At 73.2% G+C, this 57,421-nt stretch carries 43 protein-coding genes, 9 tRNA genes, 1 other RNA gene and 1 pseudogene; 27 read left to right on the plus strand and 27 right to left on the minus strand.

Going from position 1 to position 57,421, the window contains the following annotated elements; translation table 11 throughout:
• Positions 1-207 precede the first annotated feature (207 nt).
• From ACFWMZ_RS17495 to ACFWMZ_RS17505, 3 genes are all read right to left on the minus strand, one after another.
• The gene (locus ACFWMZ_RS17495; protein ID WP_383202538.1) at positions 208-1,791 is read right to left on the minus strand and encodes a M28 family metallopeptidase; all 1,584 of its coding nucleotides are present in this window, start codon (positions 1,789-1,791) and stop codon (positions 208-210) included.
• Between the two features lie 229 nt (positions 1,792-2,020).
• Entirely contained in the window at positions 2,021-2,614 is a 594-nt protein-coding gene (locus ACFWMZ_RS17500; RefSeq protein WP_383172796.1) for an HhH-GPD-type base excision DNA repair protein, read from the minus strand.
• A gap of 65 nt (positions 2,615-2,679) precedes the next feature.
• Positions 2,680-3,492, minus strand: coding sequence for an SDR family oxidoreductase (locus tag ACFWMZ_RS17505; RefSeq protein ID WP_383172794.1), 813 nt, complete (start codon positions 3,490-3,492; stop codon positions 2,680-2,682).
• A 265-nt stretch (positions 3,493-3,757) separates the two neighbouring features.
• On the opposite strand from ACFWMZ_RS17505, the gene ACFWMZ_RS17510 reads away from it, so the two are divergent.
• The 3 genes from ACFWMZ_RS17510 (at position 3,758) to ACFWMZ_RS17520 (ending at position 5,837) form a co-directional block, all read left to right on the plus strand.
• Complete coding sequence (locus tag ACFWMZ_RS17510) at positions 3,758-4,264, plus strand: molybdopterin-dependent oxidoreductase (protein WP_383202458.1); 507 nt, start codon at positions 3,758-3,760, stop codon at positions 4,262-4,264.
• Between the two features lie 146 nt (positions 4,265-4,410).
• Entirely contained in the window at positions 4,411-5,160 is a 750-nt protein-coding gene (locus ACFWMZ_RS17515) for a sulfite exporter TauE/SafE family protein (RefSeq protein ID WP_383202541.1), read from the plus strand.
• A 173-nt stretch (positions 5,161-5,333) separates the two neighbouring features.
• Positions 5,334-5,837, plus strand: coding sequence for a DUF5994 family protein (locus tag ACFWMZ_RS17520; RefSeq protein ID WP_383202461.1), 504 nt, complete (start codon positions 5,334-5,336; stop codon positions 5,835-5,837).
• Here ACFWMZ_RS17520 and ACFWMZ_RS17525 read toward each other — a convergent pair.
• Together ACFWMZ_RS17525 and ACFWMZ_RS17530 are read right to left on the minus strand one after the other, a co-directional pair.
• On the minus strand, positions 5,824-6,645 hold the full coding sequence (locus ACFWMZ_RS17525) for a hypothetical protein (protein WP_383202464.1): 822 nt from the start codon (positions 6,643-6,645) through the stop codon (positions 5,824-5,826). The two genes, ACFWMZ_RS17520 and ACFWMZ_RS17525, sit on opposite strands and share 14 nt — an antisense overlap.
• Positions 6,646-6,838: 193 nt before the next feature.
• Positions 6,839-8,143: a hypothetical protein gene (locus tag ACFWMZ_RS17530; RefSeq protein WP_383202468.1), complete on the minus strand. Its 1,305-nt coding sequence runs from the start codon at positions 8,141-8,143 to the stop codon at positions 6,839-6,841.
• A gap of 559 nt (positions 8,144-8,702) precedes the next feature.
• Between ACFWMZ_RS17530 and ACFWMZ_RS17535 the strand changes: the two genes are divergently transcribed.
• The 4 genes from ACFWMZ_RS17535 (at position 8,703) to ACFWMZ_RS17550 (ending at position 13,188) form a co-directional block, all read left to right on the plus strand.
• Positions 8,703-9,281 carry a restriction endonuclease gene (locus ACFWMZ_RS17535; RefSeq protein ID WP_383202544.1) on the plus strand — a complete coding sequence of 193 codons (579 nt, stop codon included), beginning with the start codon at positions 8,703-8,705 and terminating at the stop codon, positions 9,279-9,281.
• A gap of 422 nt (positions 9,282-9,703) precedes the next feature.
• Positions 9,704-10,225, plus strand: coding sequence for a helix-turn-helix transcriptional regulator (locus tag ACFWMZ_RS17540; protein WP_383202471.1), 522 nt, complete (start codon positions 9,704-9,706; stop codon positions 10,223-10,225).
• Positions 10,226-10,235: 10 nt separating this feature from the next.
• Positions 10,236-10,664 carry a VOC family protein gene (locus ACFWMZ_RS17545; protein WP_383202474.1) on the plus strand — a complete coding sequence of 143 codons (429 nt, stop codon included), beginning with the start codon at positions 10,236-10,238 and terminating at the stop codon, positions 10,662-10,664.
• A 133-nt stretch (positions 10,665-10,797) separates the two neighbouring features.
• Positions 10,798-13,188 (plus strand): ATP-binding cassette domain-containing protein, encoded by a 2,391-nt coding sequence (locus tag ACFWMZ_RS17550; RefSeq protein WP_383172780.1) that lies wholly within the window; start codon positions 10,798-10,800, stop codon positions 13,186-13,188.
• A 130-nt stretch (positions 13,189-13,318) separates the two neighbouring features.
• Here the strand turns inward: ACFWMZ_RS17550 and ACFWMZ_RS17555 are convergent.
• The 3 genes and pseudogenes from ACFWMZ_RS17555 to ACFWMZ_RS17565 form a co-directional block, all read right to left on the minus strand.
• Positions 13,319-13,623: pseudogene (locus ACFWMZ_RS17555) on the minus strand (TetR family transcriptional regulator); the annotation flags it as partial.
• Positions 13,624-14,429: 806 nt separating this feature from the next.
• Positions 14,430-15,086: a hypothetical protein gene (locus ACFWMZ_RS17560; protein ID WP_383202477.1), complete on the minus strand. Its 657-nt coding sequence runs from the start codon at positions 15,084-15,086 to the stop codon at positions 14,430-14,432.
• 232 nt (positions 15,087-15,318) lie between these two features.
• Complete coding sequence (locus tag ACFWMZ_RS17565) at positions 15,319-15,810, minus strand: peptidoglycan-binding domain-containing protein (protein ID WP_383172776.1); 492 nt, start codon at positions 15,808-15,810, stop codon at positions 15,319-15,321.
• A 540-nt stretch (positions 15,811-16,350) separates the two neighbouring features.
• On the opposite strand from ACFWMZ_RS17565, the gene ACFWMZ_RS17570 reads away from it, so the two are divergent.
• Together ACFWMZ_RS17570 and ACFWMZ_RS17575 are read left to right on the plus strand one after the other, a co-directional pair.
• Positions 16,351-17,148, plus strand: a complete 798-nt coding sequence (locus ACFWMZ_RS17570; protein ID WP_383172774.1) for a peptidoglycan-binding protein — start codon at positions 16,351-16,353, stop codon at positions 17,146-17,148.
• Positions 17,145-18,035 carry a helix-turn-helix domain-containing protein gene (locus ACFWMZ_RS17575; protein ID WP_383172772.1) on the plus strand — a complete coding sequence of 297 codons (891 nt, stop codon included), beginning with the start codon at positions 17,145-17,147 and terminating at the stop codon, positions 18,033-18,035. The genes ACFWMZ_RS17570 and ACFWMZ_RS17575 overlap by 4 nt, the downstream gene beginning before the upstream one ends.
• 115 nt (positions 18,036-18,150) lie before the next feature.
• On the opposite strand, the gene ACFWMZ_RS17580 is transcribed toward ACFWMZ_RS17575, so the two are convergent.
• Positions 18,151-18,238: transfer RNA gene (locus tag ACFWMZ_RS17580), tRNA-Ser, on the minus strand.
• Between the two features lie 71 nt (positions 18,239-18,309).
• On the opposite strand from ACFWMZ_RS17580, the gene ffs reads away from it, so the two are divergent.
• The 6 genes from ffs to ACFWMZ_RS17610 all read left to right on the plus strand — a co-directional run bounded on the left by ffs (position 18,310) and on the right by ACFWMZ_RS17610 (position 28,047).
• Positions 18,310-18,408, plus strand: an RNA gene (ffs, locus tag ACFWMZ_RS17585) — signal recognition particle sRNA small type.
• Between the two features lie 37 nt (positions 18,409-18,445).
• Positions 18,446-20,602, plus strand: coding sequence for a DNA polymerase III subunit gamma and tau (locus tag ACFWMZ_RS17590; protein WP_383202480.1), 2,157 nt, complete (start codon positions 18,446-18,448; stop codon positions 20,600-20,602).
• Positions 20,603-20,662: 60 nt separating this feature from the next.
• On the plus strand, positions 20,663-21,937 hold the full coding sequence (gene purD / locus ACFWMZ_RS17595; RefSeq protein ID WP_383172768.1) for a phosphoribosylamine--glycine ligase: 1,275 nt from the start codon (positions 20,663-20,665) through the stop codon (positions 21,935-21,937).
• Between the two features lie 378 nt (positions 21,938-22,315).
• Positions 22,316-24,163 carry a hypothetical protein gene (locus ACFWMZ_RS17600; RefSeq protein WP_383202483.1) on the plus strand — a complete coding sequence of 616 codons (1,848 nt, stop codon included), beginning with the start codon at positions 22,316-22,318 and terminating at the stop codon, positions 24,161-24,163.
• Between the two features lie 1,371 nt (positions 24,164-25,534).
• Entirely contained in the window at positions 25,535-27,028 is a 1,494-nt protein-coding gene (locus ACFWMZ_RS17605; protein ID WP_383181329.1) for a N,N-dimethylformamidase beta subunit family domain-containing protein, read from the plus strand.
• Positions 27,029-27,144: 116 nt separating this feature from the next.
• A complete protein-coding gene (locus ACFWMZ_RS17610) occupies positions 27,145-28,047 on the plus strand; it encodes a phosphoribosylaminoimidazolesuccinocarboxamide synthase (protein WP_383202486.1) in 903 nt (300 codons plus the stop codon).
• A 102-nt stretch (positions 28,048-28,149) separates the two neighbouring features.
• Here ACFWMZ_RS17610 and ACFWMZ_RS17615 read toward each other — a convergent pair.
• From ACFWMZ_RS17615 to ACFWMZ_RS17650, 8 genes are all read right to left on the minus strand, one after another.
• Positions 28,150-28,225, minus strand: a tRNA-Gly gene (locus ACFWMZ_RS17615).
• Positions 28,226-28,250: 25 nt separating this feature from the next.
• Positions 28,251-28,907 (minus strand): response regulator, encoded by a 657-nt coding sequence (locus ACFWMZ_RS17620; RefSeq protein ID WP_383202489.1) that lies wholly within the window; start codon positions 28,905-28,907, stop codon positions 28,251-28,253.
• A 9-nt stretch (positions 28,908-28,916) separates the two neighbouring features.
• Positions 28,917-30,260 (minus strand): sensor histidine kinase, encoded by a 1,344-nt coding sequence (locus tag ACFWMZ_RS17625; protein WP_383202492.1) that lies wholly within the window; start codon positions 30,258-30,260, stop codon positions 28,917-28,919.
• A 47-nt stretch (positions 30,261-30,307) separates the two neighbouring features.
• Complete coding sequence (locus ACFWMZ_RS17630) at positions 30,308-31,117, minus strand: ABC transporter permease (protein WP_383202495.1); 810 nt, start codon at positions 31,115-31,117, stop codon at positions 30,308-30,310.
• Positions 31,114-32,097: an ABC transporter ATP-binding protein gene (locus ACFWMZ_RS17635; protein WP_383181315.1), complete on the minus strand. Its 984-nt coding sequence runs from the start codon at positions 32,095-32,097 to the stop codon at positions 31,114-31,116. The genes ACFWMZ_RS17630 and ACFWMZ_RS17635 overlap by 4 nt, the downstream gene beginning before the upstream one ends.
• Positions 32,098-32,388: 291 nt before the next feature.
• Positions 32,389-32,461: transfer RNA gene (locus ACFWMZ_RS17640), tRNA-Gly, on the minus strand.
• Between the two features lie 97 nt (positions 32,462-32,558).
• Positions 32,559-32,630: transfer RNA gene (locus ACFWMZ_RS17645), tRNA-Gly, on the minus strand.
• 153 nt (positions 32,631-32,783) lie between these two features.
• Entirely contained in the window at positions 32,784-33,101 is a 318-nt protein-coding gene (locus tag ACFWMZ_RS17650; protein WP_383181338.1) for an Lsr2 family protein, read from the minus strand.
• 383 nt (positions 33,102-33,484) lie between these two features.
• Here ACFWMZ_RS17650 and purS point away from each other — a divergent pair, with 383 nt between their 5' ends.
• The 6 genes from purS to purM all read left to right on the plus strand — a co-directional run bounded on the left by purS (position 33,485) and on the right by purM (position 40,606).
• On the plus strand, positions 33,485-33,736 hold the full coding sequence (gene purS, locus ACFWMZ_RS17655; RefSeq protein ID WP_008409760.1) for a phosphoribosylformylglycinamidine synthase subunit PurS: 252 nt from the start codon (positions 33,485-33,487) through the stop codon (positions 33,734-33,736).
• Positions 33,733-34,443, plus strand: coding sequence for a phosphoribosylformylglycinamidine synthase subunit PurQ (gene purQ, locus ACFWMZ_RS17660; RefSeq protein WP_383181311.1), 711 nt, complete (start codon positions 33,733-33,735; stop codon positions 34,441-34,443). The genes purS and purQ overlap by 4 nt, the downstream gene beginning before the upstream one ends.
• Positions 34,440-36,713, plus strand: coding sequence for a phosphoribosylformylglycinamidine synthase subunit PurL (gene purL / locus ACFWMZ_RS17665; protein ID WP_383202498.1), 2,274 nt, complete (start codon positions 34,440-34,442; stop codon positions 36,711-36,713). Before purQ ends, purL begins: the two co-directional genes overlap by 4 nt.
• A gap of 200 nt (positions 36,714-36,913) precedes the next feature.
• Positions 36,914-37,708, plus strand: coding sequence for a sterol carrier family protein (locus ACFWMZ_RS17670; RefSeq protein ID WP_383181305.1), 795 nt, complete (start codon positions 36,914-36,916; stop codon positions 37,706-37,708).
• A gap of 219 nt (positions 37,709-37,927) precedes the next feature.
• Positions 37,928-39,445, plus strand: coding sequence for an amidophosphoribosyltransferase (gene purF, locus ACFWMZ_RS17675; RefSeq protein ID WP_383181302.1), 1,518 nt, complete (start codon positions 37,928-37,930; stop codon positions 39,443-39,445).
• A 90-nt stretch (positions 39,446-39,535) separates the two neighbouring features.
• Positions 39,536-40,606, plus strand: a complete 1,071-nt coding sequence (purM, locus tag ACFWMZ_RS17680; RefSeq protein ID WP_383202500.1) for a phosphoribosylformylglycinamidine cyclo-ligase — start codon at positions 39,536-39,538, stop codon at positions 40,604-40,606.
• Between the two features lie 348 nt (positions 40,607-40,954).
• Here the strand turns inward: purM and ACFWMZ_RS17685 are convergent, their stop codons facing one another.
• The gene (locus ACFWMZ_RS17685) at positions 40,955-41,206 is read right to left on the minus strand and encodes a DUF3073 domain-containing protein (RefSeq protein WP_008409756.1); all 252 of its coding nucleotides are present in this window, start codon (positions 41,204-41,206) and stop codon (positions 40,955-40,957) included.
• Between the two features lie 593 nt (positions 41,207-41,799).
• Positions 41,800-42,882 (minus strand): Leu/Phe/Val dehydrogenase, encoded by a 1,083-nt coding sequence (locus ACFWMZ_RS17690; RefSeq protein WP_383202503.1) that lies wholly within the window; start codon positions 42,880-42,882, stop codon positions 41,800-41,802.
• A 184-nt stretch (positions 42,883-43,066) separates the two neighbouring features.
• Between ACFWMZ_RS17690 and ACFWMZ_RS17695 the strand changes: the two genes are divergently transcribed.
• Positions 43,067-43,945 carry a hypothetical protein gene (locus ACFWMZ_RS17695; protein WP_383202546.1) on the plus strand — a complete coding sequence of 293 codons (879 nt, stop codon included), beginning with the start codon at positions 43,067-43,069 and terminating at the stop codon, positions 43,943-43,945.
• A gap of 484 nt (positions 43,946-44,429) precedes the next feature.
• Positions 44,430-44,636 carry a developmental transcriptional regulator BldC gene (bldC, locus tag ACFWMZ_RS17700; protein WP_003949541.1) on the plus strand — a complete coding sequence of 69 codons (207 nt, stop codon included), beginning with the start codon at positions 44,430-44,432 and terminating at the stop codon, positions 44,634-44,636.
• Positions 44,637-45,051: 415 nt separating this feature from the next.
• On the opposite strand, the gene ACFWMZ_RS17705 is transcribed toward bldC, so the two are convergent.
• The 8 genes from ACFWMZ_RS17705 to ACFWMZ_RS17740 all read right to left on the minus strand — a co-directional run bounded on the left by ACFWMZ_RS17705 (position 45,052) and on the right by ACFWMZ_RS17740 (position 52,490).
• On the minus strand, positions 45,052-45,411 hold the full coding sequence (locus tag ACFWMZ_RS17705) for a DUF6274 family protein (protein ID WP_383181293.1): 360 nt from the start codon (positions 45,409-45,411) through the stop codon (positions 45,052-45,054).
• 185 nt (positions 45,412-45,596) lie between these two features.
• Positions 45,597-45,671, minus strand: a tRNA-Asp gene (locus tag ACFWMZ_RS17710).
• Between the two features lie 147 nt (positions 45,672-45,818).
• Positions 45,819-49,850 (minus strand): ATP-dependent RNA helicase HrpA, encoded by a 4,032-nt coding sequence (hrpA, locus tag ACFWMZ_RS17715; protein ID WP_383202506.1) that lies wholly within the window; start codon positions 49,848-49,850, stop codon positions 45,819-45,821.
• A gap of 206 nt (positions 49,851-50,056) precedes the next feature.
• Positions 50,057-50,130 (minus strand) — tRNA-Phe (locus tag ACFWMZ_RS17720).
• 22 nt (positions 50,131-50,152) lie between these two features.
• A tRNA-Asp gene (locus tag ACFWMZ_RS17725) sits at positions 50,153-50,227 on the minus strand.
• 36 nt (positions 50,228-50,263) lie between these two features.
• Positions 50,264-50,336: transfer RNA gene (locus tag ACFWMZ_RS17730), tRNA-Glu, on the minus strand.
• A 111-nt stretch (positions 50,337-50,447) separates the two neighbouring features.
• Positions 50,448-52,025 carry a metallophosphoesterase gene (locus tag ACFWMZ_RS17735; RefSeq protein WP_383181287.1) on the minus strand — a complete coding sequence of 526 codons (1,578 nt, stop codon included), beginning with the start codon at positions 52,023-52,025 and terminating at the stop codon, positions 50,448-50,450.
• Positions 52,026-52,139: 114 nt separating this feature from the next.
• Complete coding sequence (locus ACFWMZ_RS17740) at positions 52,140-52,490, minus strand: metallopeptidase family protein (RefSeq protein WP_383181284.1); 351 nt, start codon at positions 52,488-52,490, stop codon at positions 52,140-52,142.
• 97 nt (positions 52,491-52,587) lie between these two features.
• On the opposite strand from ACFWMZ_RS17740, the gene ACFWMZ_RS17745 reads away from it, so the two are divergent.
• The 4 genes from ACFWMZ_RS17745 to ACFWMZ_RS17760 all read left to right on the plus strand — a co-directional run bounded on the left by ACFWMZ_RS17745 (position 52,588) and on the right by ACFWMZ_RS17760 (position 57,299).
• The gene (locus ACFWMZ_RS17745) at positions 52,588-53,256 is read left to right on the plus strand and encodes a hypothetical protein (RefSeq protein WP_383202509.1); all 669 of its coding nucleotides are present in this window, start codon (positions 52,588-52,590) and stop codon (positions 53,254-53,256) included.
• 418 nt (positions 53,257-53,674) lie between these two features.
• A complete protein-coding gene (locus ACFWMZ_RS17750; RefSeq protein WP_383202512.1) occupies positions 53,675-55,885 on the plus strand; it encodes a DEAD/DEAH box helicase in 2,211 nt (736 codons plus the stop codon).
• A gap of 907 nt (positions 55,886-56,792) precedes the next feature.
• Positions 56,793-57,236, plus strand: coding sequence for a hypothetical protein (locus ACFWMZ_RS17755; RefSeq protein ID WP_383202515.1), 444 nt, complete (start codon positions 56,793-56,795; stop codon positions 57,234-57,236).
• Positions 57,227-57,299: transfer RNA gene (locus ACFWMZ_RS17760), tRNA-Lys, on the plus strand. Before ACFWMZ_RS17755 ends, ACFWMZ_RS17760 begins: the two co-directional genes overlap by 10 nt.
• Positions 57,300-57,421: the final 122 nt, after the last annotated feature.

A 57,421-nucleotide genomic window follows, 5' to 3' on the forward strand; every position in this document is an offset into this window, starting at 1 on the left:
CCGGGCTGGAGGGGCCGCCCCAAGCGCCGGCCGGGCTGGAGGGTGGCTTCAAGCGCTGGCCGGGCTTGAAAAGTGGCCTCAGGCGCCGGCCGGGCTGGAGGGGTGGCCTCAGGCGCCGGCCGGGCTGGAGGGTGGCCTCAAGCGCTGGCCGGGCTGGGATTTCGCCGGTCCGGCTGGGAGGTCGGTTGGCCGGGGTGGGGGTTGGGTTTATTCGGTCGGGGTGTGGTGGTGGGTGTGGTTGTCGGTGTGCTTGCCCTTGGGCTGGGGGGAGGGCTTGGAGGGGGCGGTTCTGAGGGGCTTGGTGAGGGGGGCGAGGTCGTGGGCGTAGGTGCCCGCGGTGTGGGCGATGACGTCGATGTTGGTGTCGAAGGCCTTCATCGAGATGTTCTCCAGGTCGTCGCAGGCCGCGTGGTAGCACGGGTCGTACGCCTCGCCGACGGTGCCGCCGTACCTCTTGGCCTGCTCCTTCGTCTTGAGGCCCTCGGCGCCGGTGAAGGTGCCGCCCGCCGGGATCCCGGCGGCGACGAACGGGCCGTAGTCGGAGCGGCCGTCGAAGTCGGTGCCCTCGTGCGGCTTGCCCTGGCGGTCGAGGAAGCCGGTGATGTCCCGCTCGATCTGCGCGGAGCCCTCGGGGCCGGGGCCCTCGCCCACGCCGTCGGAGTCGTCGCCGTCGAAGACGAACTGGGCGGGGTTGGGCGAGGCGATCATGTCGAAGTTGAGGTAGGCCGGGATGTTCCCGCGCTGCTTCTCGGAGAGCTGCTCGACGTAGTGCTCGGAGCCGAGCAGGCCGTTCTCCTCCGCCGACCACCAGGCGAACCGCACCTTGTTGCGCGGCTCCTTGGCCTTGCCGTGCTTGCCGGGGCGGTTCTGGTCGATCTCGTCGGCGAGGTCGAGGGCGACCTCGACCAGCCCGGCCGAGCCGGAGCCGTTGTCGTTGATCCCCGCGCCCTCGGTGACCGAGTCGAGGTGGGCGCCGAACATCACGGTCCGCGCCGAGGAGCCGCCGCGCGTCTCGGCGAGGAGGTTGTCGGTCTCGCGCTCCTCCTGGAGCTGGCGGATCTCGAAGGCGATCTTCACCTCGCCCTTGTCGGCCTCGGCGGCCAGCGCCTTGCCGTCTGCCTGGGTCAGCCCGCCGGTCGGGATGCGGCCGGCCCCGGCCTCGCCGAGCGTGCCGGAGAGGGCGCCCTCGGTGTTGTTGTAGATGACCGCGCCGACCGCCCCCGCGTCGGCGGCCGCCGCCTGCTTCTCGGCGAAGGAGCAGCCGCCGCGCTCGACCAGCGCCACGGCCCCGTCGACCTCGGGGGAGTAGTCGGAGGCGGTGCAGCCCGGGGCGCCGTCCGCGTCGGCCGGGGTGTTGACCAGGGCCGCCTCCAGGCCGCCCTCGGGGGTGGAGGCGGTGTACGTCATCGCGCTGATGGTGACGTCCCGCTCGGTGGGCGAGAGGACGGAGAGCTGCTGGGCGAGGGTCTCGGTGTAGGTGAAGGAGAAGGTCTGCCGGGTGACCTTGTACCCGGCCTTCTTCATCAGCTTCTCGATGTACGCCGCCGAGGCCTCGTGGCCGGGTGAGCCGGCCGCGCGGTGACCGCCGTTCCGGTCGGCGATCGACTGGAACTTCTCCAGGTGGCGGTGGGCGTCGCGGGCCGAGGACTCCTTGACCAGCTCGCGGGCGAGCGCGGCCGCGTCCTTGGCCGGGGTCGAGGGCTTGTGGCCGTGGCCGGGCTGGTGGCCGTGCCCGGGCGCGGCGCCGAGCAGCAGCGGTGTGGCGAGCGCGGTGGCCGCGACCACGGCCATGGTTCTGCGAGACAGTGCCTTCACAGGGTCCCTCCCCGGTGTCCGGTGTGAACGTCCCCGCCTGAGGCGGGAGTTGGCAGAGTTGAACGAGAAGCGTGCGGGTGTTCAACGCGGCTGGTGGGAACCTAGCGATTCACGCCACCCCGCGAAAGGGGACCTCGTCGTGATGGGCGGGTTTCGCCGGGTCGGTCCACCGGCCGCCGGACAGCGCCCGGAAGGGCGGGCGGGGTCAGGGCTTGTCGTCCTTCGCGGCCTTCGCCGCCCGTTTCATCTCCTGCTTGTGGGCGCGCACCCGGGCCAGCGACTCGGGCCCGGTGATGTCGGCGACGGAGCGGTACGCGCGCTCCTCGCCGTAGACCCCGGCGGCGGCGCGCCAGCCGGGCGGGCGGACGTCGAGCTGCTTGCCGAGCAGGGCGAGGAATATCTGCGCCTTCTGCGGGCCGTAGCCGGGCAGTTCCTTGAGGCGGTCGAGCAGTTCGTCGCCGTCCGCCACGTCGTGCCAGAGGGCCTCCGGGTCGCCGTCGTAGTGGTCGACGAGGTACCGGCAGAGCTGCTGGATGCGCTGTGCCATCGACCCCGGGTAGCGGTGCACCGCCGGTTTGGCGGAGAGCAGCGCGGCGAACTCGTCCGGGTCGTACCCGGCGATCTCGTGCGCGTCGAGATCGTCCGCGCCCATCCGCCGCGCGATCGTGTACGGCCCGCTGAACGCCCACTCCATCGGCACCTGCTGGTCGAGCAGCATCCCGATCAGGTCCGCCAGCGGGCTCCGGCTGAGCAGCGCGTCGGCCTGGGGCTCCTGCGCGAGCCGCAGTGTCTTCTCCATGCGGACCATGGTCACCCCAACCGCGCCCACCCGCATGTGGTGCGGATCCGCAGGTGGGGGCGGGTTCAGCCCAGCCCGTGCCTGCGCGCCACGATCCGCAGCACGGCCGCGCGCGGCAGGAGGCGGCGCAGCGCGAAGACCAGCGGGGCGTTGCTCCCGACCGCGTAGAGCGGGCGCGGCCGCTCCGCCTCGACCGCCCGCAGCACGGTACGGGCCACCGCCTCCGCCGAGATCCCGGAGGCCTCGTTGGCGTCGAGGTGGCGGAGCATCGTCGCGTACTCCTTCCGGTACGGGGAGTCCTCGGCCACGTACTCGGTGCGCCGCTCGCTGATGCCGGTGGCGATCGAGCCCGGCTCCACGGTGGTCACGCCGATGCCGTACGGGGCGACCTCGCGCCGGGCGGCGTCGGCGAACCCCTTCAGGGCCGCCTTCGAGGCGACGTAGGAGGAGCGGTACGCCAGCGGGAAGCTGGCCAGCATCGAGCCGATCATGACCACCCGGCCCGCGCGGCGCTCGCGCATGGCGGGCAGCAGGAGCTGGGTGAGGCGGACGGCGCCGAGGACGTTGATCCGGAAAAGCCGCTCCAGCGCCTCGGGCGGCAGCTCCTCCAGGGGGCCGCTCTGGCTCTCGCCCGCGTTGTTGACCAGCACGTCGACCGGCCCGGCGGCGGTGGCGCAGGCCCGTACGGAGGCGTCGTCGGCGAGGTCGAGCGACAGGTAGGTGACGCCCGGCACCGGCGCGGCGACCTTCTCCGGGTTCCGGCTGGTGCCCAGCACCCGGTAGCCGCGCTCCACCAGCCGGGCCGCGACGGCCGCCCCGATCCCGGAGGACGCCCCCGTCACCAGCGCCGTACGCCGCCCCCGCGCCGCCTGCTCCATCGGCTCGCCTCTTTCCGCTCGTCCCGCTCGTCCCGCTCGCCCGAAGAACTCCGTGCCCGTGGGGGCCGGGGGAACGTACCGGACGGTAGGCGGGGCGACAAGGGAGCCCAGGGTGGCCCGGGGCCGCATCTGCGTACCTGACGGGATGATCCGCGCGGATCTGCCGCTGAGTTGTGCCGATGGGCTGGTATCTGCGGTTAGCGGCCCGGGAGGCGCGGGCATCCCCCTGTCCCGGGCCGGTGAGGCGGAGGGCGGGAGGCGCGCCATGAGCGGAGCTGAGGGCGGGGCCGGGGCAGGCCGACGGTTCGACGTGCGCGGGGAGGCGGGAGAGTCGGTCCGGCTGAGCGTGGCCGATCTCGGGAGCGGCCGGCCGGGGCACCGGGCCGAGGCGGTCTTCGACTGCGCCACCAGCGGGCCGCGCCACCACACTTCCGAGGGGCCGCTCCAGCGCGACGTGCTGCTGGGCGTCTGTCCCGGCAGCGCGCCCGGCAGCCGCAAGGACCGGGCCGGTCTGCTGCTGGCGGTCGGCGGCGCCGACGGGCACCACGCGGTCCTCGCCTGGGCCGAGGTGGACGAGGAGTTCCGGTACGCGCCGGTGCTGCTGGCGGTCCGCCTCGACGGCGCCCTCCTCGACGCCCCGCACCTGGTCGTCCCGGCCGACCGCTGCGGCGCGCGGTACGTCAGCGCGGTGACCGCCGTGCGGCTGGTGCGGCTGGGCGGGCCGGTGCCGGTCACGGGAGAGGCGGCGGGCGTCGGGCGCGAGGTGGGGTGAGCGCGGCGTGAGCGGCCAGGCGGTCACCGTTCGCCGGACGCCGCAACGTCCCGGGCGTACCGTCGGCCCATGCGCCAACAGCCCTGTCCTGCCCGATGCTTCCGGTGTCCCGTGTGCCGGCTGGCCGCCGCCCGCCGGGCCGCCTCGTGACGCTCTGGGAGGCGGTCGCGGTCGTCGTCGCCGGTTTCGCGGGCGGGGCGCTCAACACGGCCGTCGGCTCCGGCACCCTCGTCACCTTCCCGGTGCTGCTCGCCACCGGGCTGCCCCCGGTCACCGCCACCGTCTCCAACGCCCTGGGCCTCATCCCCGGCTCGGTCAGCGGCGCCTTCGCCTACCGTCGCGAACTGGCCGGGCAGCGCGCCCTGCTCGTACCGCTCTGCGTCAGCGCCGCGATCGGCGGGCTCTGCGGCGCGGGGCTGCTGATGGTGCTGCCACCCGGCGTCTTCGCCACCGTGGTGCCGGTCCTGGTGGGCCTGGCCCTGCTGCTGATCGCCGTGCAGCCGCTGCTGACCCGCGCGCTGCGCGGCCGCCTCACCCGCCCCGGCGGCGGCCTCCCACTCCGCGTCGGACTGGCCGTGGCCAGCGTCTACGGCGGCTACTTCTCCGCCGGGCAGGGCATCCTCTACGTCGCCCTCGGCGGTGCCCTGCTCGACGCGCCCCTCCACCGCCTCAACGCGATCAAGAACGTGCTGGTCGCCCAGGTCAACGCGGTCGCCGCCGGCTTCTTCCTGGTCGCCGCCGACATCGACTGGGGTGCCGCTCTGCTGATCGCCGCCGGTGCCACCGCGGGCGCCCCCGTCGGCGCCCGCGCCGCCCAGCGCCTCAGTCCCCTCGCCCTGCGCGCCCTCATCCTCACCGTCGGCACCGGCGGGCTGCTCCACATGACGCTGAGCTGACCCCCCGCGCCGTACCGTGTCGACGCACGCCAGTTCTTGCGGATCCGCCCTGGTCAGCGCCCCCGCCGCCCCGGCTCGCGGAGTACCGTGAAAGGAGCGGTACGACCCACGCGGCGGCCGCGCGACACGCCCCGGGGCTCGCCGACCCCGGCCACGTGGAAGGTGCGTACGCCATGACAGACGCGGACTCCGGCACAGACGCAGACACAGGCACGGACGCGGGCAGGGACACGGGTGCCCGCCCGGCCGCGGGCGCCGGAAGGCTCGCCCCCGGACCGGCCTTCCTCCGGCTGGAGATCACCCCGCGCCGCGAGGGCCTCTTCGATGGTGCCTGGTGGCCGTACTCGCACCACATAGGGGTCGAAGTGCCCCGGCTGATCAGCGGGTTGGCCGGTTACTGGGGGCCGGTGACGCGGGTCGGGGTGGACAGCGAGGCGTGGGGGGCGCTGCCGACCCGGCTGATGGTGGAGGGCCGGGTGGTGCGGATCGACGGCTATCCGGTGGCGGACGACACCGCGTTGGTCACCCGTGACGACCGCGAGCTCTTCTCGCTCCTCGTCGTCCCGCCGGAGGCCGCCCCCGAGGCGGCCATCGCCGCGATGGCCCGGGCGCTGAGCCCGGACAACACCGCGGCGGCCGGGGCGATCCTGCGGGAGGCCGGGATCAGGCGAGGCTGAGCGGGAGCGCCGGGTGCCGGTCGGGCGGCCACGTCGCCGCGGGCTTCCTCGTCCTCGGCCCGATCACCATCGCGCTCATTCCCGCGCGCCGAAGACCCCGCCCGCCGAGGAGACCGGAGCGCAGACCGGCGACGCCCGGGCCGCGGGCTGAGCCGCGGGCCCACCGCTCCGGCGCCCCCGCCGCCGGCACAACGCCCGCATCGGTCCGGCGGGGGGTGCGTGCGATGGAACAGGGTGAGCGCTGGTGGGACCCGGTCGGGCGAGGCGCGGGCGGGCGGCGAGCTGGCGGGACGCCGTCGGGACCCCGTCCGGTCGGGTCGGCGGTGCCGAGCCAGGCGGAGAACTCCACCAGGTGCCGGGCCTCCTCGTCCACGGCGGGCAGCGAGGCCAACTCCTCGTCGCCCAACAGGCATTCGGGTGCCGCCCCGACCAGCCGGACCCGGCGCGGGCGCTCCCCGGCGTCGGCGGCGCGCCAGGCGGTGACCGCCACGTCGGCCCACCAGGCGACGTACTCGCCGGTGGCGGCCTCGTGTTCGCGGGCGGCCCGGTGGGCGAGGCGCTGGTCGACGTCGAGCCGGATCGTGGCCGGGTCGTAGAGGGCGCCCAGGGCCAGGTCGCTGGTGAGGCCGATCAGTGCCTCGCGCCGCCCGTCGAGTGCGTCGGCGTACCGCCGCCGCTCCTGGCTCTGGGCCAGCAGCGCTTCGCCGGCCTCGGCCAGGGCTTCGAGGACCCGGTCCGTCTCGGCGGCGGACAGGTGCTCGGGGCCCGCGTCGGGGGCCCTGCGGGGGCGGGGAGGCGAGGCGTCCATGCGTACTCCTGCGCGAGTGCGGGCGGGTGCGGGCGGTAGGTGTCAGCGGGACCGTAGGGCGGAGGTGGCGCCAGGGCGGGGCGGAAGGGCGGAACGCCCACCCGTCCGGGTGGCTTCGCCGGGACAATGCCGGCGGCGCGGCCGGGGGGAGCGGTACGGGGGCGGGGGCCGCCCGAGGCGACGGGCCCCCGGCTCACGCCGTCCCGCCGAGGGCGCGGGCCGCGCTGTCTCGCCAGGCGCGGGCGGTCGGGCCCAGCGGCGGGCGCGGCTCCAGCGGGCAGACGCGGCGGCCGAACCGCATCAGCAGCAGCTCGTCCCCGGCCGCGACCGGCCCGGGCGCCGCCTGCGGCCACCACAGCGCCTCGTCGTCCGCCGGCTCCGGCGGCGCGCAGACCCCGACGGGCTCCGGCCCCGGCCTGCCCAGCCGGTACCGCCCGGGCGAGGGCAGCTTGGTCAGCCGCGCGGGCCGCGAGGCGTGCACCACCAGGTGGCTGAGGTGCGGCACGGGCGCGGTGCTCGGCCTGGTCGCGGGCAGCGCGGGCAGCAGGCGGGCGAGGAGCTCCAGGCCCGGGGCGGGCAGCAGCCCGGCGGCGTGCTCGGCCGCCTGGACCAGCGCGGAGACCGGCCGCGGGCCCGACTCCACCCCGACGGCCAGCACCGCGTCGCCGTCCAGCAGGAGATCGAGCCCGAACGCGCCCCGGAACCCGCGCTCCCGCAACACCTCCCCGACCGCGTGCGCGGCCTCCCGCACCCGGGCGTACCGGCCGCCGGGAAGATCGCCCGGACCGATCAGCTGGTCCCCGCAGTGCGTCCCCCACCCGGGCGTCAGCTCCGGCAGCCCCACCAGCCGGTGCGCGAGCGCCGACACCACCGTCCGGTCCCCGCCGACGCAGGCGCTCACCGTCAACGACAGCCCCGGCACCAGCCGGGTCAGCCGCAGCGCCTCACCGGGCCAGGCGTCCAGCGCCGCCGCCAACTCCCGCGCGTCGCCGACCGGTACGGTGCCCCGGCCCGCCAGGCCCCCGGCCCGGCGCTGGAGCACCGCCCCCGTCCACCCGTCCCGCCAGTAGGCCGCCGCCGGGCGCCGCCCCTCGGCGGGGACCACGACCGGGTCGGGGGCCGCGACGCCGGCGGCCCGCAGCAGCTCCAGTACGTGGACCTTGTCGGCCGCACGGGCTCGCACCGCCACCTCGGCCGCCGACAGGGGCCGCCCGAGAGGCCGGGCCCACGGCGCCCCTCGGCCCGCCCGCTCCGGCGCGGGGAACCCGGACAGGGCCGAGAGCAGGCCCGCCGGGTCCGGTCCGGCCGTCTCCCCGGTGTGCTCGGCCAGCAGGGCCAGGCCCTCCTCGGCGGGCACCCCGTCGAGCGCCACGGCGGGACGGGGCTGCGCCGGTACGGCGGGCGGCGCGGCACCCGGGGTCTGGGCCCGCGCCGGATCGGAGGCGGGCTCCTGGGTCTTCGCCCCGCCGTGAGCCGGGCCCTGCGTCTGCGTACTCATCGCTTCGTCGCCCCTTCTCCCCTGTCCGCCGGCGCCGCCTCCGTGCTCTGCCCACACGGGGGCGGCGCCCCGGGTGATCACCACGTGCGGGGAGAAGTTAGGCACGCGGCGTGGCCGCACCGGATTCCATGACGCGAGACGGGCACCCCAAACGCCCTGGATCAGGTGGCGTACGGCGCACAGCGGATCGCCTTCCGGGCAGGGGTTCGACCCTCGGGCGCTCCGGTGCCTGTTTCGCGCCACCTGGCCACCGTGCGCCCTTCCGGGCCAGGCCCCGGCCCCGCAGACTGGCCGGCGGCCGCACGCGCCGCCAGGCGGCGGCGGGCGGGAGGAGGGGAGACGCATGCCGAGGAAGCGCACGGGCCGACCGTCCGCCCGGCGAGGCGGACCCGGGCGAGGGGCGCCGCCCCGGCGCCGCCCGGCGGCCAGGCGTACGCCCGCGCGTCGCCGCACCTCCGCCGCGCGCCGCCGCGAGCAGCGGCTCACCGCGCGGCTCGGCGCGGGCGCGGCCGCGCTCCTCGTACTCGCCGTCTCCTGGTCGAAGGTGTGGCCGTACCTCCTGGCCGCCGCCGTGGCGGGCGCGGCCGGGGCCCTGCTCTGGTGGCTGTGGCGCACCGACCGCCTCCACCGCACCGGCGACCGGCGGTGGCGCGAGGCCGACGCGGTCCGGGCCGGACACCTCTCGCTCGCCGAGGTGGACGCCCTGAGCTGGCAGGAGTTCGAGCGGTACGTGGCCGGTCTCTGCCGCCGCGACGGCTGCCGCGACGTGGTGGTCACCGGCGGCTCGGGCGACCTCGGCGCCGACGTGACCGCGACCCTCCCCGACGGCCGCCGCCTGGTCGTCCAGTGCAAGCACTACGCCCCGCACCGGTACGTCCCCAGCGGCGACATGCAGAAGTTCCTCGGCACGGCCTGGCTCCACCACCGCGCCGACGTCGCCGTCTTCGCCGCCACCTGCCCGTTCAGCAGGGCCGCCCTCGACCTCGCCGCCGACCACCGCATCCTCGCCGTCCACCGCGACCTCCTCGGCCTGTGGAACACCGGCACCCCCCTGACCGCCCTGCTCCCCCTGAACGGCGCGGGCCAGGGCGACGCCGCCCACCGGCGCCGGTGGCGCGAGACGTACGGGCGCCGGTGAGGCGGGGGCCGCCACCCGCGACGGCCCCCGCCCGGTTCAGCCCTTTCCGCTCTTCTTCTTCCGCCGCCGCTGCTGCAAAGGCGTCCACGGACCCCGGTGCGTCTGGCACCGGGAGTACCCGACCATCGCCGGTTTCCGGCACGGCCTGCCCGACTCCGTCTGCGTCGAGCCGCACCTCATCTGCTTGCCCACGCGTCCACGTCCTCCCTGTCGAGGTGAACGGTGCGCGGCCAGGCTGACCCGAGGGCCCGCGCGGCGCAGGCGGAATCGAGCAACTCGGCGACATATCAACCCTGTTGGGCCGATAGGTGATCGCGTGCGCCCCCACCCGCACACCCGCCCCACCGGCACCTCGCCCTCCCGTACAACCGGATCGCCCCAGTCCCCCTGCGCCCCGCCCCCGGCGTGGCACCATCCCGAGCATGAGCAGCAGCCCCGCCCCGGCGCCCCACCTGGGCGACCTCGCGCGCCTGCGCCGCGTCCGCGACCGGATCGACCGGGAGTACGCGCGGCCGCTGGACGTCGAGGCGCTGGCCCGGGGGGTCAACATGTCGGCGGGCCACCTCAGCCGCCAGTTCAAGCTGGCCTACGGCGAGCCCCCGTACTCGTACCTCATGACCCGCCGTATCGAGCGGGCCATGGCCCTGCTGCGCCGCGGCGACCTCAGCGTCACCGAGGTCTGCTTCGCGGTCGGCTGCTCCTCGCTGTCCACCTTCAGCAGCCGCTTCACGGAGCTGGTCGGTGTCCCGCCCAGCGTCTTCCGCGACCACGAGGAGCTGGACGGGCAGAACATCGCGGGCATGCCCGCCTGCGTGGCGAAGCAGGTGACCAGGCCGGTCAGGAAGGCCGGCCCGGCCCGGAACGCGGCACCGGCGCGGGAGGCGGGAGCAGGGGAGGCGGAACCGGTCAGGAATCGAGAAGCGCCCACCCGGCGCCCCGCCTAGCGTGAACGCCATGAGCGCCGACCCGAGCATGAACCTCACCGTGCACGCGAGCTTCCTCCCGCACAACGACCCGGAGGCCGCCCTCGCCTTCTACCGCGACCTCCTCGGCTTCGAGGTCCGCGACGACGTCGGCTACGGCGGCATGCGCTGGATCACCGTCGGGCCGCCCGGAGGCACCGGCTCCGCCCTCGTCCTCCTGCCGCCGGGCGCCGACCCGGGCGTCACCGAGGAGGAGCGCCGCACCATCGACGCGATGATGGCCAAGGGCACCTACGCGGGCCTCCTCCTCGCCACCCCGGACCTCACCACCACCTTCGAACGGCTCGCCGCCGGGGACGCGGAGATCGTCCAGGAGCCCACCGACCAGCCCTACGGCGTCCGCGACTGCGCCGTACGCGACCCCGCGGGCAACCTCATCCGGATCCAGGAACGGCGCTGATCCGCCGGGCCCACCGGCCCACCGGGTGCCGCGCCCCGCGTCCGCCGGGCGCGGCACCCCGCACTCCGCCCCGGACCGGGTGACCTACGGCCGCCCCCACGCAGCGGGGCCCCGCGTGACACAGGGAGAGACGATGAGCAGGGCCAAGAGGCAGGACGCGCCGTCGGCCGCGCCCCACGCCGCCGACCACCACGACCTGATCCGCGTGCACGGCGCGCGGGAGAACAACCTCAAGGACGTCAGCATCGAGATCCCCAAGCGCCGGCTGACGGTGTTCACGGGCGTCTCCGGCTCGGGCAAGAGCTCCCTGGTCTTCGACACGATCGCCGCCGAGTCGCAGCGGCTGATCAACGAGACGTACAGCGCCTTCCTCCAGGGCTTCATGCCGACGCTGGCCCGGCCCGAGGTCGACGTGCTCGAAGGGCTCACCACCGCGATCATCGTCGACCAGCAGCGGCTCGGCGCCGACCCGCGCTCCACCGTCGGCACCGCCACCGACGCCAACGCGATGCTGCGCATCCTCTTCAGCCGCCTCGGCGACCCGCACATCGGCTCGCCCAACGCCTACTCCTTCAACGTCCCCTCGGTCCGCGCCAGCGGCGCCATCACCGTCGAGCGCGGCAACTCCAAGACCGTCCGCCAGAGCTTCACCCGCGCCGGAGGCATGTGCCCGCACTGCGAGGGCCGCGGCACCGTCTCCGACATCGACCTCAGCCAGCTCTACGACGACTCCAAGTCGATCTCCGAGGGCGCCTTCACCATCCCCGGCTGGAAGTCCGACAGCTGGTGGACGGTCCGCCTCTACGCCGACTCGGGCTTCCTCGACCCGGACAAACCCATCCGCGACTTCACCGAGAAGGAGATGCGGGACTTCCTGCACCACGAGCCGGCCAAGGTGAAGGTCGAGGGCGTCAACCTCACCTACGAGGGGCTGATCCCCAAGATCCAGAAGTCGTTCCTCTCCAAGGACCGGGAGGCGATGCAGCCGCACATCCGGGAGTTCGTGGACCGGGCCGTCACCTTCACCGCCTGCCCCGAGTGCGACGGCACCCGCCTCAGCGAGGCGGCCCGCTCCTCCCGGATCGGCGGCGTCAACATCGCCGACGCCTGCGCCATGCAGATCACCGACCTCGCCGCCTGGGCCGGCGGCCTGGACGAGCCCTCGGTGGCGCCGCTGCTGGAGGCCCTGCGCCACACCCTCGACTCCTTCGTGGAGATCGGCCTGGGCTACCTCTCACTCGACCGGCCCTCGGGCACCCTCTCCGGCGGCGAGGCGCAGCGCGTCAAGATGATCCGCCACCTCGGCTCCTCCCTCACCGACGTCACGTACGTCTTCGACGAGCCCACCATCGGCCTGCACCCGCACGACATCCAGCGCATGAACGGCCTGCTGCTGCGGCTGCGCGACAAGGGCAACACCGTCCTCGTCGTGGAGCACAAGCCGGAGACCATCGCCATCGCCGACCACGTGGTGGACCTCGGCCCGGGCGCCGGTACGGCGGGCGGCACCATCTCCTTCGAGGGCACCGTCGAGGGGCTGCGCGCCTCCTCCACCCTCACCGGCCGCCACCTGGACGACCGCGCCACCCTGAAGAAGGCGGTACGCGAGCCCACCGGCACCCTGGAGATCCGCGGCGCCGACCGGCACAACCTCCAGGACGTGGACGTCGACATCCCGCTCGGCGTCCTGACCGTCGTCACCGGGGTCGCCGGTTCCGGCAAGAGCTCCCTCATCCACGGCTCGATCCCCAAGGGCGACGGGCTCGTCTCCATCGACCAGAGCCCGATCCGCGGCTCCCGTCGCTCCAACCCGGCGACCTACACCGGCCTCCTCGACCCGATCCGCAAGGCCTTCGCCAAGGCCAACGGCGTCAAGCCGTCCCTCTTCAGCGCCAACTCCGAGGGCGCCTGCCCCAACTGCAAGGGCGCCGGCGTCGTCTACACCGACCTCGGCATGATGGCCGGCATCTCCGCCACCTGCGAGGAGTGCGAGGGCAAGCGCTTCGAGGCCTCCGTCCTGGAACACCACCTCGGCGGCCGGGACATCAGCGAGGTGCTCGCCATGCCGGTCACCGAGGCCGAGGAGTTCTTCCGCGAGGGCGAGGCCCGCACCCCCGCCGCCCACCGCGTCCTCACCCGCCTCGCCGACGTCGGTCTCGGCTACCTCACCCTCGGCCAGCCCCTCACCACCCTCTCCGGCGGCGAACGCCAGCGCCTCAAGCTCGCCACCCACATGGCCGACAAGGCCACCACCTACGTCCTGGACGAGCCCACCACCGGTCTCCACCTCGCCGACGTCGACCAGCTCCTCGCCCTCCTCGACCGCCTGGTCGACTCCGGCAGGACCGTCCTCGTCATCGAGCACCACCAGGCCGTCATGGCCCACGCCGACTGGATCATCGACCTGGGCCCGGGCGCCGGCCACGACGGCGGCCGCGTGGTCTTCGAGGGAACCCCCGCCGACCTGGTCGCCGGGCGGGGGACGGTCACGGGGGAGCACCTGGCGGAGTACGTGGGGGAGTGAGCGATCGGGCGACGGCGGGCCGCGGACTCCGGTGGCGCACCTGACGAGTGCGCCAGGAGAGCGGGCCGCCGCGCCCGGCAGGGCGCCCGGCCGAGGACCGCCGGCCGGCGCGGTGACGCGCAGCCGCTCGGGCGCCGCGTACCCGCAGGATTCCTTCGACGCCCTGGAGGAAGGTCTCGGCGATCGGCTCCGGGTCGAAGAGGCAGCCGGCGGGCTGGTCGCCGACCTGCGCCGGCGACTCGGTGACGGTCTCCAGGAACCACTGGCGGTGGGGGAGGACGGCCTGGTGGACGGGGTGGGCGGGGCCGGGGTGTTCGGCCACCGCGTTGAGGAAGGCGCGGCCGCGAAAGCCGGGGCTCTGGATGCTTGGGCGATGAACCGGCCGACCGCCCGGACCGCGTCGGCCGCCGACTGCTCGCCCGTCCGTGCGACCTCCCGGCGGAGCCGTCTCCACGCTCGCCGGCGCCTTGCTGGCCAACCTGGCCGGCCTCCGCCTGGGGCGTGCCCACAAGGTGTGACGCGTCACCTCGACGGGTGGCCGGCGCCGACCGGAACGAGGGATTGGATCACCAACGTGGAAGGCCCCCACAGCGAGCTGCGGGGGCCTTCCACGTATTGCCCGGTGAGAGCAAGGGCGGAGGATACGAGATTCGAACTCGTGAGGGTTGCCCCCAACACGCTTTCCAACTGTTCGTCTGGGGGTCCGGACGGGTTCGCAGACGTTCTGACCTGGGGGCCAGTGGTATTGGGTCGCTCGGACGGACCCGCCCGAACGCCCATGAACGCAACCCGAACTGCAACCCTCGGCGGGGCGCGGACGCCGCGTAGTGGCGAGGCCCGCCGCTCAGGCGACGGACCGCGATCGGTTCGACTGAGAGCCCCTCACTCAGGGGCCGCCAGCCCGTGATCGTGGCTCTGCCCCACCTGCCGAGGCAGGCGCGTACGCGGCGACACTGCCCGAGCCGTTCCGGGCTGATTGCGGGCCTCTGTGGCACGAACACCAGCTAGGGACGGGCGCAGGGGGGCAGGCGGTCCTCGGATTGTGGTGCAGCGAGACCGTCGATCCCGGACGACGGTATTCCGCCTCCATGCCGATACTCCCCCTGTGAACGCGCCGGCACTGCGGCGCCGCCACCGGGCAGGGCTGGCTCGCCGTCTTTGGACATCGCTCTCTCGTCGCGGTACGCGGCGAGCACCTCGCTGATGCCACCCTCCGGCTACCGCATGGCGTGAACCTCGCCTCAGTTGGCCCAGACGACCGGGCTGTCGCTGTACGTGTCGCCCTCGTCGAACCCGGCGCCGGTGACGGGCGTGATCTTCGTTGCGGCCAGCGAGCAGGTCTCGTAGGACGCGCCCTTGGTGGTGAACTCGCGGGGCGCGGTCTCCCTGTCGCACTTGCCCGGGATGTCGCCCATCAGAATGACGCCCGTGCCCGCGCCGCCTTCCAGTACACCGTCGAGCTTCAGCGAGGCGTACGACAGGTCGGTGCCGCCGACGTTCTCCACCTTCATCTTGATGAAGTAGGGCGTCATGCCCTTCGCCTTGTCACCGAAGGCGGCCATGTCGGACTCGGCGCCCTTCTCGATGGCCGTGACAGTGACGGCGATGGTGCCCTTCTTGTCGCTCGTGTACGCGAACGGCAGAACGGCCCGGTCGCCGACCTTGAGCTTGGTGCCCGGCGCGGTGACGTCACCCTCGGCCGGAGCGGCACCGCCGTTGTCGCCGCTGCTGTCGTCGGCTGCCGGGGTTTCGCTGCTCGCCGGTGCCGATGCCGATGCCGATGCCGTTGCCGATGGTGAATCCTGTGCTGCCGTCCCTTCCTCGTCGCCGCCGCAGGCCGAAAGTGCGAAACCCACGACGGCCAGAGAGGCCGCAGAAATTACCCGTCGCTTGTGCACTGTTTCCTCGCTGATGTGAAGGCTGCCTCATATGGCAGTCTTGAGCCTTCTATTGGCCGATAACTAAGGCCCGTTTGGTAGGGTGCAGGGGTTTCCCTCCCCGGCAGCCGCCTCTCCTGCCAGGCCCCTCGCGGTGATTGTCGTCTCCCCGCCACAGCCTGCGAATCCGCCGAGTCGACAGTGGCCTTCGGGCAGTCCGGAAACGGCATCGGATATCGCTCGGCCGGTCGGGTCAGAGCGTGGACGGGTTGCTGCAGGAGTTCAGCAGCGCACCACGGTCGTAATAGTGCGGCCACCGCATCTTCCCTCGCGTCTGGGGGCCGTAGACACCGTCCGCGCTGCTGGCGAGGTTGAGCTTGTTGATCTGCAGCCATCTCACCGCCTCGACTGTGCCGGTGCCGTAGATGCCGTCGATACCATCGGAGTTGTGGATCCTCCTGGCGGCCCAGGTGCCGGGGTAGCAAATGGTGATGGCCTGCTGAAGGGCCTCGACCGCTGAAGAAGAGCCCTCGCGGTAGCCCAGGTAACAGGAGATTCCATTGCCCGAACGAGCTGGAATCTTGTATTCGTTCTTCCCGCCGAGAGTGGGAACGTCACGCCATGAGGTGGTGTTGCAAGGCCCGTAGGCGGCGTGGGCCGGTGTAGCCAAAACCGGGCCGACCGACATGCCGGCGACAAGGAGGGGCAGCGCCCCCAGTACTCCGATCTGCATGCGGATCGGCATGGCTGCTCGTTGCACGACTCAACCCTTCTCATTCGTTGTTTCATTTCGAAGAGGACGTTCCTCGCGAACCTTGATGGGGGATTCGTGGAAGCCTCTCGATTTCGCAAGGTACGCAGAATCTGCTTCAGGTCCGGTGTGCCCGGAAACGCCCAGGTTCTTCCGCGTGTTGGTCTCGGGGTCGCCCTGCTGGGCGGGAGTCGCCCGCCTGCCGGGTGGCGCTGCCGGCCGGGTGACGCCATGGCGTCGACCGAATTCGGCCGGTTCTGCACCGAGCATGCGGGAGCGGCGCGGCGCTCGGCTACAGCTGCCGCGGAAGTGGCCCCGTTCCGGGACGTCCCGCGTTCCGGCCTGCGCAGATGCCGACCGACAAGTCTCCGCGGCGGGATTCACGGCGCCGGAGCGACGGCCGGTTCCACACCCGGGCGGAGGCCCGCCGGGCTGTCGCGGAGACTCCCTCTCTGCGTCGCCCGTGACAGCTGATGCAGAATGAGGCCGACGTATGGAGGCCGCGCCTGCGGTCCGGAACGTGATGGGAAAAGCGTGCCCCGCTGGAAGGAACTGCCCGCGGAACTGCCCCCGCCCGCCCGTCAGCTCATCGTCCGGCTGCGCGGGCTGAAGGACCGCAGCGGACTCAGCTCGCGGCAACTGGCCGCGCGGACCGGATACAGCGCGAAGTCGTGGCAGAGGTACCTGAACGGCAGGTTCCTGCCGCCGCAGGAGGCCGTGGCGGCGATGTCCCGGGTCTGCGGCGAGGATCCGGTTCGCCTGCTGGCGCTTCACGAGATCGCCACCGAACGCTGGTGGGAGGGACGGCAGCCCGCCGCCCGGGCGCCCGAGAGCCTGCCCGCACCTCCGGCACAGGTCTCCGGGAAGCGGCAGCCGTACGGGCGCCACCTGCGCGCCGCGCTCACCGCGGCGGCCTTGGTCACCGTCCTGTCCACCTCTGCGGCCCTCCTGCTGGCTGTGCGGCTCACCGAGGCCCGTACCCAGCTCGCCCGCCAGCGCGACGCCACCGTCGCGACCGCGCCGGCCACCGTGTCGGAGACTCTGGTCCCGGTCATCTACACCTGCCGCCTGGAGAGACACGACGGCCGCTGGCACGCGGGGCTGAGCCCGACCGCGGATGTGCTTCTCTCCAACACCCAGGTGGGCCTCGAAGTGGCCGAGGCCCAGTGTCTGCTGCGCCGGGCGGGTACCGTTCCGGGGGACATCGACGGTGTTTTCGGCCCGAAGACCCGACGAGCGGTCGAGCACATGCAGAAGAGGAACGGGCTGATCGTGAACGGAGTCATCGACCCGCCGACCTGGAATGCCCTGCGTGAGGCAGATCCGACGTGACCCCGGAACACACCCGGCTGGTCGCGGCGTTGCGGGAGCTGCGGGCCGGTGCGGGGCTGAGTCTGGCCGCACTGGCGGAGCGGACGGCGTACAGCAAGTCCTCCTGGGAGCGCTACCTCAACGGCAAGGCCCTGCCTCCACGCCAGGCCGTACAGGAGCTGTGCCGTCTCGCGGACCAACCGCAGGGGCGGCTGCTGGCCCTCTGGGAGATTGCCGAGTCGCGCTGGAGCGGTCGCTCGGTGGCCGCCCCCCAGCCCGCTTCCTCCTCTTCGACAGAAGGTCCGCCGCCGCAGTCCGTGGAGGCCGCCACGACCGAAGGGCCTCGACGACGCCTTGGACGTTCCAGGCTCTTGGTACTGCTGGCGTCGGCCTACAGCGTGATCGTCGGCGGTGTCGCCGTCGTGCTGCTTTTCCTGCTGCCGGACCCCGAGGCGCCCAGGGCCGAACCGTCCCCCTCCTCCGTCCCTTTCTCCTTCGCTCCGCTGTGCCATGGGGCCGCCTGCGAAGGGCGGGATCCGATGCGCTTGATCTGTGGCATCGGCCCCGACACCCTCGCCACGCACCGCACCGCAACCGGCGCCCATGTCGAACTGCGGCACAGTAAGAAGTGCGGGGCGAGCTGGGTACGGACCTGGGGGACCGAGATCGGCGACCGGGTGGACGTCACGGCAGACGGCCCGACCCACAGCGTGCGCATCGGGAACGCGGAGGACGCGGCGGCCTTCGTCTACACCGCGATGACTGAGGCCACCGTCGGCGGCACCGTCCGGGCCTGCTTCCGGCCGGCGTCGGCCGACCGCGAGCGGGAGTGTTTCGAGGCCCGGGTGACCGAGCCCTCCGCCAGGCCCCCCTCGCCCTCGGCGCAGCCGGGCTCCGAACGAGCCTGACGGCAGGGGAGCGGAGGGTTCCGAAGAGTCACGTTGAGACTGCAGATGAGAGGAAACGCCGAAGGGCCCCACCGCGAACGGTGGGGCCCTTCAACGTATTGCCCGGTGAGAGCAATGGCGGAGGATACGAGATTCGAACTCGTGAGGGGTTGCCCCCAACACGCTTTCCAAGCGTGCGCCCTAGGCCTCTAGGCGAATCCTCCGCGGCAAACATTACATGACCGCGAGGAGTGGTCGCGAACTCGTATCCGGAGGCGGGATCGGGTACCTTGGGCGCAGCCCCTCACGTGGCGCTATCTGACTGAACTCCCCCAGGGCCGGAAGGCAGCAAGGGTAGGTCGGCTCTGGCGGGTGCGTGGGGGGCGCTTGCGTTTCGGGGTGTGTGGGTGGTCGCCAGTACGCTCGTAGGCGTGTCGTCTCTCGCGCTGTACCGCCGTTATCGCCCGGAGTCGTTCGCCGAGGTCATCGGGCAGGAACATGTCACCGATCCGCTGCAGCAGGCGCTGCGGAACAACCGGGTCAATCACGCGTACCTGTTCAGCGGACCGCGCGGCTGCGGCAAGACCACCAGTGCCCGGATTCTCGCGCGCTGCCTGAACTGTGAGCAGGGTCCCACCCCGGACCCCTGCGGGACCTGCCAGTCCTGCGTCGACCTGGCGCGGAACGGACCCGGCTCGATCGACGTGATCGAGATCGACGCCGCCTCGCACGGTGGTGTGGACGACGCCCGTGACCTGCGGGAGAAGGCGTTCTTCGGGCCCGCCTCCAGCCGGTACAAGATCTACATCATCGACGAGGCGCACATGGTGACCTCGGCGGGGTTCAACGCCCTGCTGAAGGTCGTCGAGGAGCCGCCGGAGCACCTGAAGTTCATCTTCGCCACGACCGAGCCCGAGAAGGTCATCGGGACGATCCGGTCGCGTACGCACCACTACCCGTTCCGGCTGGTGCCGCCGGGGACGCTCCGCGAGTACCTGGCGGAGGTCTGCGGCAAGGAGGGCAGCCGGGTCGAGGACGGTGTGCTGCCGCTGGTGGTGCGGGCCGGGGCCGGGTCGGTGCGTGACTCGATGTCGGTGATGGACCAGCTCCTGGCCGGCGCGGGCGAGGACGGCGTGACGTACGCCATGGCCACCTCGCTGCTCGGGTACACCGACGGGTCGCTGCTCGACTCCGTGGTGGACGCCTTCGCCGCCGGGGACGGCGCTGCCGCCTTCGAGGTGGTGGACCGCGTGGTCGAGGGCGGGAACGACCCACGCCGCTTCGTCGCCGACCTGCTGGAGCGCCTGCGCGACCTGGTGATCCTCGCCGCTGTGCCGGACGCCGCCGACAAGGGGCTCATCGACGCCCCCGCCGACGTGGTCGAGCGGATGCAGGCCCAGGCCTCCGTCTTCGGAGCCGCCGAGCTGAGCCGCGCCGCCGACCTGGTCAACGACGGCCTGACCGAGATGCGCGGCGCCACCTCGCCCCGCCTCCAGCTGGAGCTGATCTGCGCGCGGGTCCTGCTCCCCGCCGCCTACGACGACGAGCGCTCCACCCTCGCCCGCCTGGAGCGGCTGGAGCGCAGCGGGCCCCCGGCCCAGGCAGCCGCCCTCGCCCCGCCGCCCGCCGCGCCCGGCCCGGGGTACGCGCCCGCCGCGCCCCCGGTCCCGCAGGCGTACGCCCCCGCGCCGCAGCAGGCTCCGCAGGCGCCCCCCGCGCCCGCACCCCAGCAGAGCGTCCCGCCCGCCCCGCCCGCCGACGCTCCCCCGGCCGAGGCGCCCCCGGCCCGTCCGGGCGCCTGGCCCGGTTCGGCGGCGCCCGGCTCCGGCGCGCCCGCGCCCGCCGCGCGCCGGCCCGGCGGCTGGCCGACGGCGGGAGCCTCCGCCGGGCCCGGTCCCGGTCCTGGCCCGCAGCAGCCCGAGCCGCCGCAGGGGCAGGGCCGGCCCCAGGGGCATGCCCAGCCGCAGGGGGCGCCCGCCGTGCCCCCGCCCGGAGCGGTGGACGCCCGCGCCCTGTGGCCGAACGTCCTGGAGGCGGTGAAGAACCGCCGCCGCTTCACCTGGATCCTGCTCAGCCAGAACGCCCACGTCGCCGGGTTCGACGGCACCACGCTCCAGCTCGGCTTCCTCAACGCCGGCGCGCGGGACAACTTCGCGAGCAGCGGCAGCGAGGACGTACTGAAGCAGGCGCTCAGCGAGCAGTTCCACGTCAACTGGAAGATCGAGACCCTCGTCGACGCCTCGGGCGGCCAGGCTCCGTCGACCCCGCCCGACGGTGGCGGAGGCGGCGGCTGGGGCCAGGCCCCGGCGCAGCCGCGCCCCGCGGCGCCCGCCCCGCCTCCGGCGCCCGCGCCCGGCCCGCCGCAGCCCGGTCCCGCCTCGAATTCGGCGCCCGCGCCGCAGAGCCCGCCCGCGCCGCAGCGCGAGGAGCGGCGCCCGGCACCGGAGCCCCCGAGACGGACCACCTCCATCGAGGACGACATCCCCGAGGCCGACGACCCGGACCTCGACGAGACCGCCCTCTCCGGTCACGACCTGATCGTGCGCGAGCTGGGGGCCACGGTGGTGGAGGAATATACGAACGAGTAGGGGGCCGCTTCTCGGCAGCCCGTACAGGGGCGGTCCCCCGGCCGGGCTAGGCTGAGGCCTGTGAAGGTCCTTGTCATTGGCTCCGGCGCCCGCGAACACGCCCTGTGCCGCTCCCTGTCCCTCGACCCCGACGTCACCGCGCTCCACTGCGCGCCCGGCAACGCAGGCATCGCCGAGGTGGCCGAGCTGCACCCGGTCGACGCGCTCGACGGCGCCGCCGTCGCCCGTCTCGCCAGCGGCCTCGGCGCCGACCTGGTCGTGGTCGGGCCGGAGGCGCCGCTCGTCGCGGGCGTCGCCGACGCGGTCCGCGTGGCCGGGATCGACTGCTTCGGGCCGTCCGCCGAGGCCGCCCGGCTGGAGGGGTCCAAGGCGTTCGCCAAGGACGTCATGGCCGGCGCCGGGGTCCCCACCGCCCGCAGCTACGTCTGCACCACCCCCGCCGAGATCGACACCGCCCTCGACGCCTTCGGCGCGCCCTACGTCGTCAAGGACGACGGGCTCGCGGCGGGCAAGGGCGTCGTCGTCACCGAGGACGTGGACGCGGCCCGCGAGCACGCGCTGAACTGCGCCGCCGCCGGTGGCGGCCGCGTCGTCATCGAGGAGTTCCTCGACGGCCCCGAGGTCTCGCTCTTCGCCGTCACCGACGGCCGCACGGTCGTCCCGCTCCAGCCCGCCCAGGACTTCAAACGCGCGCTCGACGGCGACCAAGGCCCCAACACCGGCGGCATGGGCGCCTACTCGCCGCTGCCATGGGCCGACCCGAAGCTGGTCGACGAGGTCCTGCAGACCGTCCTCCAGCCCACCGTGGACGAGCTGCGCCGCCGCGGCACCCCCTTCTCCGGCCTGCTCTACGCCGGGCTCGCCATCACCTCGCGCGGCATCCGCGTCATCGAGTTCAACGCCCGCTTCGGCGACCCGGAGACCCAGGTGGTCCTGGCCCGCCTGCGGACCCCGCTCGCCGGGGTGCTGCGCGCCGCCGCCGACGGCACCCTCGCCGCGCTGCCGCCGCTGCGCTGGAGCGAGGAGGCGGCGGTCACCGTGGTCGTGGCCTCGCACAACTATCCGGGTACGCCGCGCACCGGCGACCCGATCGACGGGCTCGCGGAGGTCGCGGAACTGGACGCCCCCGCGGCGTACGTCCTGCACGCCGGCACGCGGCGCGAGGGCGACGCGGTGCTCAGCGCGGGCGGCCGGGTCCTCTCGGTGACCGCCACCGGGGCCGACCTGACCGAGGCGCGCGACCGCGCGTACACGGCCGTGGCGCGCGTCCGGCTGGACGGCTCCCAGCACCGTTCCGACATCGCGGCCCGGGTCGCCGTGGAGGAGCGCGGCTGACCGCACCCCGCTGCTTTTCGCGTCCCCCGTTCACCGGCCTTGGGCCGTGGGCGGGGGACGCGGCGTTCCGGGGGCGTGCGGGGCCGTCGGCGGGGGCGCGTGAGGATCGCAGAGGCGCGCGCATGGCGGGCGAGCTCTGCCCAAAGGCATTCCATCGAGTGACCGATCCTCCATCCGGCTGACGGTCCGCCCACCCCCAACTAGGGTGCCGCGCAAGCGCTCTGCGGCCCGTGGACCGGGGCGTGCGGCACTTGGCCCACCGGCATTGCGATGTCAGCGCCGGGTGCCAGAGTGGGGGAATGTGCAACGCCGTCGAAGCACGCCGACGCCGGCTGGGACAGCGGGCGCCGGGCGGGCGATAAAGGGGTGTGACCGGTCGTGTCAGGTGTGAGTGCGCAGGCGGGCGCCGAAGCAGCGCGCGCCGGGGCCGTCGCCGTGCTGCGGACCCGCGGCCGGGCGGTGGCCCTCGCCCTGCTCCCGGCGGCCCTCGCCGTCGTCCTGCTGGCCGGCGGCCCCACCGGGGTCCTCGCCGGGGCGGGCTGGGACGCGGCCCGGGCGGTGGTGAGCACCGTCGCGGTGGTCGTCCTGGTCGTCGCGGCGGCGGTGGCTCTCGCGGTGGCGCGGGCGCGGCCCGCGGTCAGCCCGACCGTGCCGGTCACCGAGCGGTCCGCCCCCGATCTGCACCGCCTGGTGCGCGACCTCGCCGACCGGCTGGAGGTGCCCGCGCCCTCGGCGATAGCGCTCACCCCCGACTGCGACAGCTGGCTGGAGGACCGCAGCCATCCGGCGCTCGGCGCCGGAGCGGGCCGTTCCGGGCGAGGGCAGGCGCCGCCCGCGCCGGTGCTGGTCATCGGCTCGCCCTTCCTGTGGTGGATGCGGGTGGCCGAGCTGCGCGCCGTGCTGGCCCCGGTCGTCGCGGGTACGGGCCCCTCGGCACAGCCCGACATCATCGCCGCCCGCCGCTTCGTCCGTGGCCTCGACGCGGCCGCCGCCCTCGGCACCGAGCCGGACCGGGGCCCGCTGGCCCGGTTGGTGCTCGGCGGGACGGGCCGGGTCGCCCAGGCGCTGCTGCGGGCCTGCCGGGAGGAGGCCGCCGAGATGGAGCGGGCGGTCGCCGCCACCTCCTCCGAGCGCGCCAAGACGGTCGACTACGGCCTGCGCATCGCCGCCCAGGAGCAGGTCGGCCTCGCCTACGCGGGCTGGGACCGCCTGCTGAACAGGGTCGCCCTGCCCGCCTGGCGGATAGGGCGCTGGCCCTCCCGGCTGGACGCCGGAGTGGTGGCCGCCCTCACCGAGCTCTCCCGCCGAGACCGGCTCGCCGACGGCTTCACCACCCGGCTCGGCGAGCGCCCCGCCTGCGACCTGCTGGAGGAGCCCGGCACCGTGGACGAGTCGGCCTCCCTCCTCGCCGCCCGCCTCTTTCACGGCGAGCCCGCCGGACGGGAGCCGGAATGGCTGCCCGTCGACTGGGAGGGGTACGCGGACGAGGTCGTCGACCGCACCTGGCGCACCGAGGCGTCCCGCCTCCACCGGGTCCTGGACGAGCTGGGCGTGCCCGCCTCCGGCCGCCCGGACCGGGGCGAGCCGGGTGGGGCGACGCTCGCCCGGGTGCTGGAGCATCTGGCGGTGCCGGCCGGTGAGCCCACCGCCGAACCGGGCGGGCAGCTTCCCGAACTGACCGAGGAGGAGCTGGCCGCCGCCTCCGACGACGAGCTGGCACTGCGGACGGGCGTGGACATAGGGGACGGGCCCGAGGCCGCCCGGACCGCCGGGCCGCGGATGGCCGGAGACCCCCAGCCCGGGGGCGAGGTACGCCGACGGCTGGCCGAGCGCGCCGAGGAGCTGGCCGGGGCGCTCGCCGCCGAGCTGGCCCGCGAGGAGGCCGCTTCGCCCGCGGCGGCACCGGCCGCCGTGGGGCAGGGGGCCGACGAGACGCTGTGGGCGGGCGGGCATCTGCCGCTCTGCCCCTTGCAGCCGCCGCGTACCGGGCGGGAGTTGCTCGCCGAGCACGTGGTGGCCATGGTGTGTTGCTCCGCGATGGACACGGCTGGGGCCTTGCCGGGGCTCGACTGGCTCGACGGGCCCGCGCTGCTCGTCCGGGGGGAGCGGGTGGCGGACCTGGCGGCCCGGGTCACCGGGCTGGTCGAGAAGGGGGACGGTGGCCCCCTGCGAGCCTGGCTCCGCCAGACCGGGGTCCGCCCCGAGAAGCCCGTCCGGCTGGTCTGACCTCACTTGCCCGCCCGGCTCGTTGGCCTCAAGCGCCGGCCGGGCTGTCTTTGGCCGTCCTGCCCGTCTCGACCGTGCCGGTCCCAGATGGCCTCAAGCGCCGGCCGGGCTGGGGGTTGGCTGCGGCGCGTCTTGACCGTGCCGGTCCAAGATGGCCTCAAGCGCCGGCCGGGCTGGGGGGTTCGCGGTTTGTCCGCGGGGTGGCGCGGGCGGGGCCGCACCGGTGTACCTCCTCACAGACTGACGAGGCTGGAGCTAGTTGGATCATTCTGGCTCCTCACGTCAGTCTGCTGCGGGGGCACCCCGGCCCGTCCCCGCCCTCCCGTCTCGTCGGCGGCTATCCGCCGGTGGCGGGTGGGGCCGTCGCCGAGCAGTCTTTCGTCCGACAGGTGTGGTCGCCGGTGGTCACTGTCGTGGAGCGGTGAAGTGGTTCTCCACTCATCACCGTCACGGTGGCGGATCGAGCAATGGGGGACGGTCTCGCCCACCACCGGCGGGTGGTCGCGTACGAGACCGTGGGATGGGGTCGTGCCGGGGTGCCCCCGCAGCAAACTGACAACCTCGGCCGCCTTGATGCGACTGACCCTTGAGCTGTCAGTTTGTGAGGAGGTGCCCCGGCGCGGCCCCACCCCACCCACGTACCGGAGGGACCGCGAACCCCTGGCAGGGCCGTCACTCAAAGCCAACGCCGACCGAAAAAATCCCAGCCCGGCCGGCGCTTGAGGCCAATCAGTGACCGCCACGGTCAAAACAAACCGCACCCACCCCAAGCCTGGCCGGCGCTTGAGGCCATCCGTGACCGGCGCGGGAAAGCCGGGCCGCAGCCCGAAGAACAGCCTGGCCGGCGCTTGAGGCCATCCGTGACCGGCGCGGGAAAGCCGGGCCGCAGCCCAAGGAACAGCCTGGCCGGCGCTTGAGGCCATCCGTGACCGGCGCGGGAAAGCCGGGCCGCAGCCCAAGGAACAGCCCGGCCGGCGCCTGAGGCCATCTCGGACCGGCACACGAAAGCCGGACAGCCGCCAAAGACAGCCCGGCCGGCGCTTGAGGCCAGTCAAGAGGGGGCCGGGGAATGTCCGAAACCCGGCCCTGTGTCACCCGACTGCCCAGCCGGGGGCGCCGGGCGGAGCCACACCCCCAGGGCCCCCCGCCCGCCGCAGGCGGAACGTGCCTGCGAAGACACCCCCGCAGCGGGACGACTATCCCGATAGCCGGACCAAAACGACGCGACCAAGGGGAGCGATGCGCTCCGTTCCCGTCAATTCGAGACGAACGGTGACGGAGCGCGTGCGTAATGTGATGTGCTGGGCGCGGTCGCCGGATGCGGAGTGGACGCGGCAGCGCGGACTCCGGTGAGCGAGGGAGGGGAGCCGCATGGGGTCGGGTCACATCCGCCGGTGGGAATCGGGTGCGTACGCGCACGCCGTGTCGGACCCTTTCGGCCAGGGTCCGGTCCCCTGGCTGCGCGGAAGCGAGAACTACTTCGACGACACCGGCCAGGTGGTCCCCTGGTACGTGGAGCACGCCCCGGCGCCGGGCGCCTCGGGCCCGCGCATCCCGCCGCCGAGATCGGGCAGCGGCCCGCGCACGGCCGACGACGTGGACCAGCAGATCAAGGGGTTCGCCTCGGCGGGAGCCGTCGCCCCCGGCGAGTCGATCGACTTCCACATCACGGTCAACCCGCCCCAGCAGTTCTCCGTGGACGTCTACCGTATCGGCCACTACGGCGGTGACGGCGCGTCGAAGATCACCACCAGCCCACGCCTCTCGGGCATCGTGCAGCCCCCGCCCCTCACCGCCGACCGCACGGTCTCCTGCCACCACTGGTGGCTCTCCTGGCGGCTCCAGGTCCCCACCCTGTGGAGCATCGGCGCGTACGTGGCGGTGCTGACCACGGCGGACGGCCGGTACCGCTCGCACGTGCCGTTCACCGTGCGCGACAGCCACCCGGCCGACCTGCTGCTGGTCCTGCCCGATGTGACCTGGCAGGCCTACAACCTCTACCCGGAGGACGGGCGGACCGGCGCCAGCCTCTACCACGCGTGGGACGAGACGGGGAAGCTCCTCGGCGAGGAGGACGCCGCCGTCACCCTCTCCTTCGACCGGCCGTACGCGGGCGCGGGCCTGCCCCTGCACGTCGGCCACGCCTACGACTTCATCCGCTGGGCCGAGCGGTACGGCTACGACCTCGCCTACGCCGACACCCGCGACCTGCACTCCGGCCGCATCGACCCGACCCGCTACCGGGGCCTGGTCTTCCCGGGCCACGACGAGTACTGGTCGGTGCCGATGCGCGACACCGTGGAGCTGGCCCGCGACCACGGCACCTCGCTGGTCTTCCTCTCCGCCAACACCATGTACTGGAAGGTCGAGTTGTCGCCGTCGGCCTCCGGCGTCCCGGACCGCATGCTGACCTGCCGCAAGCGCCGCGGCCCCGGCCGCCCCACGCTCTGGCGCGAGGTGGACCGGGCCGAGCAGCAGCTCCTCGGCATCCAGTACGCGGGCCGCGTCCCCGAGCCGCACCCGATGGTGGTGCGCAACGCCTCGCACTGGCTCTGGGAGGCGACCGGCGCCCACGAGGGCGACGAGCTGCCCGGCATGGTCGCGGGCGAGGCCGACCGGTACTTCCCGCGCACCCGGCTCCCCGAGCACGACAGCCGCATCCTGCTCGCCCACTCGCCCTACCGCGACCACGAGGGGACCAAGCGCCACCAGGAGACCTCCCTGTACCGCGCCCCGAGCGGCGCCCTCGTCTTCGCCTCCGGCACCTTCGCCTGGTCCCCGGCGCTCGACCGCCCCGGCCACGTCGACGAACGGGTCCAGCGCGCCACCGCCAACCTCCTCGACCGCATCTGCAAACGCGACTGACCCGCCCCCGCCGGGCCCGGGGGCCGCCTCCCGGCCCCGCCCGCCACCCTGACCGGGCCGGAGCCCGGGTGATGCGGAAGAATCGGAGGCATTGGCCAGAACCACGGGGAGGAACCGTGTCCGGATTCGTCGAAAAGCCCGAGCCCGTCGAAGTACCGGGCCTGCTGCATCTGCACACCGGCAAGGTGCGCGACCTCTACCAGAGCGAGTCGGGCGACCTCGTCATGGTCGCCAGCGACCGCGTCTCGGCGTACGACTGGGTGCTGCCGACCGAGATCCCCGACAAGGGGCGCGTCCTCACCCAGCTCTCCCTGTGGTGGTTCGACCAGCTCGCCGACCTGGTCCCCAACCACATCCTTTCCACCACGCTCCCCGAGGGGGCGCCCGCCGACTGGCAGGGGCGCACGCTGGTGTGCAAGTCCCTGGAGATGGCGCCCGTCGAGTGCGTCGCGCGCGGCTACCTGGCCGGCTCCGGCCTGGTCGAGTACGAGGAGAGCCAGACCGTCTGCGGCCTCGCCCTCCCGCCCGGCCTCGTCAACGGCTCCGAACTGCCCGGCGCGATCTTCACCCCCGCCACCAAGGCGGCCGTCGGCGACCACGACGAGAACGTCTCCTACGAGGAGGTCGCCCGTCTGGTCGGCCCCGAGACCGCCGCCCAGCTCCGCCAGACCACCCTCGCCGTCTACAGCAGGGCGCTGGAGGTGGCCCGCGAACGGGGGCTGATCCTCGCCGACACCAAGTTCGAGTTCGGCCACAACGCCGAGGGCACCCTGATCCTCGCCGACGAGGTCCTCACCCCGGACTCCTCGCGGTACTGGCCCGCCGACCAGTGGGAGCCGGGCCGCGCCCAGCCCTCCTTCGACAAGCAGTTCGTCCGCGACTGGCTCACCTCCGCCGAATCGGGCTGGGACCGCCGCTCCGAGCAGCCGCCGCCGGCGCTGCCCGAGGAGGTCGTGGCCCGCACCCGCGCCAAGTACATCGAGGCGTACGAGCGGCTGACCGGCGTGAGCTGGGGCTGAGCCCCGAAGGCCGCCCGCGCCCTCGTACCGGGGCGCGGGCGGCGGGCGGCAGCCGATGGGCGCACGAAGAAGCCCCGGTCCGATGGACCGGGGCTTCTTCCGTGGAGCGAACGACGAGGTTCGAACTCGCGACCTCAACCTTGGCAAGGTTGCGCTCTACCAACTGAGCTACGTTCGCCTGCTGCGCCGTGGCGCGGGCACCACTATACCCAACCCCGCTCGCGCGCGAGACGTACCGCCGCGTGCCGGTTCTCGGCGCCCAACTTGGTGACGGCCGAGGAGAGGTAGTTGCGGACGGTGCCGGGGGAGAGGGCGGCGCGCTCGGCGATCTCCGCCACCGGCGCCCCGTCCGCCGCCAGTTCCAGCACCTCCGCCTCGCGGGCGGTGAGCGGCGAGTCCCCGGCGGCGATCGCGTCGGCGGCCAACTCCGGGTCGATGTAGCGGTTTCCGGCGTGGACCGAGCGGACCAGCTCGGCCAGTCGCTGCGCGCTCACCGTCTTCGGGACGAAGCCGCGCACCCCGGCCGCGAGGGCCTGCTTGAGGTTGCCGGGGCGCCCGTGGCCGGTGACGATCATGACGCGGCAGGCGGGGAGTTCGTCGCGTAGCGCTGTGGCCACCGCCACACCGTCGGCGCCGGGCATCTGGAGGTCGAGGACGGCCACGTCGGGGCGGTGGGCGCGGGCCATCGCCAGCGCCTCCGGCCCCGTCGCCGCCTCGGCGACCACCACGAGGTCGTCCTCCAGCGCGAGCAGCGCGGCCACAGCGCCCCGGATCAGGTGCTCGTCGTCGGCGAGCAGGACGCGGACGGGCGCCCCGCCGGGGGCGGCGGGCGCGGGCGGTTCGGGGGTCTGGTCCGTCATGGCATCTTCCTACTCCTGCTCCTGGCGGCCCGGCACGCCGCCCTCCCCGGCGGAGGGGCCCGCCTCCGGTACAGGTACCCGTGCCACCACGCGGAACGCGCTCGCGCCCGTGGGCCCGGCCTCCAGGGTCCCCTGCTCTGCGGCGAGCCGTTCGCGCAGCCCGGCGAGACCGTGGCCGCCGGAGCTCTCGGCGCTGGACGGCTCAGCGGTCGGTACGCCGTCGTTTTCGACGGTCAGCTCGGCGAGGGCGGGCCACTCCGAGCCCTGGGCACCCGCGCGCCGCACGGTCAGGGCGATGCGGCAGTGCGCGGCGTTGCCGTGCCGCAGCACGTTGGTGACCGCCTCCCGGACCACCCAGGCCAGCGCCGCCTGGACCGGGCGGGGCAGCCCCGTCGGGGTGCCGGTGACGGTGCAGGTGATCCCGGCGGCGCTCAGCACGCCCCGCGCACCGAGGAGCTCGGTGTACAGATCGGCCTCGCGGTACCCCCGGACCACCTCGCGGACCTCGCGCTGCGACTCCTGGGCGATCCGCTGCACCTCGGCCATCTGCTCGACCGCCTCCGGCCGCTCGCGCCGGGCGAGCTGCACCGCCAGTTCGCTCTTGAGCGCGATGACGGAGAGGTTGCGGCCCAGCACGTCGTGCAGGTCCCGCCCGAACCGCAGCCGCTCCTCGGCCACCGCGAGCCGGGACCGGGTGCGGCGGGCCTCGTCGAGTTCGTAGACGGCGTGCAGGAGCCAGACGGAGAAGCGGGAAGCGAGGGTGAGGCCGCCCGAGCTGAGCAGGGTGGAGAGGGCGAGGGCCGCCGCGGCGGGCGCGGGCAACAGGAGCGAGCCCAGCAGCCACCCGCCGAAGGTGGCCACCAGCACCGCCACCAGGCTCTGCCGGTCCTTCCGCAGCACCAGCACCCCGAGGCCGCAGCCGAAGGCGAGAAAGAGGACGAAGGTCCCCGCGCAGGCCGTGTAGTACGCGTCCGGAGGGTCGGTCGGCAGCGTGACGAGGAGGAAAGCGGAGACGGCGGCGCCGACGAAGCTCAACGCCACGTACACGCCCAGCAGCCGCCGGGGCTGCGCCCGGCGCCCGGCCGCCCAGTCCAGCGCCTGCCCGGTCAGCCGGAGCCCGACGGCGGTGTGCACCAGCACCGCCCCCGCCACCGGCAGCGCGGAGCGAGCCGGTACGGGGGCGAGCGAGAAGAGGGCCGTCAGCAACTGGATCACCGGGAAGAACTGGAACGAGATCCGGGTGTACGCCTCCACCTTGGCGGCGGTGCCCTTCCGTCCCCACCACGACCGGGGCCGCCTGATCGCCGCCTGGGCGGTTGCGCCGTACGAGCCCTCGTCCTCGGTCCCGGCCATGGTGATCCGTCCCTCGATGCCTGGTGGCGGTGGCTGCCGGCCAGCGGTCAGCGGCGGGGTTCCCAACGGAACCACCGGCGTACAGCAAACAGGGTCAGCGCGATCCAGGCCAGCGAGACCACGGCGGCCTGGAGCACGTCGCCGGCCGACAGGTCGCCGGTCCAGCCGCCGCGGATCAGTGTCATCGCTCCGGCGAGCGGCAGCCGCTCGCAGACGGAGGCGAGGGAGTCGGGGAAGACCTCCAGCGGCACCACCATGCCGGAGCCGAGCATCAGCACCAGCAGCACCGGCATCGCCATGACCTGCGCCGACTCCGCGGTACGGCTGACGGTGCTGGTGAGCGCGGCGAGGCAGACCATCAGCACGATGCCGAGGAGAATGCCGATCACCGCCAGGTGGGGCGCGGGGGGTGCGCCCACGTCGAGCAGGACGGTGCAGCCGGCGATCAGGACGGCCGACTGGACCAGGCCGATCACCATCGAGGGCAGGGCGGTCCCGGCCAGGATCTCGTTGTCCCGCAGCTCGCCGGTGCGGAGCCGCTTGAGGACCAGTTCCTCGCGGCGGGTCGCGTAGATGGCGACCAGTGAGCTGTAGACGGCGAAGAGCAGGGAGAAGCCGATGGCCCCGGGCAGGAGCACCAGGCCGACAGTGAGCCCGGTGCCCTTCAGCGTCTCCTCGTCCACGGTCTGGGCGACGCTGAACGGCAGCGCGAACGGCACGAAGAGCGCCGCGAACATCACGCCCTTGCTCCGGACCAGCAGTGCCAGCTCGGCGCGGGCCAGGGCGGCGAGCCGCCCCAGCGGCCGGGTGCGTTCCGGCTGCCCGGTGGGCGTGGGGGAGGTGGTGACGGCGCTCATACGGCGGTCTCCTTCCGGGAGTCGGCGGGGTCGGAACCGGTGCCGGGCTCGCCCCGGCCGTCGGCCTCACGGGCGATGTGCAGGAACGCCTCCTCCAGCGAGGCCGCCCGTACGTCCAGCGAGCCGAGCGTGACGCCCGCGTCCCGCGCCCACACCAGCAGGGAGGTCGCGGCCTGCTGGAGGTTCTGCGTCATCAGCCGCACGGTGCGGCCGTCGTGGGAGTGCCCGGTCACGCCGAGCCGGTCCAGCGGCGGCAGGTCACCGGGGAACCAGCCGTCGGGCAGGTCGAAGGTGATCCGCGACGGCTGCGCGCTCACCACGTCCTCGACGGTGCCCTCGCTGGCGATCCGGCCCTCGTGGAGGATGGCCAGCCGGTCGGCGAGCGCCTCGGCCTCCTCCAGGTAGTGCGTGGTCAGCAGCACCGTGGTGCCCTGGGCGCGCAGCTCGCGGACGAGCGACCAGGTGTCCTGGCGCCCCTCGGCGTCCAGTCCGGTGGTCGGCTCGTCGAGGAAGAGCACCTCGGGGCGGCCGAGCAGCGCCAGCGCCAGGTCCAGACGGCGCTTCTCGCCGCCGGAGAGCACCTTGACGCGGACGTCGGCCCGCTTGCCGAGCCCCACCATCTCCAGCGCCTCGCCGATCGGGCGGGCGCCGGTGGTGCACCCGGCCCACATCCGCAGGGTCTCGCGGACGGTGAGTTCGGCGGGGAAGCCGCCGTCCTGGAGCATCACGCCGATGCGCGGGCGGACCGCGTCGCGTTCGGCGTACGGGTCGTGCCCGAGCACCCGTACGCGGCCGGAGGCCGGGCGCGCGAGTCCTTCGAGGATCTCCAGGGTCGAGGTCTTGCCTGCGCCGTTGGTGCCGAGCAGGGCGAACAGCTCACCGCGGCCGACGGTGAAGGAGACGCCGCTCACTGCTTCGAAGCCGCCCCCGTACACCCGCCGCAGATCGGTCACATCGATCACGTGGTCTTCGGTCTTCATGCCTCCACCCTCCCCGCCGCCCCCCGCCCCCGACAGTGCGCCCTGTCATCGGTCCTCATGACAAATGTCAGACCACGACCAATCCCCAGCCCACCCACAGCCACCCCCCAGCCCACCACAGCTACCCCCCCCAGCCCGGCCGGCGTTTGAGGCCATCCGTGACCGGCACGGAGAAGCCGGGCCGCAGCCAAACCCCAGCCCGGCCGGCGCCTGAGCCAAGAGGCCGGCCGGCGCCTGAGGCCAAGGCAGACAAGCGAAAGGCCCCAGTCAACGACTGGGGCCTTTCAACGGAGCGGACGACCAGGTTCGAACTGGCGACCTCAACCTTGGCAAGGTTGCGCTCTACCAACTGAGCTACGTCCGCATCGCATCCGACCGGCTCTCACCGATCGGCGCTTCCCTCACTCTACCCGAACTTCCGAGTGGTCCGAAGACCCCCGGAGGGCCAGGTGGTGCTGAAGAGCGGGTGACAGGAATTGCACACTGCGCCTCCCTCTTGGAAAGAGGGTGTTCTACTACTGAACTACACCCGCACAACCTGGGGTTTCGGCCTTCCGGCCTCGCCCCTCGGCGTGCTCCAGACTTTAGCTGATCACCAGGGGTGTTGCGCAAGTCGGCTGCGCGCGCCCCCGGGAGCGCGCGCCCGGCGCGGGCCACCCCCGCCGGGCCGGCCGCGCCCGCCCCGGTCAGTTGGCCTGTTCGAACGCCTCGTAGACCTTCTTCGGGATCCGCCCCCGGGGCGGCACCTCCATCTGGTGCGAGCGCGCCCAGGCGCGCACCGCGGCGGGGTCGGCGGCGACGGAGGTCCGCCGGTAGGCGCGGCCGGAGGCGGAGCGCTTGCGTCCGGCGCGGAGGTAGGGCTCCAGCGTTTCGCGGAGCTTTTCCGCATTGGCTTGGTTCAGGTCGATCTCGTACGACGTGCCGTCCAGCCCGAAGGCGACCGTTTCCGACGCTTCACCGCCGTCGATGTCGTCGAAGAGAGTGACCACGACTCGCTGCGCCACGAATATCGGTCCCTTCATGCGGCACCCCGGTCCGGTCGATCCGTGCCCGCGGGGCGGCTCGCGGTCGGGTGACCGGGGCGCCGACCTGCCGGGACGCGGCCGGGACGTGCGGAGATGCCGGTGGTTCGGCTGTTTCTGCGGAATGCCGCTTTATCGCGGCCATTCCTTTGTACAGCGGCGGACAATCCTTGGGGAAGACCCTCTCATTGTTCCCTCGCGATGGCCCGGAATCGCGGCTGCGCGATTTTTCCTCGATTTTTCGCGAGCGCCTCACTTCTGATACCGGAACGTGATGCCCGTCACGCTCGCTACGCGCGTAGAAATTTCGGCCGGGTACGCTGAACGGACCTGCTCAGCACCAGCACCACACACCGGGAGTGCCAGTGGCACGCGTCGTAGTCGACGTCATGCTCAAGCCGGAGATCCTCGACCCTCAGGGCCAGGCGGTGCAGCGTGCACTGCCGCGTCTGGGCTTCGAGGGAATCTCCGACGTACGTCAGGGAAAGCGTTTCGAACTCGAAGTGGACGGGCCGGTGGACGACGCCGCTCTCGCCCGTATCCACGAACTGGCGGAGACCTTCCTCGCCAACACCGTGATCGAGAACTTCACCGTGAAGGTCGAGGAAGAGAAGTGACCGCGGGCCTGACCCCCGCCGCCCGCTCGAACACCCGGGTCGGCGTCGTCACCTTCCCCGGCAGCCTGGACGACCGCGACACCCAGCGGGCGATCCGCCTCGCGGGCGCCGAGGCGGTGCCGCTCTGGCACAAGGACAAGGACCTCCAGCAGGTCGACGCCGTGGTCCTGCCCGGCGGCTTCTCCTACGGCGACTACCTGCGGGCCGGAGCCATCTCCCGCTTCTCGCCGCTGATGGAGAAGATCATCGACGAGGCCCGCGCGGGCATGCCGGTCCTCGGCATCTGCAACGGCTTCCAGGTCCTCACCGAGGCCCACCTGCTGCCCGGCGCCATGCTCGGCAACGACCACCTGCACTTCGTCTGCCGCGACCAGAAGCTGCGCGTGGAGAACACCGCCACCGCCTGGACCGGCGACTACGTGGCGGGGCAGGAGATCCACATCCCGCTGAAGAACATGGACGGGCGGTACGTCGCGGACTCGCGCACGCTCGACATGCTGGAGGCCGAGGGCCGCGTCGCCTTCCGCTACCTCGACGTCAACCCGAACGGCTCGCTCCGCGACATCGCCGGCATCACCAACGAGGCCGGGAACGTCGTCGGCCTGATGCCGCACCCCGAGCACGCCGTCGAGCCGCTGGTCGGCTCCGGCCGCACCGACGGCCTGCCCTTCTTCACCTCGATCATCAAGAAGCTGGTCAGCGCATGAGCCTGGACACGGTCAAGCACGCGACCGACACCCCGGAGACCGAGCAGCCCTGGGCCGAGCTCGGTCTCAAGGAGGACGAGTACGCCCGGGTCCGCGAGATCCTCGGCCGCCGTCCCACCGGCGCCGAACTCGCCATGTACTCGGTGATGTGGTCCGAGCACTGCTCGTACAAGTCGTCCAAGGTGCACCTGCGCCAGTTCGGCGAGAAGGCCCCGCAGTCGGACGCCATGCTCGTCGGCATCGGCGAGAACGCCGGCGTGGTCGACGTCGGCCAGGGCTACGCGGTCACCTTCAAGGTCGAGTCGCACAACCACCCCTCGTACGTCGAGCCCTACCAGGGCGCGGCCACCGGCGTCGGCGGCATCGTCCGCGACATCATCGCGATGGGCGCCCGCCCGGTCGCGGTCGTCGACCCGCTGCGCTTCGGCGCCGCCGACCACCCCGACACCCGGCGCGTGCTGCCCGGCGTCGTCGCGGGCATCGGCGGCTACGGCAACTGCCTGGGCCTGCCCAACATCGGCGGCGAGGTCGTCTTCGACGCCTGCTACCAGGGCAACCCGCTGGTCAACGCCGGCGCCATCGGCGTCATGCGGCACGAGGACATCCACCTCGCCAAGGCCTCCGGCACCGGCAACAAGGTCATCCTCTACGGCGCCCGCACCGGCGGCGACGGCATCGGCGGCGCCTCGATCCTGGCCTCCGAGACCTTCACAGATACATCAGCGGCTGACGCCGCGGGCGCCAAGCCCAGCAAGCGCCCGGCGGTCCAGGTCGGCGACCCCTTCCAGGAGAAGCTCCTCATCGAGTGCACCCTGGAGGCGTTCGCCGAGAAGCTGGTCGTCGGCATCCAGGACCTCGGCGCGGCCGGTCTCTCCTGCGCCACCAGCGAGCTCGCCTCCAACGGCTCCGGCGGCATGCGGGTCACCCTGGACGACGTACCGCTGCGCGACTCCACGCTCTCGCCCGAGGAGATCCTCATGAGCGAGTCGCAGGAGCGCATGTGCGCCGTGGTCGAGCCGGAGAAGGTCGACCGCTTCCTCGCCATCTGCGAGAAGTGGGACGTCATCGCCACCGTCATCGGCGAGGTCACCGACGGCGACCGGCTGGAGATCTTCTGGCACGGCGAGAAGATCGTCGACGTCGACCCGCGCACCGTCGCCCACGACGGCCCGGTCTACGAACGCCCCCTCGCCCGCCCGGCGTGGCAGGACGCCCTCCAGGCCGACGACGCGGGCAAGCTGCCCCGCCCGGCCACCGGCGACGAGCTGAAGGAGCAGGTCCTCGCCCTGCTCTCCTCGCCCAACCAGGCCTCCAAGTCCTGGATCACCTCCCAGTACGACCACTTCGTCCAGGGCAACACGGTGCTCGCCCAGCCCGAGGACGCCGGGATGATCCGGGTCGACGAGGAGTCCGGGCTCGGCGTCGCCATCGCCACCGACGGCAACGGCCGGTTCGCCAAGCTCGACCCGTACCACGGCGCCCAGTTGGCGCTGGCCGAGGCGTACCGGAACGTCGCCACGACCGGCGCGAAGCCGCTCGCCGTCTCCGACTGCCTCAACTTCGGCTCGCCCGAGGACCCGGCCGTCATGTGGCAGTTCGCCGAGGCCATCCGCGGCCTCGCCGACGCCTGCCAGACCCTGGGCACCCCGGTCACCGGCGGCAACGTCTCGCTCTACAACCAGACCGGCGAGGCGGCCATCCACCCGACGCCGGTCGTCGCCGTCCTCGGCGTCATCGACGACGTGGCCCGCCGCACCCCGGTCGCCTTCGCCGAGGAGGGCCAGCTCCTGTACCTCCTCGGGGAGACCCGCGAGGAGTTCGGCGGCTCGGCCTGGTCGCAGGTGATCCACGACCACCTCGGCGGGCTGCCGCCCCAGGTGGACCTGGAGCGGGAGCGGCTGCTGGCCGACATCCTCATCTCGGCCTCGCGCGACGGCATGGTCGACGCCGCGCACGACCTCTCCGACGGCGGCCTGGTGCAGGCGGTCGCGGAGTCCTGCCTGCGCGGCCGGAAGGGCGCCCGGCTGGTCGTGCCGGACGGGCTGGACGCCTTCACCTTCCTGTTCAGCGAGTCCGCGGGCCGGGTCGTCGTGGCCGTCCCGCGCTCCGAGGAGCTGCGCTTCACCGACATGTGCGGTGCGCGCGGCCTGCCCGCCACCCGCATCGGCGTGGTCGACGGGGACGTACTGGAGGTGCAGGGGGAGTTCACCCTCTCGCTCCGCGAGGTCCGCGAGGCGCACGAGGGCACCATCGAGGCGCTGATGGCCTGAGGGTCGCACGGCCCACGGCCGGACCGCCGAGATCCCGGCGCCGATCCCCGCGATCGGCGCCGGGAGTTCGCCATGTCTCCTCACGTACCGCCAACTCCCGCCCCATAACGGGTGGTTGAGCGGTTCGCCAGGTCACTGGCCCAGAGGCATATCTTCACCGGGGGCCCACATCCGCCCGTCGGCGTCGTAGTCTCGGCCCCATGCCAGCAGCATCCACACGCCGCCCCCGCTCGTACGACCCGGTGAAGACCCGTGCCGCCGTGCTCGCCCAGGCCGCGCACGTCGCCGAGGCCGTGCGCGCACTGCGCCCGGACCAGTTGAGCGGGCCCAGCGGGCTCGGCGACTGGACCGTCGCCGAACTCGTCGCCCACCTGGCGACCGGCGTCGACGGGCTGCGCTCGGGGCTCGTGGAGCCCGCGCCGACCGCCGCCGAGACCGCCCTGCTCGACTGGGCCGCCGGCACCGGCGCCCGCGCTGAGGGCAACGCTCAGGCGGCCCGTAAGGCCGCCGCCGACCAGGACCCGGTCGAGCGGTACACCCGGGCCACCGTGGACTTCGCCCGGCTGCTCGCGGACGTCCCCCTGGACCGGATCATCGCCGCCCGGGCCGGGGCGATGACCTTCACCGACTTCCTCGTCACCCGCGCCGTGGAGCTGGTCGTCCACACCGACGACCTGCGCCGCGCCACCGGCGTCGACATCCCGCTGGACCGGCAGGCGGTCGCCGTCGTGGTGCGCGTCCTGGCCGACTCGCTGGCCGCCAAGGCGCCCGGCGGCTCCGTCGAGGTCCGCGTCCCGCCGTACGCCGTCGTGCAGTGCGTGGCGGGCCCCCGGCACACCCGCGGCACCCCGCCCAACGTCGTGGAGACCGACCCGCTGACCTGGGTACGCCTTGCCGCGGGGCGCACCACCTGGGCCGAGGCGGTCGACGGCGGCCACCTCACGGCGGGCGGCGAACGCGCCGACATCTCGGAGCTGCTGCCCGTCCTCTCCTGACCCGCTCCACGGGGCCTCCCGGGGGCGTACGCGCCGTCGTGCGCCCCGGGGAGGCGGGCGCGGCATCCGCACTGTGGGACGGGCCGGAGGCGGGGGCCGGGGAGCGATACCTCACACCCGCTCAACCGCCCGGAAAACCCGCAGGTCACGCGGGTGCGGCCGGGAAGGGCCGGGATCCCCCATTCGGACCGGTGGTCGATCTCGCCTACACTCGGAGGCGTGCCACGTGGTGACGGTCGACTCAATCACGATCTGCTCCCCGGTGAGAAAGGCCCCCAGGACGCTTGTGGCGTCTTCGGTGTCTGGGCTCCGGGCGAAGAGGTCGCCAAGCTCTCCTACTTCGGGCTGTACGCCCTCCAACACCGGGGCCAGGAATCCGCGGGAATCGCGGTCAGCAACGGCTCCCAGATCCTCGTCTTCAAGGACATGGGCCTCGTTTCCCAGGTCTTCGACGAGACCTCCCTCGGCTCCCTGACGGGCCACATCGCCGTGGGCCACGCCCGCTACTCCACCACCGGCGCCTCGGTGTGGGAGAACGCCCAGCCGACGTTCCGCGCCACCGCGCACGGATCGATCGCCCTCGGCCACAACGGCAACCTGGTCAACACGGTCGAGCTGGCCGAGATGGTCGCCGGCCTGCCGAAGGAGAACGGCCGGGCGACCCAGGTCGCGGCCACCAACGACACCGACCTGATCACGGCGCTCCTCGCCGGTCAGACGGACGACGACGGCAAGCCGCTCACCCTGGAGGACGCGGCAGCCAAGATCCTCCCCGACGTCAAGGGCGCCTTCTCCCTCGTCTTCATGGACGAGCACACCCTCTACGCCGCCCGCGACCCGCAGGGCATCCGCCCGCTGGTCCTCGGCCGCCTGGAGCGCGGCTGGGTCGTCGCCAGCGAGAGCGCCGCCCTCGACATCTGCGGCGCCAGCTTCGTCCGCGAGATCGAGCCCGGCGAGCTCGTCGCCATCGACGAGAACGGCCTGCGCAGCTCCCGCTTCGCCGAGGCCCGGCCCAAGGGCTGCGTCTTCGAGTACGTCTACCTGGCCCGCCCCGACACCGACATCGCCGGGCGGAACGTCTACCTCTCCCGCGTCGAGATGGGCCGCCGCCTCGCCAAGGAGGCCCCGGCCGAGGCCGACCTCGTCATAGCGACCCCGGAGTCCGGCACCCCGGCCGCCATCGGGTACGCGGAGGCCAGCGGCATCCCGTTCGGCGCCGGCCTGGTGAAGAACGCCTACGTCGGCCGGACCTTCATCCAGCCCTCGCAGACCATCCGCCAGCTCGGCATCCGCCTCAAGCTCAACCCGCTGAAGGAAGTCATCAAGGGCAAGCGGCTGGTGGTCGTCGACGACTCCATCGTCCGCGGCAACACCCAGCGGGCCCTGGTGCGGATGCTCCGCGAGGCCGGGGCCGCCGAGGTGCACATCCGCATCTCGTCCCCGCCGGTCAAGTGGCCCTGCTTCTTCGGCATCGACTTCGCGACCCGCGCCGAGCTGATCGCCAACGGCATGACCGTCGAGGAGATCGGCACCTCCATGGGCGCCGACTCGCTGGCGTACATCTCGATCGACTCGATGATCGAGGCCACCACCATCGCCAAGCCCAACCTCTGCCGGGCCTGCTTCGACGGTGAGTACCCGATGACGCTGCCCGACCCCGAGCTGCTCGGCAAGCAGCTCCTGGAGACCGAGCTGGCGGGCGGCGCCGACGCCGCCGACGCCCTCCGCCGTCCGTAGCCGCAGGTAGCCCCGCCGCCCCTCCGCACGCGCCGTCACCGTCGACGGCGCGGGCGGGCCGCCGGGCCGGCCGACACGAAAGTCCCAGCCATGTCTGAAACCCCCAACGGCGCCTCGTACGCCGCCGCCGGCGTCGACATCGACGCGGGCGACCGCGCGGTCGAGTTGATGAAGGACTGGGTCCGCAAGACCCGGCGCCCCGAGGTCCTCGGCGGCATCGGCGGCTTCGCCGGCCTCTTCGACGCCTCCGCCCTCAAGGGGTACGAGCGGCCGCTGCTCGCCTCCGCCACCGACGGCGTGGGCACCAAGGTCGACCTCGCCCGCCGGCTCGGCGTCTACGACACCATCGGCCACGACCTGGTCGCCATGGTCATGGACGACATCGTGGTCTGCGGGGCCGAGCCGCTCTTCATGACCGACTACATCTGCGTCGGCAAGGTCCACCCGGAGCGTGTCGCGGCCATCGTCAAGGGCATCGCCGAGGGCTGCGTTCTGGCCGGCTGCGCGCTGGTCGGCGGCGAGACCGCCGAGCACCCCGGGCTCCTCGGCCCGGACGACTTCGACGTGGCGGGCGCGGGGACCGGCGTGGTCGAGGCCGACCGGCTGCTCGGCCCGGACCGGATCCGGGAGGGCGACGCGGTGATCGCGATGGCCTCCTCCGGGCTTCACTCCAACGGGTACTCGCTCGTCCGCCATGTGGTCTTCGACCGGGCCGGCTGGAGCCTGGACCGCGAGGTGCCGGAGTTCGGCCGCACCCTCGGCGAGGAGCTGCTGGAGCCGACCAAGATCTACTCGCTGGACTGCCTGGCGCTGACCCGCACCACCGCGGTGCACGCCTTCTCGCACATCACCGGCGGTGGCCTCGCCAACAACCTGGCCCGGGTGGTCCCGGACGGCCTGCACGCCGCGGTCGACCGGTCGACCTGGACCCCGGGCGCCGTCTTCGACCTGGTCGGCAAGGCCGGTCAGGTGGAGCGGCCGGAGCTGGAGAGGACGCTGAACATGGGCGTCGGCATGATGGCGGTCGTCCCGGCCGGTTCGGTCGAGGTGGCCCTGACGACGCTGCGCGACCGCGGGGTCGACGCCTGGGTGGCGGGCGAGATCACCCGGCGCGGCGACGAGGCCACCGCGGCGACCCTGACGGGTGACTACGCGGCCTGAGGCGGACGGCGGCGCGCCGTGGCCACCCGGTCACGGCGCGCCGCACCCGCCCCGGCGGTGACCAGGGATGACGACAGTGAGCGCGAGGAAGACGGCAGGGGTCGGGCGACCGGCTCGGGAGCTGCCGACGGGACCGATGGCGGTGGTGCGGATCGCGGCATCGGCTGCCCGCCCCGGGACCTGCGCCGGTCGGGCGGCGGTCTCCGGGTGGTCGCGCGACGCGCGCGTACGCACACGTCGGCGCGTGGCTCGCACCACGCGCTCGCTTCATCGGTCCGGTATCGCGCAGGACAGCACAAGACCCGGTCCGGGACCTGGCGGGTCCCTGACCGGGTACTCAGTGCGAAGTCAAGCGCCGCGGCGTTGCTTCGACGCGGGACCGGACTCGTCGTCCTCGTCCTCGTCGTCGTTGTACAAGTCCGCGTACTGTGCGTACGGGTCCTCGTCCTCGTCATCCTCGAACGGCTCGCCGTTCGGAGGCTGACTCGAAGTCGATGCGCCCAGCTCGCTGGCCAGACGCGACAGGTCAGTCCCGCCGCTGTTGTACTTCAGCTGGCGGGCGACCTTTGTCTGCTTGGCCTTGGCCCGGCCGCGCCCCATGGCTCGACCCCCTCGGTGACGGGGCTCGACGGCCCCAGAGTCTTGACACGCGTTCATGTTTCGGGACGGACTCTCCGTGGGGAGTCCGTGCCCGTAGGGCTTCAACGGTACCTGCTTCCGCGCCCATCCGGTACGCCGCCCACCGGACGGACCCGTGGTCAGCACCGTCGAGGAGCCCCTGTCCTCGCTGGTCAGGTGCGAGTTTAACCCGCCCCGCGAGAGCGACCCGCCGACGGGCGTGAGTCTTGTCTCCCCCGGCCCGGGCACGCTGATGGCTCTGACCGGTACCTGACCAAAGACGGCCGGGCGGCCCTCCCGCCCCGGCGTGCGCCCTTCGCGGGCCTGTTCAGAGCGTGATCGGGTGACGCCCGACGCGTGATCGCCCTGCTGGCACGCCCTTTCCCCGAGCTCCGGCCGCGCCGGACCGCCTCCGGCGCACACCCGGCGGTCCGCTCCCCCCGCCGGGCGTTTCGGCCGGTTGCGTCCCGTGACCGTCCGGGCCTTCCAGGCGGGACGCACCACCCAAAAATCCCCGCCGCGGAGGTCCGCGACGGGGAAAAATGGCTGAAAAAGATCGTCCGTCCGGGGGTGGGTCAGCCCCGGCGGCCCTCCGCCATGCGCTGCTCGGCGAGCCGGTCGGCGGCGGCCGCCGGGGGCACGCCGTCGGACTTCGCACGTGCGAAGATCTCCAGCGTCGTGTCGAAGATCTTCGCCGCCTTCTGCTTGCACCGGTCGAAGTCGAAGCCGTGCAGCTCGTCGGCGACCTGGATGACACCGCCGGCGTTGACCACGTAGTCCGGCGCGTAGAGGACGCCGCGGTCGGCGAGGTCCTTCTCGATGCCGGGGTGGGCGAGCTGGTTGTTGGCGGCGCCGCAGACCACCTTGGCGGTGAGCGCGGGAACGCTGGCGTCGTTCAGCGCGCCACCGAGGGCGCACGGCGCGTAGATGTCGAGCCCGGCGGTGCGGATGAGCGCCTCGGTGTCGGGGGCGGCCGTCACCTCGGGGTGGCGCTCGGTGATCAGCCGCACGGCCTCCTCGCGGACGTCCGTGACGACGATCTCGGCGCCCTCCTCCAGGAGGTGGCCGACCAGGTGGCGCCCGACCTTGCCGATCCCGGCCACGCCCACCTTGCGCCCGCGCAGCGAGGGGTCGCCCCACTGGTGCTGGGCCGAGGCGCGCATGCCCTGGTAGACGCCGAAGGCGGTGAGGACCGAGGAGTCGCCGGCGCCGCCGTTCTCCGGGGAGCGCCCGGTGGTCCACCTGTTCTCGCGGGCGACCACGTCCATGTCGGCGACGTAGGTGCCGACGTCGCAGGCGGTGACGTAGCGGCCGCCGAGCGAGGCGACGGCGCGGCCGTAGGCCAGCAGCAGCTCCTCGGTCTTGTCGCGCTCGGGGTCACCGATGACCACGGCCTTGCCGCCGCCGTGGTCGAGCCCGGCGAGGGCGTTCTTGTACGACATGCCGCGCGCGAGGTTGAGCGCGTCGGCGACCGCCTCGGCCTCGTCGGCGTAGGGGTAGAAGCGCGTGCCGCCGAGGGCCGGGCCCAGGGCGGTGCTGTGGAGGGCGATGACGGCCTTGAGGCCGCTGCTTCGGTCCTGGACGAGCACGACCTGCTCGTGGCCGCCCTGCTCCGAACGGAACAGGGTGTGCAGGACGCCGTCGGATACGTCGGTCACTGTGGTGACTCCCGGTGAGATGCGGCGGATGGGCGGAGTCCGTAAAGGTGGCGGACGCCGTGGCATGAGGGTAGAACGAGCCCGTGCCGCGGTCGTCCCCCGAGCCCGATCTTCCCTCGCGCGGGTGGCGCCGCGTGGCACGATGCGCGGGGTGTCCGAGCTGGTGTCGGGGGGAGGGAGCGGGGTGCCGCAGGTGTCCGCGGTGAGGTTTCCGTACGCGTCGTACCTGCGGGTCTACGAGCCGCTCGGCGCGTTCCCCGAGCCTGAGCGCGGCCACTGGGAGCGGTACGCCCACGAGGTCGAGCCGCCCTCGTACGAGGAGGAGCTGCGGGCCTCGCTCGCCGCCGTGCTGGCGACGCCCCCCTTGCCGGTACCGGAGCGGGAGAGCGACGAGGCCTTCGTGCTCTGGTCCGGCCAGACCCCGCTGATCTGCCCGTGGACGACCCGGCTGCGGTGCTGGGAGGCGCTCCAGGAGACCGACGAACTCTTCCCGCCGACGGTGCTGGACGCCGCGCTCCCCCCGGCCGTCCGCCAGGAGGCGGCCGCCGGCCACGCCCGCCACCTGGAGCGCCACCCGGACGCCCGGGCGTGGATCCGGCAGGCGGCTTGGTCGGTCCCGCTGAGCTGGTTCGTCCTGGTCGGCGACGAGGACCGGGAGTACGACCGGGGCTCGGAGGAGGAGCCCGCCCTGCTGCGCTACCGCACCCCCATGGCCCAGGCCCGGCGCCGGGTGGCGCGCGGGCTGCGCGCGCTGCGGGACAGCGTGGCCGCGGCCGACCCCTCCGAGCGGGGGGCGCGCCAGGCCGGGGGGCCGCTGGTGACGGGCCTGGTAGATGTAGGGCGGTGGCTGGAGGAGTTCCATCCGCGGTCGCTGGTCGAGCTGGACTACGGCGGGCTGGTGCACGTGCTGCCGCCGTCGGTGCTCGACGCCGACCGTTCCGCGGCCGACGTCGCCTCGGGCATCCGCGCGCTGGGCGTCGGGGACGACGTGGTGGCGGGCGAGGCGTACGCGCGGCTCGTCGAGCGGTGGCGCGCGGTGCGCGAGCGGCAGTTCGCCAACTGATCCGCGGGCGGGCCGCCGCGGCCGGGACCGCGGACCTACGTCCTAGGTCCTGATCCGGGCGTATGCCTCAAACGTGAGGGAACCCACGGAGACGGGATCTTGCGTCCTTCCCCCGCCCTCGTGCCAAAATAGGACAAGGAGCCCGGCGCGGGCTCCATTCGCCCAACTAGGGGCGGATTGCTCACCCTTGCGTTCTTTGGGTGTTGTGGTGGCTCCTGATCACTCCTGTGACTGATCGTCACTGGGGCGTGACTGTCCGCTATGGCACGGTCCATCGGCTTACCGCCGCTGATGGCCACCTGAGAGGGCAATTCCATCGGTTTGGCCGACGTGGCTGGACGGATGGTGTAGTTGTAGTGCCGAGGACAAGCCGTTCGTCCTATAACCGACTCGACCCGCGTCCGCCATTTCGGGCAACGTGGGTCAAGGTGCAGAATTTAGAGGAAAGAACCGAGAAGGTTCGGTTCTCCCGAGGAGGCCGCTCATGACCGCTCGCACCCCTGATGCCGAGCCGCTGCTGACCCCCGCTGAGGTCGCCACGATGTTCCGTGTCGACCCCAAGACGGTCACGCGCTGGGCGAAGGCTGGCAAGCTCACGTCGATCCGCACGCTCGGCGGACACCGCCGTTACCGCGAGGCCGAGGTCCGCGCGCTGCTGGCGGGCATCCCGCAGCAGCGCAGCGAAGCCTGAAAAACCGCCTGAAACAGGGCGTTTCCGGGTCCCCCAATCCGGCGCGCGCCCGTCACGGCCTCGCACAGCACCCCATAGCTCCACACGACGCGGCGGTCTGCCCCAACAGACCCCGTCCCCGTACCCCACGGGTAAGTCGTTCTGATCGCGCTGGACTCCGCCGGGTCCAGCGCGATCTTTTTGTGTCCCGGGCCCCGGAGGCGGGTGCCGCCGGCGCTTCCGGACCGTGCCCCGCGGCCTCCGTCGTACGCCTCGCACCTGCGCGAATCTGTCCCGTCCGGGTCGCCTCGGGGCGTTCGCGGGCGGGGTCGCGGAGGGCGGAACCCGGGCCGGTACCGGTCCCACGCGGAACTCGCCGGTAGCGTTCCGGGGCGGTGCAATTGCACATATTAAATTGATCGGTTGTAGGGGACGGTTAAAGGGCACCCCTTCTGAAACTCTTTCGGTGACACCCGTCACACGCCGTCCGTCTTGTCCTCCGGGAGCCCGCTGCACTAATGGAGGCCGCCGTTCCGAACGGCCCCCGCTCTCCTCCACCCCTGGCACCGCGCCGGAGCCGCCCGCAGACCGCGCACCGCCCGGTGCGGTGGCGGGTGCCGACGGCGGCCGCGAGGTGGGCGCGGAGCAGGGCGCGGGTCGCGTGGCGCGGCCGGGCGGGCAACGGCTCCCGTGCGCCCGCGAGAAGCCCGGAAGCGGCCTCGCGGGACGCCGGGCCGGTGCGGCGCGGCTCGGGGCCCTCGACGGGCGGCAGGGCGGCTGCTGCGGAGTCCGGCACGGGTCACCTCCCAGGGGCGTGCGGCGCGGCCGCGCCGGGGCCCGCTGTCTGAGTACCGGCGCTCCGTCACACCGTCAAGACGGCGCGGGGGCGGCGCGGCAGGCCCGTACGGGCGGGAGGTGTCCACCCGGCGTGGGGGCGACACGAAGAAGGCCCCACATCCGAAGATGTGGGGCCTTCCGCTGCGGTCCTGACGGGATTTGAACCCGCGGCCTCCACCTTGACAGGGTGGCGAGCACTCCAAACTGCTCCACAGGACCTTGCTGGTGAGCACCGCCCGTTTCCGCGCCGTGCTGCGAGACAGGACTCTACCCCAGTCCCCGCCCCCCACGCGAACTCGCTCTCCGCAGCCGCACGCTCACCCGCCCGGAACCCGCGCGAGGCCCGTCCCAGGCGCCCCGGAGGGCCTACGGAGCCGCCGCGTCCACCGCCTTCACGATGCGTTTGTCGGAGATCGGATACGCCGTGCCGAGCGCGTGCGCGAAGTAGCTGACCCGGAGTTCCTCGATCATCCAGCGGATGTCCAGGACCTCCTTCGGTACGGGTCTGCCCTGCGGCATCTGCTCCAGCAGCCAGGCGTACTCGTCCTGCATCTCCTTGACCTTCGCCATCCGCGTCGTGTCGCGCTGCGCGCCGGTCGGCATCTGCGCGAGGCGCCGGTCGGCGGCGACCAGGTAGCGCTTGAGGTCCGGGAGCCGCCCGAGCCCCGCCTCCGTGACGAAGCCGGGGTGGATCAGCGCCGACACCTGCTCGCGTACGTCGGCCAGGTTGGCGAGGAGCGCCGGGGAGCGGGTCGACTTCAGCCGTCGCTCCACCGCGCCCCAGGCCGCCAGCACCTGCTGGACCTGCTGGATCGCCCGCAGCGTCGTGTCGACCAGGTCCGCGCGCACCTTCTCGTACAGCTTCCGGTACGCCTCCTCGTCCCAGGCGGGGCCGCCGTGGTCGGCGACGAGGCGGTCGGCCGCGGCGGTGGCGCAGTCCTCGAAGAGGGCCTGGACGGAGCCGTGCGGGTTGGCCGAGAGGTTGAGCTTCTGCTGGTTGGTCAGCCGGTCGGCGGCGAACTTGGCCGGGTTGACCGGGATGTTGAGCAGGATGAGGCGGCGGGTGCCGCGCCACATGGCCTGCCGCTGCTCGGCCTCGGAGTCGAAGAGGCGGACGGCGACCGAGGATCCCTCGTCGACCAGGGCCGGGTACGCCTTCACCGGCTGGCCGGCCCGACGGGTCTCGAAGACCTCGGGGAGGGCGCCGATCGTCCAGTCGGTCAGGCCGGTCCGCTCGATGGAGGGGCCGCCGGAGCGCTCGGCGGTGGCGGCCGCCGCCTTGGAGAGGGCCTGGCGGGCCTTGGGGCGCAGCTTCAGCTTGAGCGCTTCGAGGTCCTTGTCCTCGGCGAGGGCGCGGCGCCGCTCGTCGACGATCCGGAAGGTGATCTTCAAGTGGTCGGGGACCCGGGAGGTGTCGAAGTCGTCGCCGGTCACCGGGACGCCGACGATCCGCTGGAGCTCGCGGGCGAGCGTCACCGGCAGCGGCTCCTGGAGCGGGGTGGCGCGCTCCAGGAACGCCCGCGCGTAGTTGGGCGCGGGGACGTAGTGGCGGCGGATCGGCTTGGGCAGCGAGCGGATCAGCTCGGTGACGACCTCCTCGCGCAGGCCCGGGATCTGCCAGTCGAACCCCTCGTCGGTGACCTGGTTGAGCACCTGGAGCGGGATGTGCACGGTGACACCGTCGGCGTCCGCGCCCGGCTCGAACTGGTACGTCACGCGGAACTTCAGCCCGCCCTGCCGCCAGGAGTCCGGGTAGTCGGCCTTGGTCACCGCCTGCGCCGCCTCGGTCAGCAGCATCGACCGCTCGAAGTCGAGGAGTTCGGGCTCCTCCTTCTTCTTCCGCTTCCACCAGGAGTCGAAGTGGGCGCCGGAGACGACGTCGGCCGGCACCCGCTGGTCGTAGAAGTCGAAGAGGGTCTCGTCGTCCACCACGATGTCGCGGCGCCGGGCCCGGTGCTCCAGCTCCTCGACCTCGGTCAGCAGCTTGCGGTTGGCGGCGAAGAACTGGTGGTGGGTGCGCCAGTCACCCTCGACCAGGGCGTTGCGAATGAAAAGGTCCCGGGAGACCTCCGGGTCGATCCGGCCGTAGTTGACCTTCCGGTGCGCCACGATCGGTACGCCGTACAGCGTCACCTTCTCGTAGGCGACCACGGCGGCCTGGTCCTTCTCCCAGTGCGGCTCGCTGTACGTCCGCTTGACCAGGTGTTCGGCGAGCGGCTCGACCCACTCGGGCTCGATCCTGGCATTGACCCGCGCCCAGAGCCGGGAGGTCTCCACCAGCTCGGCCGACATCAGGAACCGGGGCGGCTTCTTGAAGAGCGCCGAGCCGGGGAAGACCGCGAACTTGGCGCCACGGGCGCCCAGGTACTCGTTCCGGCCGCCGCGCGCGCCCTCGCGCCCCTGCTTGGCGGCGGAGGCGGCGGGGGTGGTCTCCTTCACGTCCTTCATGCCGACGTGCGACAGCAGGCCGGAGAGGAGCGAGATGTGGATTGGCTGGTCGGCCGCGTCGTCCTCGCTGAGTTCCAGCCCCATCTGCTTGGCGACGGTGCGCAGTTGGGCGTAGATGTCCTGCCACTCGCGGATGCGCAGGTAGTTGAGGTATTCCGCCTTGCACATCCGGCGGAACGCCGAGGAGGAGCGCTCCTTCTGCTGCGCCCGCAGATACCGCCAGAGGTTGAGGTAGCTGAGGAAGTCGCTGGTCTCGTCCTTGAACCGGGCGTGCTGCTGGTCGGCCTGGGCCTGCTTCTCCGAGGGCCGCTCACGCGGGTCCTGGATCGACAGGGCGGCCGCGATGACCATGACCTCGCGGACGCAGCCGTTCTTGTCGGCCTCCAGGACCATCCGGGCCAGCCGCGGGTCGACCGGCAGCTGGGCCAGGCGCCGGCCGCGCTCGGTGAGCCGCTTGCGCGGGTCCTTCTCGGCCGGGTCGAGCGCGCCGAGTTCCTGGAGGAGCTGCACGCCGTCGCGGATGTTGCGGTGGTCCGGCGGGTCGATGAAGGGAAACTTCTCGATGTCGCCGAGCCCGGCCGCCGTCATCTGGAGGATGACCGAGGCGAGGTTGGTGCGCAGGATCTCCGCGTCGGTGAACTCCGCCCGCGCGAGGAAGTCCTCCTCGGAGTAGAGCCGGACGCAGATGCCGTCCGAGGTACGGCCGCAGCGGCCCTTGCGCTGGTTGGCGCTGGCCTGCGAGACCGGCTCGATCGGCAGGCGCTGCACCTTGGTGCGGTGGCTGTACCGCGAGATGCGGGCGGTGCCCGGGTCGATGACGTACTTGATGCCGGGGACGGTCAGCGAGGTCTCGGCCACGTTGGTCGCCAGCACGACGCGGCTGCGTACGCCCGGCCCGGGGCGCTGGAAGACGCGGTGCTGCTCCTGGTGGGAGAGGCGGGCGTAGAGCGGCAGGATCTCGGTGCCGCGCAGGTTCCGCTTGGCCAGCGCGTCGGCGGTGTCGCGGATCTCCCGCTCGCCGGAGAGGAAGACCAGCACGTCGCCGGGGCCCTCGGCCTGGAGCTCGTCGACCGCCTCGCAGATCGCGGTGACCTGGTCGCGGTCGGCGTCCTCGCCGCCCTCTTCGAGGAGCGGCCGGTACCGCACCTCCACCGGGTACGTACGCCCGCTGACCTCGATGACCGGCGCAGCCGCCTTTGGACCGGGCTCCTTGCCGCCGACGGTCGCCATGCGCGGCCCGAAGTGGCGCGCGAACCGGTCGGTCTCGATCGTCGCGGAGGTGATGACCACCTTCAGGTCGGGCCGGCTCGGCAGCAGCTGCGCCAGATACCCGAGGAGGAAGTCGATGTTGAGGCTGCGCTCGTGGGCCTCGTCGATGATGATCGTGTCGTAGGCGCGCAGCTCGCGGTCGGTCTGGATCTCCGCGAGGAGGATGCCGTCGGTCATCAGCTTGATGAAGGTGGCGTCCTGGCGGACCTGGTCGGTGAAGCGCACCTTCCAGCCGACCGCCTCGCCGAGCGGCGTGTCCAGCTCGTCGGCGATCCGCTCGGCCACCGTGCGGGCCGCGATCCGGCGCGGCTGGGTGTGGCCGATCATGCCGCGCACACCCCGGCCCAGCTCCAGGCAGATCTTGGGGATCTGGGTGGTCTTGCCGGAGCCGGTCTCACCGGCGACGACGACCACCTGGTGGTCCCTGATCGCCTCGGCGATCAGCTCCTTCTTCTGGCTGACGGGCAGCTGCTCGGGATAGGTGATCTCCGGCATGCGGGCCCGGCGCTCGGCCATCCTGGCCGCGCCCTTCTCCGCCTCCGCCCTGATCTCCTCCAGGACGGCCGCCCTGGCCTCCGGCTTGCGTATACGGCGGGTGCCCTCCAGGCGGCGTCCGAGCCGGTGCGCGTCGCGCAGGGACAGCTCTGCCAGCAGGGGGTGGAGGTCGGAGATCGTAGACATACGAATCCCAGGATCTCACCCCGGCACGGGAAGTGGCGACCCAGTTTCCGGGCGGAGGCGCCTTAGGGATGCCTGGGGCGGGCAAATCCAGCCCGGCCGGCGTTTGAGGCGACCCGCCCCCGCCGGACGGCGGCCGGACTTCGAGGCCGGGCCCGCGGCACAAGGCGGAAGGCCCCCCGTCCGCGGACGGGGGGCCTTCTCTGCTGTGGCTGGGGCCGGGATCGAACCGGCGACCTATCGCTTTTCAGGCGATCGCTCGTACCAACTGAGCTACCCAGCCACGCGACCCCGAAGGGTCAGCGCGGTCCTGACGGGATTTGAACCCGCGGCCTCCACCTTGACAGGGTGGCGAGCACTCCAAACTGCTCCACAGGACCAGATGCGTGCGGGACGAGTCCCACACAGGTGTTGCGTGCCCCCAACGGGATTCGAACCCGTGCTACCGCCTTGAAAGGGCGGCGTCCTGGGCCACTAGACGATGAGGGCTAAGAGGCCCGCCTGGGCGCTGAGTCAGCGCGTCGGGGACGTGAGAAGCATATGGGATGGCAAGCCGGTTCGCCAAAACGCTTTTGCCCGCGCCTCCCGGTGCCGGTCCGGCTACCGGTTCGGCCGGGGTGTGGAGGGCTCGGGGGACGGGCTCTTCGAGCCGCCCGGCGAGGGCTTGGCGCCGGGCCGGTTCTCCTCCGGGAGGTGGCGGCTGACCTCGGCGGTGCTGAGGCCGAGGCCTCCGAGGCTTATCTCGTCCCACGCCTGGAGGCGCTTGGTGTCGCGGTCCAGGTAGAGCACCGAGGCCATCACCGGATCGGGGGTGTCCTGCTCGATGGCGCGCAGCCCGCTGCCGCCGGTGGAGCCCTCGATGCGCAGCCGGGTGCCGCCGGGCAGCATCTGGGTCTTGCGGTTGTGCAGGTGCCCGGCGAGGACCAGCGGCACCTCGCCGTCGGTCTCCTTGGCCGCGACCGGGTTGTGGGCGACGGCGATGTCGACCGGCGTCTTCGCCGCGGCCTGCCGCCGCAGTTCGGCGGCGAGCTTCATCCCGGCCGCCACCTCGCCCGGGTCGCCGGCCGCCTCCTGGCTGCGGTCCGGGGTGTACGCGGGGTCGCCGATCCCGGCTATCCGCAGGCCGCCGACGTTGACCGCCTCGCCGTCGTCGAGCACCCGGACGTTCTTGAACTTGCCGAGGTAGCGCTGGGTCTCGGCGGAGTCGTGGTTGCCGCGCACCCACACGTACGGCGCGTCGAGGCGGGCCACCGGGTCGAGGAAGGCGTTCTCGGCGGCCGACCCGTGGTCCATGGTGTCGCCGGAGTCGATGATCACGTCGATCTCGTACTGCTCGACCAGCGACTCGATGATGTGCCAGGCGGCCGGGTTGAGGTGGATGTCGGAGACGTGCAGGACGCGCAGCGTGCCGGGGTCCGGCTGGTACGCGGGGAGGGTGGAGGTGGCGTCGTAGAGCTTGGTCATGTTGGTGACCAGGCGGGCCAGCTCCTTCTGGTAGACGTCGAACTCGCTCACGATCGACCGGGCGTTGCCGACCACCGAGGGGGCGCTGGTCAGCAGCCCGGAGAACTTCGGCTCCAGGACCGACTTCGGGTTCCAGGTGGCGTACGCGGCGACGCCGCAGGAGGCGAGCAGGGCGAGCGAGAGGCCGCCGGCGGCCAGGGCGCGGCGGGGGCGGCGGTAGACGATCAGCCCGAGCGCGGTGGCGCCGACGACTACGGCGGCCACCGAGCGGACCGCGAGATCGAGGGTGCCGTCCTGGACGTCGGAGGCGACTTCGTCCTGGAGGCCGGAGAAGAGATCCGGGTTCTGTACGAGGGCGGCCGAGCGGACCGGGTCGAGGCGGTCCACGTCGACGTCGAGGCGGAGCGGCGCCACGTGCGAGTCGAGCTCCAGGGCGCCGAGCGGCGAGACGTTGATCTTGGTGCCGCCGGTGAGGGAGGGGCGCAGCGTCAGCCGGGTGTCCATCGGGCCGACGGGGGCGCGCACGCTGCCGACCGCGAGCAGGCCGAGCCAGGCGCCGAGCAGGACGACGGCGGTGAGGGTGGCCCAGCGCCGGAAGGGGCCCGGTTTCGGGCTCGGGGAGAGGAGGGGCGCGGTGCCGGTGGGTGCCTTGGGGGCGGAGTGTCCGGTGTGGGCCCGAGCCCGCCTGGGGGAGTCCTCCGTCGCATCGGCCATGCCGGGCGCCTTCCCATGGCGGTGCCGCGGCATGCCTCACGCCGGGCCCCGGCGGGGGTGTCGCGGGGGCCCGGCGAGGCGGGGCGGGGGCGGTGCGGCGTCGGCCGGGTGCGGTCAGCCCCAGCCGAGCTCGTGGAGGCGGTCGTCGTCGATACCGAAGTGGTGCGCGATCTCGTGGACGACGGTGACGGCGACCTCGTGCACGACCATCTCGGGCGTGTCGCAGTAGCGCAGGGTGGGCCCCATGTAGATGGAGATGCGGTCGGGCAGCACGCCCGCGTACCACTCGCCGCGCTCGGTCAGCGGGGTCCCCTCGTAGAGGCCGAGGAGTTCGGGGTCGGACGGGTCGGGTTCGTCCTCCACGAACACGGCGACGTTGTCCATCACGCGGGTCAGCTCGGGCGGGATCTGGTCGAGGGCCTGGCTCACCAGTTCCTCGAAGGCATCGCGAGTCATTTCCAGCACGCCGCCATTGTCGACCACCGGGCCGGTCTCCGTGTCCTGCGCGGCGCGACGGGAGTTGGGCAGGGGAGTTCCGCTCCGAACGCCGGGAGGCCCTGAAGTGCACCAGTTGTCCCGTCCCGTCCGTCTCCTCGCCGTCGCGGCCGCCGTCGCCTCGGCGACCGGATGCGTGAGTGTCGGCGAGGACGCCGACGACGCATCCCCCGTCTCCTCCTCGGCCTCCCCGAAGAGCGGCAAGGCGGCTCCCGACGGCGGTACGGAGCGCGGCACCGGCGGCAGCGGCTTCCACGGCGGCCACGGCGCCGGGCGAGGAGACGGGGCGGGGGCGGCGGGTGACGACGGGCGCGACGGCCGGGGCGAGGACGGAGGCCGCGGCCGGGCGCGGGACGGGAAGGCGGCCGAGCCGACCGACGACCCGTCCGGGCCCACGCCCTCGCCCCGGCCGCCCGGCGGAGGCGATCGCGGAGGTGATCCGGGACACGGTGACCCCGGCTCCGGCGACCCCGCGCCGACCCCGCCGAGGGGGCCCGGCCCCAAGCCCGACCCGACCACGCCGCCGCCTCAGGAGCCGGGCCCCGGCCCCGAACCGGGGCCGACGACGCCGCCGGAGGAGGAGCCCGGGGAGCCCGGCGGGGGGTCGCCTCCGCAGGTCCCGGACGACGACGGCCGGGGCGGGCCCGCGGGGACGCCTTCGATCTCCCGGCAGGCGTCGGAGCCGGCGCCTGCCGGGACGGTTCCGCAGGCGGAGGGCGTGGGGAACGGGGGGTGAGCTCGGCGGGCGAGGCGGTGCCGGGCTGCGCGGCCCGGGGCGGTGCGGGCACGGGGTCTGCGGGCTCGGTGCGGCAGTGCGCGCGCGGCGGGCGGGGCGGGCTTCGGGCGGGGGCCGAGTGAGGTGGGTAAGGGTGCCGCTGCGGGCCCGGCGGGGGGTGACGTACGGCTCCGGGCTGCGGGTTTGCCACGAAGGGGAAGGGGTGCGTATGGTGGTAGATCGTTTGATCCCATTTGCCCGGCGCACTGTTTCTCCCCGCTTTCATCCGAAGGGGAGGGGCCGACCAGCGCCGCGTGGCGCGTTCTCTTTTCCTAGCCGTGGCCGGACCGCACTGAGGCGGTCGATTGCGACTTCATCAAGTTGCGACTTCACGGAGTAATGGGCGCGTGCCGAGACTCCGGAAGGTTTCGCACTTCGCATGTCCGTTTCCAGCACTGACCACACCGTCCTGCCCGAGCAGTCTTCGCTGCGGCACGACGACATCCCGGCCGTAGAGGCCCTCACGGCCGAGGCGCCCGCCGCCGACGCCATCACCCCCGAGGCCGTCACGGCCGAGGTTCCCGTCGTCGACGAGCAGCCCGTGGCCGACGAGGCCGCGCAGGCCGACGCCGCCGGTGTCGACGCCGAGGCCGGCGCCGACGAGGCCGACTCCGAGGACGACGGCGTGACCTTCGCCTCGCTCGGTCTGCCCGAGGGCGTCGTCCGCAAGCTCGACCAGAACGGTGTGACCAAGCCCTTCCCGATCCAGGCCGCGACCATCCCGGACGCGCTGGCGGGCAAGGACATCCTCGGCCGCGGCCGTACCGGCTCCGGCAAGACCCTCTCCTTCGGTCTGCCGCTCCTCGCCACGCTGGCGGGCGGCCACACCGAGAAGAAGAAGCCGCGCGGCGTCATCCTGACCCCGACCCGCGAGCTGGCCATGCAGGTCGCCGACGCGCTCCAGCCGTACGGCGACGTCCTCGGCCTGCGCATGAAGGTCGTCTGCGGCGGCACCTCGATGGGCAACCAGATCTACGCCCTGGAGCGCGGTGTCGACATCCTCGTCGCCACCCCGGGCCGCCTGCGCGACATCATCAACCGCGGCGCCTGCTCCCTGGAGAACATCCAGATCGCCGTCCTCGACGAGGCCGACCAGATGTCGGACCTGGGCTTCATGCCCGAGGTCACCGAGCTGCTCGACCAGGTCCCCGAGGGCGGCCAGCGCATGCTGTTCTCGGCCACGATGGAGAACGAGATCTCCAGCCTGGTCAAGCGCTACCTGAAGAACCCGGTGAGCCACGAGGTCGACGCCGCCCAGGGCGCCGTCACCACGATGACCCACCACATCCTGATCGTGAAGCCGCGCGACAAGGCCCCCGTCACGGGCGCCATCGCCGCGCGCAAGGGCCGCACGATCATCTTCGTCCGCACCCAGCTCGGCGCCGACCGCGTCGCCGAGCAGCTGCGCGAGTCCGGCGTGAAGGCCGACGCACTGCACGGCGGCATGACCCAGGGCGCCCGTACGCGGACGCTGGCCGACTTCAAGGACGGCCACGTCAACGTCCTCGTCGCCACCGACGTCGCCGCCCGCGGCATCCACGTCGACGGCATCGACCTGGTCCTCAACGTCGACCCGGCCGGTGACCACAAGGACTACCTGCACCGCTCGGGCCGTACCGCCCGCGCCGGCCGCTCCGGCACCGTCGTGTCGCTGTCGCTGCCGCACCAGCGCCGCCAGATCTTCCGCCTCATGGAGGACGCCGGCGTCGACGCCACCCGCCACATCGTGGGCGGCAGCGGTGTCTTCGACCCGGAGGTCGCCGAGATCACCGGCGCCCGTTCGCTCACCGAGGTCCAGGCCGACTCGGCGGACAACGCCGCCAAGCAGGCCGAGCGTGAGGTCGGCGACCTCACCCGCCAGCTGGAGCGCGCCACCCGTCGCGCCGCCGAGCTGCGCGAGGAGGCCGAGCGGCTGACCGCGCGTGCCGCCCGCGAGCGCGGTGACGACCCCGAGGCCGCCGTGGCCGAGGTGACCGAGGCCGCCAAGGCCGAGGTCGCGGCCGAGGCCGAGGCGGCGCTCGCCGCCGAGGAGCGCGAGCGTGAGCGCGACCGTGGCAACTTCCGCCGGGACGACCGTGGTGACCGTGGCGGTGACCGTCGTGAGGGCGGTTTCCGTCGGGACGACCGTGGTGACCGTGGCGGCGACCGTGGTGGTTTCCGTCGCGACGACCGTGGTGGTGACCGTCGTGAGGGCGGTTTCCGTGGCGGTGACCGTCGTGAGGGTGGCTTCCGTCGGGACGACCGTGGTGACCGTGGCGGCGACCGTGGTGGTTTCCGTCGCGACGACCGTGGTGGAGACCGCCGTGAGGGGGGTTTCCGTCGGGACGACCGCGACGACCGCGGCGGCTTCCGTGGCGGTGACCGTCGTGAGGGTGGCTTCCGCCGGGACGACCGCCCGTCCGGCGGCCACCGTGGCAGCGACCGCCCGTTCAACCGCGACCGCCGCGACGACCGTCCCTCGGGCGGCCACCGTGGCAGCAGCGACCGTCCCTACGGCCGCCGTGACGACCACCGGGGCGGCCCGTCCTCCTCGTCCTCGTCGTCCTTCGGCCGCCGCGACGACAAGCCGCGCTGGAAGCGCAACGGCTGAGTCCTGCCGGTGATCCCGGCCGGGACCTGGTCCCGCCGGTGAGCCCACCGGACCTGGGCCCGTCCTCTCCTTCCACGGAGAGGGCGGGCTCTTCCGTTTCCCGCCTCCGGAGGTGCGGGGCAGTCCGGGCCTCCAGAGACGGGAGGGGCGGACTGCCGCGTCTCACCGCATGGCGCTCCAGCTCGGGGAGTCTCCACTCTCGTCACAAGATCAGCCCCTGTCGTCAGCATCTGCCATCACGCCTGGACGAGGCCGGAGTTGTCCGGCTCGGGAGGACCGGGCCGGCCCGGTCAGGAGAGGACCGGGCTGGTCGCGAGGGACCGGACTGAGACCGGGGCCAAGTGGGCCGTGATCCCCTCCGGGGCTCGGGGCAGGTCTCCGCGGAACCGGCGTCGGCGGCGGGCGGGCCTCCTGCCGCCTCCTGGGAGTCTGCGCTCAGGGCGGCGCGCCCGTGTGCGCCGGGTGGTGGGCGCGGCCCGGCCTGCGTGCTCGCCCTCGTCGCCGAACCGGAGTCGGCAGCGGACCTGCCCGGTGCGGTGCCACCGCCGGAGAGCGCGAGCCGAGCAACGCCGGCCACGCCTGCCCAGGCGTCAAGGCGGCGGTGAGGCGTCCTACGTGCCGGTGACGTCCGGTGCCGTCCAGGTCAGCGGAGGCGTCGCCGCCTACCGCGACGAGCAGGCGGACGGCCGGGGCGACGTCCGGACCGTCAACAGGAGCTGCGCCGCCAGCAGCTCGGCGGCTCGGTGGGCCCGTCCTCACCCCGCACGGCGCCCCTGCGGCGGGCGCCCCCGACTGGTGGGCCCGGACCGGCACCAAGGCCGGGCAGTAGGGCGCGGGCGAGAAGATCCGCACCGGGCGGAGGTCCTACGCCCATCTCCAGGGCGACCGGGGCCTCAGGGGCGACGGTATGGGTAACGTTCTCGCGTGGGGCAAAGCCTGGGGCGAGGCACGCGACAAGGTGCGGGGGAAGGACGGCACGCGGCTGATGAGCCGGGTCGTCGTGTTCACGGCGTGGGGCAGCAGCCGCGCCCAGGTCCTGGGCACGGGCCTCATGACGGTCGATGGCGGGAACGGCCTCCTGGTGGTCGACGACAAGGGCGGCGTGGAGCGCGAGACGGGTGATGGCGAGGCCTCCATCTCGTTCCGGACCGAGTTCGCGACGGGCTGGGCAGAGGTACAAGGGGGTCTCCCGACGGGCGGCGGCGGGGGCGCCCGGACCGGTGGCGCGAGCGGTCGGAGCACCGCCGTCGCACCGGCCACCCGGATCCGACGGGCCCGGCAGCCGATACCCCATCGGCTCTCAGCCACCGGCGGGCTATGCTCGGGTGTGCCGATCGGCAAGGGCCGTTAGCTCAATTGGCAGAGCAGTGGACTTTTAATCCATTGGTTGTGGGTTCGAGTCCCACACGGCCTACCGCTGGACACGCCTCCTCCCGGACCTTCGGGAGGAGGCGTTTCCGCTCCGGCGGGTCGCGTGCCCGAGCGACCCGGACGGGGCTGCTGGGGCGGCGGACCGGGGCCGGAAACCCCCTCGGG

The organism is Streptomyces sp. NPDC058373 (assembly GCF_042723275.1).
Taxonomy (GTDB): Bacteria; Actinomycetota; Actinomycetes; order Streptomycetales; family Streptomycetaceae; genus Streptomyces.

Excerpts from the sequence above, each read along its gene's own strand:
- ACFWMZ_RS17735 (WP_383181287.1), bottom strand. The coding sequence starts at position 52,025 with ATGGCCGATGCGACGGAGGACTCCCCCAGGCGGGCTCGGGCCCACACC.
- ACFWMZ_RS17750 (WP_383202512.1), top strand. The coding sequence starts at position 53,675 with ATGTCCGTTTCCAGCACTGACCACACCGTCCTGCCCGAGCAGTCTTCG.
- ACFWMZ_RS17605 (WP_383181329.1), top strand. The coding sequence starts at position 25,535 with ATGGGGTCGGGTCACATCCGCCGGTGGGAATCGGGTGCGTACGCGCAC.
- ACFWMZ_RS17505 (WP_383172794.1), bottom strand. The coding sequence starts at position 3,492 with ATGGAGCAGGCGGCGCGGGGGCGGCGTACGGCGCTGGTGACGGGGGCG.
- ACFWMZ_RS17530 (WP_383202468.1), bottom strand. The coding sequence starts at position 8,143 with ATGAGTACGCAGACGCAGGGCCCGGCTCACGGCGGGGCGAAGACCCAG.
- ACFWMZ_RS17620 (WP_383202489.1), bottom strand. The coding sequence starts at position 28,907 with ATGACGGACCAGACCCCCGAACCGCCCGCGCCCGCCGCCCCCGGCGGG.
- bldC (WP_003949541.1), top strand. The coding sequence starts at position 44,430 with ATGACCGCTCGCACCCCTGATGCCGAGCCGCTGCTGACCCCCGCTGAG.
- ACFWMZ_RS17545 (WP_383202474.1), top strand. The coding sequence starts at position 10,236 with ATGAGCGCCGACCCGAGCATGAACCTCACCGTGCACGCGAGCTTCCTC.
- ACFWMZ_RS17755 (WP_383202515.1), top strand. The coding sequence starts at position 56,793 with ATGGGTAACGTTCTCGCGTGGGGCAAAGCCTGGGGCGAGGCACGCGAC.
- purL (WP_383202498.1), top strand. The coding sequence starts at position 34,440 with ATGAGCCTGGACACGGTCAAGCACGCGACCGACACCCCGGAGACCGAG.
- ACFWMZ_RS17520 (WP_383202461.1), top strand. The coding sequence starts at position 5,334 with ATGACAGACGCGGACTCCGGCACAGACGCAGACACAGGCACGGACGCG.
- ACFWMZ_RS17565 (WP_383172776.1), bottom strand. The coding sequence starts at position 15,810 with ATGCCGATCCGCATGCAGATCGGAGTACTGGGGGCGCTGCCCCTCCTT.
- ACFWMZ_RS17635 (WP_383181315.1), bottom strand. The coding sequence starts at position 32,097 with ATGAAGACCGAAGACCACGTGATCGATGTGACCGATCTGCGGCGGGTG.
- ACFWMZ_RS17525 (WP_383202464.1), bottom strand. The coding sequence starts at position 6,645 with ATGGACGCCTCGCCTCCCCGCCCCCGCAGGGCCCCCGACGCGGGCCCC.
- ACFWMZ_RS17630 (WP_383202495.1), bottom strand. The coding sequence starts at position 31,117 with ATGAGCGCCGTCACCACCTCCCCCACGCCCACCGGGCAGCCGGAACGC.
- hrpA (WP_383202506.1), bottom strand. The coding sequence starts at position 49,850 with ATGTCTACGATCTCCGACCTCCACCCCCTGCTGGCAGAGCTGTCCCTG.
- ACFWMZ_RS17550 (WP_383172780.1), top strand. The coding sequence starts at position 10,798 with ATGAGCAGGGCCAAGAGGCAGGACGCGCCGTCGGCCGCGCCCCACGCC.
- ACFWMZ_RS17625 (WP_383202492.1), bottom strand. The coding sequence starts at position 30,260 with ATGGCCGGGACCGAGGACGAGGGCTCGTACGGCGCAACCGCCCAGGCG.
- ACFWMZ_RS17495 (WP_383202538.1), bottom strand. The coding sequence starts at position 1,791 with ATGGCCGTGGTCGCGGCCACCGCGCTCGCCACACCGCTGCTGCTCGGC.
- ACFWMZ_RS17670 (WP_383181305.1), top strand. The coding sequence starts at position 36,914 with ATGCCAGCAGCATCCACACGCCGCCCCCGCTCGTACGACCCGGTGAAG.
- ACFWMZ_RS17685 (WP_008409756.1), bottom strand. The coding sequence starts at position 41,206 with ATGGGGCGCGGCCGGGCCAAGGCCAAGCAGACAAAGGTCGCCCGCCAG.
- ACFWMZ_RS17500 (WP_383172796.1), bottom strand. The coding sequence starts at position 2,614 with ATGGAGAAGACACTGCGGCTCGCGCAGGAGCCCCAGGCCGACGCGCTG.
- ACFWMZ_RS17540 (WP_383202471.1), top strand. The coding sequence starts at position 9,704 with ATGAGCAGCAGCCCCGCCCCGGCGCCCCACCTGGGCGACCTCGCGCGC.
- purM (WP_383202500.1), top strand. The coding sequence starts at position 39,536 with ATGTCTGAAACCCCCAACGGCGCCTCGTACGCCGCCGCCGGCGTCGAC.
- ACFWMZ_RS17510 (WP_383202458.1), top strand. The coding sequence starts at position 3,758 with ATGAGCGGAGCTGAGGGCGGGGCCGGGGCAGGCCGACGGTTCGACGTG.